Genomic DNA, 56,577 nt, shown 5'->3' on the forward strand with positions numbered 1-56,577 from the left:
TGAAGGTTTACAAAATCTCCAAGCGCTACGACGACGACATTTCCGCCGTCTGTCTGGCGATCAACTTGCGGATTGAAAACAGCATCGTGGTCGCAGCTTCCATCGGTGCGGGCGGTGTGGCAGCCACGCCGGTGCGCGCCATCCGGACCGAGGCGGCGCTGACAGGGAAGCCCTGGACGCAGACCACTGTGCAGAACGCCATCGCTACGTTGCGCGCCGAGTTCTCGCCCATCTCGGACATGCGCGCCTCCGCAGCCTACCGCAGCCAGGTGCTCGGCAACCTGCTCCAGCGCTACTGGCTCGAAAGCCAGGGCCTGCAGCAGATCAACCTGGCCAACTTCCGGCTGGAGGAAGCCGCATGAACGCCGCGAAAGACATCTCCGTCAGCCGCGATGCAGTGGCCGACCCGGACGTGCGCGCAGCCAACGCCCGCGCTGGCGATATGCCCCCCGCGGACCTTGCGGAAAAAACGTCGCTGGCCCAAAAACCTGCGGGCACGCAGGCGGCGGGCCGCTCCACACCCCATGAAAGCGCGCGCGCGCAAGTCGCCGGCGCCGCCACCTATGTCGACGACATTCCGGAAGTGCGCGGCACGCTGCATGCGGCGCCCATTTTGTCGACCGTGGCACACGGAAAGCTGTTGCGCGTTGACACCGCCGCGGCCCTGGAGATGCCGGGCGTGCGCGATGTGATCCTCGCACGCGACATTCCGGGCGATCCGGTGCTGGGCAATTTCTCGCACGACGAACCGGTGTTTGCTCAAAACACCGTGCAGCACATAGGCCAGGTGATCGGCGTGGTGGTGGCAGACACCGTCATGCAGGCCCGCCGTGCCGCACGAAAGGTGGTCTGCCGTATCGAACCCCTGCCCTCCCTGCTGAACGTGCACGACGCGCTCAAGGCCGAAAGCTATGTGCTGCCGCCGGTTTTTGTGAAACGCGGCGATGCGGCAGCTGCGCTCAAAAGGGCACCGCACACACTGCACGGCACACTCGAAGTCGGCGGCCAGGAACATTTCTACCTCGAAGGCCAGGTCGCCTACGTGGTACCGCAGGAGCAGCAGCAATGGCTGGTTTACTCGAGCACCCAGCACCCCGGCGAGATCCAGCACTGGGTGTCGCACGCGCTGGGCATCGCCAACCATGCGGTACGTGTCGAATGCCGGCGCATGGGCGGCGGCTTTGGCGGCAAGGAAACTCAGTCAGGCCAGATGGCAGTCTGGGCCGCCATCGCTGCCCACAAGCTGCATTGCCCCGTCAAGCTGCGACTGGACCGCGACGACGACTTCATGGTCACCGGCAAACGCCATCCGTTTGCGTATGAATACGACGTGGGCTTTGACGACACCGGCCGGCTCAGCGGCCTCAAACTCATGATGGCGGTGAACTGCGGCTTCAGCGCCGACCTGTCAGGCCCTGTGGCCGACCGTGCAGTCTTCCACGCTGACAACGCCTACTTTCTGGAAGACGTGGAGATCGCGTCCTACCGCTGCAAAACCAACACGCAAAGCAACACGGCTTTTCGCGGCTTCGGCGGTCCGCAGGGCATGATCGTGATTGAAGCCATCATGGGCGACATTGCGCGCACGCTGAACCTGGACCCGCTGGCCGTGCGAAAACGCAATCTCTACGGCATCGGCGAGCGAGACGTCACCCACTACCAGATGAAGGTCGAGGACAACATCCTCGACCCGCTGCTATCAAAGCTGGCGCTGTCTGCGCTTTATTCACAACGCCGTCAGAAAATTTCTGCCTGGAACACCCAAAGCCCGGTCATCAAGCGCGGCATCGCCATCACACCCGTCAAGTTCGGCATTTCGTTTACCGCCACCCTCTTCAACCAGGCCGGCGCGCTGGTGCACGTCTACACCGACGGCAGCGTGCAGGTGAACCACGGCGGCACCGAAATGGGCCAGGGGCTGAACACCAAGGTCGCCCAGATCGTGGCCGATGAACTGGGCGTGCCGTTCGACCAGGTGCTGGCCACAGCCAGCGACACCAGCAAGATTCCGAATGCGTCAGCCACCGCCGCCTCAGCCGGCACCGACCTGAACGCGCGCGCCGCGCAATACGCCGCCCGCAATGTACGCGACAACCTGGCGCAATTTGTGGCCGGCCTGGACCGCTGCGGCGCGGGCGCGGTGCAGTTTGAAGGGGGCGAGGTTGTCACACCCGCAGGCGCGCGGCCTTTCACCGAAGTCGTGAAGCTGGCCTATGCCAACCGCATCCAGCTCTGGAGCGACGGCTTTTACCGCACACCCAAAATCCACTACGACAAGGCCACATTGACCGGCCGGCCGTTTTATTACTTCGCCTACGGCGCAGCCTGCACCGAAGTCGCCATCGACACCCTGACGGGCGAAAGCCGCGTGCTGAAAGTCGACATCCTGCATGACGTAGGCACCAGCATCAACCCGGCCATCGACATCGGCCAGATCGAAGGCGGCTTTGTGCAGGGCATGGGCTGGCTCACCACCGAGCAGCTGGTGTGGAACGACAAGGGCCTTTTGACCACGCACGCGCCCAGCACTTACAAGATTCCGGCGACCGGCGACGTGCCCGAGCACTTCAAGGTCGATTTGTGGCCCGAACCGAATCGCGAAGACAACGTCTTCGGCAGCAAGGCTGTGGGCGAACCGCCGCTGATGCTGGCGATCAGTGTGTATGAGGCCTTGCGCGACGCGATTGCCTCAACCCGGCCGGGCGGCAGCGCCGCCGTGTTGCAGGCTCCGGCCACACCCGAGCACGTGCTGGCGGCGCTGGGGCGCCGCTGAGCATCCCAGGGATCACGCCTCCCGGTACATCCCCGAGTCGCCGCGCACACCCAGCTTCTTCCTGAAGGCCTGAATGTCAAATCCCTCGCCGGCGAGCTGCTTTTGCATGACGGTCTGGGCGGCGGCCACCGCATCGGCATTGGCCCACTCGACCACGGTCACCACATCGAACTCGCTGCTGTCGCCCGTCTGGGTCAGCACATGCTTCTGCAAGCAGCCCGGCAGTTCGCCCAGCATGCGCTGGACATGGTGGATGCGCTCGACAAAAGCGGATATCGACTGCGAGGGCACGACGAATTTGTCGATCCGGAACACGGAAGCGGAAGCAGGGCTTGATGAATCGCTGGACATGAAAACAACTCCTTTGAAATAAGCGGGCCGGGTTGGCTCGCAAAAGCAGGAGTCTGAAACCTCAAGTAAAGTTTAGGTCAAGCATTTTTTCAGGGGAGCCCATGGGCACGGAACTGGAACAGGTCGGCATTTTCCCCACGCTCTCGGTCGGCGACATGGCGCGCCGCAGCGGCGTGGCGGTGTCCACCCTGCACTTTTATGAGAAAAAAGGGTTGATCAGCAGCAGCCGCACCGAGGGCAACCAGCGCCGCTACGCGCGTGAAATGCTGCGGCGCGTGGCCTTTGTGCGCGTCGCGCAGCGGGTGGGCATCGCGCTGGCCGACATCGAAGCCGCGCTGGCCACCCTGCCCGCGAAAGCAGCGCCCAGCCGCGCGGACTGGGAACGCCTGTCGGCCGCCTGGCGCGCCGACCTGGACGAGCGCATGGCCCAGCTCAAGAAACTGCGCGACACCCTGGACGACTGCATAGGCTGCGGCTGCCTGTCGATTGACAAATGCCGGCTGCGCAACCCGTATGACCAGCTCGCCGGGCAGGGCGCGGGGCCGCAGCGTTTGTGGGTTCGTCGCCGGGGAGACTAGAACAAGGGGCGGATCAGATCCAGCAACATCATCGCCACCGCAAAGCCCATCACCACCACACCGCCCCAACCGAACCATGTGGTCTTGAAACCAGAGGTGAAATTGCCCATTACCGATTTCCGGCCGGCCAGCAGCATCAGGCCAGCCATGATGGGCACGGCCACCACGCCGTTGATCACGGCACTCCAGTAAAGCGCTTTCATCGGGTCTATGCTGGTGAAGTCCATGCCGGTGCCGACTACGGTGGCGATGACGATGATGGCGTAGAAACGCTTGGCCTCATACCAGTGGCGCTCCAGGCCTTCGGGCCAGCCGAAGGCCTCGGCCACGGCGTAAGCGGCTGACGAGGCCAGCACCGGCACGGCCAGTAAACCGGTGGCGATGATGCCGCCGGCAAACAGCGCGAAGGCAAAATCGCCGGCCAGCGGCCGCAGCGCCTGCGCCGCCTGCGCGGCCGAAGTGACGTCGTGAATGCCAGCCGCATACAGCACCGCACCGCCCAGCACCATGATGAAGAAGGCGATGGCGTTCGAGAAAAACATGCCGATGTAGGTGTCGCGCTTGACGCGGCGCAGGTCGCGGCGGATCTTCTTTTCGGCGCCCAGCACGCCGCCCTTCAGGCGCAGTTCTTCGACCTCCTGCGAGGCCTGCCAGAAAAACAGGTAGGGCGAAATCGTGGTGCCCAGCAGCGCGACGATCATCATCCAGTAGCCCGAGGTCCATTGCAGTTTGGGAACGACCAGGTCATGCAGCACCTGGGCCCACTGCACCTGTACCAGGAACACGGCGATCACATAGGCAAACAGGAACAGCGTCAGCCATTTGAGGATGGGTGCGAGCTTGCGGTAAGGCACAAACACCTGCAGCAGCACGGTGATGATGCCGAAGGCCACTGCATGAAAGTGGTCGCCGCCGCCCACCGCCAGCTGCAGCGCCTCGCCCATCGCGGCAATGTCGGCGGCAATATTGATGGTGTTGGCAATCACCAGCAAAAACACCATGCTCATCAGGAAGGCGCGCGGCGTGTGTTCCCGCAGGTTGGCCGCCACACCCTTGCCGGTGACACGACCTATGCGGGCGCTGACCAGCTGGATGGCGATCATGAAGGGCAGCGACAAAAACACCGTCCAGAGCAACCCGGTGCCGAACTGCGCCCCCGCCTGCGTGTAGGTGGCGATACCGGAAGGGTCGTCGTCGGCGGCGCCGGTAACAACGCCTGGGCCGACGTGGCGCAGGAAAGAGGGGATGCGGTTCAACATGGCCGCGAGGCTAACACCAAAGCATGAGGCCAGGCTTAAGAACATGTTCACGCGACTGACAGATGACTTGCAGGCGAACTTCAGCATCAAAACAGCCCGTAGCCCAATCAGATCAGGCGCAAACAGCTACAAAATCAATAGCAGGCGCCGAACCGCGGGCGGCCGAACAGACGGACTGCAGACAAAGGCGTAGGATGACTCATCTGCGGCAAGCCCCCGCGGCCCATCGCGGTTCAGGACGCCAGAGGACCTTCGCGCAAGCGCAGCCTTCCCTCCATACCGGAGAAATCATGACCACTGCATCACGCATGAGCGTCCAGGCTTCACAGCCCTCACGGCGCGCGGCGCCTCCACCCGGCCTTGCCGGGGGGGCGTGCAAAGGCAATCGATATGGCACCGCACCTGCCTTGTCCGCTGGAGGAACCGCGTAATGGACAGCGCAGCCCTCAGCCTTCTGGGCGCCTTCCTGTTGTCCATCATCGGACTCTTTGTCTTTATCTGGTCGCTGCGCAAAGGGCTACTGCAAGAAAACCCTGTTGCAGCTTCCGTCATATTCGCGCACGGCGAGATCGGCCAGGTCGACGACCCCGCGCTACAGGACGCGGCACAGGAGTCGATGCAGAAGGCCGTGAAGGAAGGCGGCATCAAGACGCACGCGGCCGACGCCGCCGAGCTGCTGGACCGCATCACGTCCGACCGCTCCACCGCGTTTCCGGTGTTCATGTTCATCACCTTTGCCTGCCTGTGGCTCATCGTGGGCTCGATGGCGGGGCTGGTGTCGTCCATCAAGCTGCATGAGCCCGACTGGCTCACCGACTATGCCTGGCTGACTTTCGGCCGGATACGCACCGTGCACCTGACCGGCGTGCTCTATGGCTGGATCACCAATGCGGCGCTGGGAATGATCGTGTGGCTGCTGCCGCGGCTGCTGCGCACCCGGCTCTACGGCGCCATCTGGGTCATGCTGGGCGGGGCGCTTATCAACATGGGCATCGCCGGCGGCATAGGCGCCATCGCGACCGGCTGGAACGACGGCATGGAATACCTGGAAATTCCATGGCAGATCGCGATCTTCATCTTCGCCGGCTTTGCCCTTGTCATCCTGCCGGTGCTGTTCACGCTGGTCAACCGCAAGGTCTCGCACCTGTACGTCAGCGTCTGGTACATGACGGCGGCGCTGCTGTGGATTGCCCTGCTCTTCCTGGTCGGCAAGATGCCCGGCGTGCACACCGGCGTGCAGCAGGCCACCACCAACTGGTGGTACGGGCACAACGTGCTGGGCCTGTGGTTCACGCCGGTGAGCGTGGGCGCCATCTATTACTTCCTGCCCAAAATCATCGGCCGGCCGATACGCTCCTACAACCTCTCGCTGCTGGGCTTCTGGACGCTGGCATTTTTCTACGGGCAGGTCGGCGGCCACCACCTCATCGGCGGCCCGGTGCCCGGCTGGCTCATCACGCTGTCGATCGTGCAGAGCGTCATGATGGTGATCCCCGTGATCGCCTTCAGCATCAACATGGGCGCCACGCTGCAGGGGCGCATGCATCTGGCGCGGTATTCGCCGACGCTGCGCTTCATGATGTTCGGCGGGCTGATGTACCTTGCGTCATCGCTGCAGGGCTCGCTGGAGGCGCTGCGCAGCGTCAACCAGATCACCCACTTCACCCATTTCACGGTGGCCCATGCGCACCTTGGCGCCTATGCCTTTGTCACCATGGTGCTGTTCGGCGCCATCTATTTCATGATGCCCCGGGTGCTGAACTGGGAGTGGCCCTACCCGAAACTGATCACCCTGCATTTCTGGCTGGCGGCTGTCGGGGTGACTATTTATTTTGTCGGGCTCACCATCGGCGGCTGGCTTCAAGGTGTGGCGATGCTGGATGCCGCCCAGCCCTTCATGGCCTCGGTCGAGCTGACCCTGCCCTACCTGAAATGGCGATCCGTGGGCGGCGGCTTGATGGTTCTCAGCCACATAGTGTTCGTCGGCCATTTCCTGGCCATGGCGCTTCGCTTCGGGCCGGGCCGTGCGGGCGCCGCCCTCTTCTGGCCCAACGACGCACGCAGCGTTGAAATGGGAGCCGCTCATGGAAAATGAAGTCAAGCTGGCATCGGGCGCCATGGTGGCCCTGGGCATCGCCACGGCAGCCCTGGTGGTGATGCCCTACATGCAGGTGCGCGACATCAAGCCACCGCCGGAGCTGAAAAACTACACCAGCGCCCAACTCCGCGGGCGCGAGGTCTACATTGCCAATGGCTGCGTTTATTGCCACAGCCAGCAGCCGCGTGACCGGAACTTCGGCCCAGATGCGGAGCGCGGCTGGGGCCGGGCCTCGGTGCCGGGCGATTATTTCTACGACAAGCCGCACCTGCTGGGCAGCATGCGCACCGGGCCGGACCTCTTCAACATCGGGGCGCGCCAGCCGAGCAAGGACTGGCACCTGGGCCACCTCTACCAGCCGCGCGCCTACGTACCCGGCTCCATCATGCCGTCCTACCCCTACCTCTTCACGGTGAAGGACGCCAAAGACGCTGAAAGCGAGGGCGAGCAGCCGCTGGCCCTGCCGCCCGCCTACGGGCCGAATGTCGGCCAGGTGGTTGTGCCCTCGCCGCAGGCGCTGGACCTGGTCAAGTACCTGCAGGGCCTGAACCACACCTACCCGGTGCTGCCACCCGCCCCCAAGCCCTGAGCCACACAAGGTCATCCCATGTTGAACGACAAGACATCTGAAAGCCGGGCCCAGGAGCGGGAACAGGCCGAGCCCTCCGAAAAAAGCCAGCCCATTCCGTTGATCTTCCTGGTCGGGGCATTGGCCCTGGTGCTGTGGGGCGCGGGCTACATCGTGCTGTCCGGCTCCTTCGGCCGCGCCGACCTGGGGGACAGGCGCACGGTGGCAGACCTCTCGGGACCCGCGCCAGGCGCTGCGGCCAACGGCAAACAGCTGTTCACCGCCAACTGCGTTGCCTGTCACCAGGCCACCGGCAAAGGGCTCCCCGGCGTGTTTCCACCGCTGGACGGCTCCGAATGGGTCACCGGCGACGAGCGCACCGTGGCCAACATCCTGCTGCACGGCGTCACGGGCGAGATCACCGTCATGGGCAACACCTTCAAGGGCGCCATGCCGGCCTTCGCGCAGTTCAGCGACGCTGAACTGGCCGCGGTGGCGAGCTACGTCCGCGCCGAATGGTCCAACAAGGCGGGTGCGATCAAGCCCGAGCTGTTTGAAGCCGAACGCAAGGCCGGCACGCGCACCACACCGTTCAACGGCGCCGCCGAGCTCAAGGCGCTGGCGGCCAAAAGCTCCTGAACTGAAGGGGCAGCAAGCGTGATGGGCCAGCCCTGATGCTTCGCACCGCCTTGCTCAGTGCCATGCTGGCCCTGGCGGGTTATGCCGCCGCCGCGTGGCTCACGCACGACTTCCAGGTCTGGACCGCCGAGGGCGCCCGCCGGCTCGAAGTTGCGCTGCGACCTGCCGCAACTCCCGCAGTCAGCGCCGACGGGCCCGGCATCGCCCCTCTGGCACTGTCGCAGCAGCTCGCCGACGGGCAGTCCGTCACGCTGGTGGATTTCATCTACACACGTTGCCAGACCGTCTGCCTGGCGATGGGCAGCAGCTTCCAGCAAATGCAGCAGATATTGCAGGCGAGGCAGGAGCGCGGTGGCAGGGTCAAGCTGCTGTCGATCAGCTTCGATGGGCGTCACGACAGCCCCGCCGTGCTGCAGGCCTATGCAGCGCGATTGAGCGCCGACCCGGCGCTATGGCGCTTTTTGCGTGTGCAGGACCCGCGGGACACCCAGCGCCTGCTGGCGGATTTCCAGGTCGTGGTGGTTCCTGATGGCCGCGGCGATTTTGAACACAACGCGGCGCTGCTGGTCATCGACCAGAAAGGCCGGCTGGTTCGCATTTTTGACTACGCGGAACAGCAGCTCGCGCTCGACTATGCGCAGCACCTTGCGCAGGCGGCTCCGCCATGAAGAGGCTGGCACCTCCCTCGCGCGGTACCCTGGCGGTTATGGCCGCCGCCCTGTTGTGCCTGCTGGCATGGCCCGGCCTGCGGCACGGGCTGGAAGCCAGCATGACACTTCACATGCTGGTGCAATACCCGCTGCTGGCGCTGGCTGGCTATCTGCTCGCTACAGCACTGCCGGGGCGCTGGCTGGCTCGCCTGGGGCTCTGGAATGCCCACGGCATCAGCGGTTTGTTTGCGGCCGCGGTGCTGCTCGCGATCCTGATGATCCCCCGCGTACTGGACCTGGCGCTGGTGGACGGCCGCATCGAAATCCTGAAATGCCTGGCCCTGCTGGCCTGCGGCGCCGCCGTGCGCCTGTCCTGGCAAGCGGCGGGCCTGCTGGTGCAGGGTTTCTTTCTGGGCAATGTGCTGCCGATGATGGCAGTCGTGGGCAACCTGTATGAAACCTCACCGGTACGCGTCTGCAACGCCTACCTGCTGGACGACCAGGCACGGCTGGGGCAGATGCTGGTTTGGATTGCGGCGGCGATTGCCGCTGCATGGTTTACCTGGCTGGTCCGTGCCTTGATGCAAAGAGACACTGCCATGCTGCCTGACGATGCAGCAACGAAACCCACGGCACGCTGACACCACTCATGCCGCCGGGGCGCCACTCACATGGCAAGGTTCAGATCCACTTCCAGGCCTGCCCGCTTCATTTCACGTGCCAGCAGCAGCCGCCACAGTCCTGCCTCGTCGACCGAAATGCTTGTGGCACCCTTCAGGACATCCGGCAAGGCGTCGTCTTCGGACAGCAGGCAGGCAATGCGGTTACGGCCGAGCGCGGCCAGCATGAACCCGATGGCCAGCATGGCCGCTGGCGCATCGGATTTGTTGCCCGGCAGGAGCAGCAAAAACGCCACATTGCGCAGCCCCTCCAGCTGGTCGATGGTGACGGCGTCGAGTATCGCAGCCTCCAGCCCCAGCTGCTCCATGAACTGGCACGCGTCGCCCACGGCATCTCCGCCCAGGCCCAGGATGGCCACGCGAGAACCGGACACGGCTTGCGGCGCGGTGGCGGAAGAGAGATCGGTCTTGGACATGGGCATCCTCGTTGGAATGGAAGGTGAAGGTGTGGAGATCTGCTCCGGTTCCGGTTCCGGTTCCGGTTCCGGTTCCGGTTCCGGTTCCGGTGCTGGTGCTGGTTCCGGTGCTGGCGCTGGCGCTGGTGGGGGCGGTGGCACCGGTTTCGCCTCCGCAACCGGCTCCACTATCGGCGCTGCAGTGCCATTGAGGTAGTCGCTCAGCAGCTTCTTGGCCGCATTCACGCGCATGATGGCCAGATCGATCCCCTGCCTGACTTTTTGCTGGCGTTCGTCTTCCGTGAAGCGGTCGCCGAAAGTTTTGTCCAGCAGAAAATCCTGTATCGCGACGGCAAACTGCCGGTATTCGGGCGTGCCCACGCCAAAGCTGTCGGCCAGGGTGGTGTTGACTTTCTTTTGCAAGGACTCCACGCTCGAATCCCAGCCGGTTTGCGTCACCGATATTTTGAAGGCCCGCAGAATCTTGATCTGCCGGTTGACCTTTTCGATCGCGTTCTCGATCTGGGCTCTATCGAGGGCGCCGGATGGTAGTGTGTTTTTGCCGTTGGACATGCAGGTTCCTCATGCGACCAGCCCATACTGTAAGGCTTCTCTGGTCCCGGACTCAACACCAGCAATGCACCGCACCTTTTCATATTGGCATGCATCGGCCAGGAATGACCCGGTTATTCATTGCATCTGCAGCGAAATCACTGTTCCGCCACCGCATGGCTCGCACGAGAACTTCACTGGCAGGAAGGCTTCGATGGTCCGCGCATTGGTGCGGGTGTGCTCGGTCAGCTCCGTCGCCCAATAGCGCCCCATCCGGCCCTGCAGGCCCGCCAGTGCCATGGGAATCATCAGCTGGTCCGCCAGGTGCGGGCCTATCGGCGCCTCGTGGGCCTGGTAGTCCTTCACCTCCTGCAACACACGGCGGGCAACCTGCTCGGCACTCACGCTCTTTTCGCCATAGGCCGCAAAGACCTCGGTGATGTGCTCATAGCGCAGGACAGCCAACAGCGCATTGCCTGGCCCTTCGTTGCTGCGCAGCCCGCGGTCGCGCAGGCAGCCATCTTCCCAACCCAGCCCCTTGCGCAGCACGTCCATCTCACGTTCAGCCACGCCTCTGGGCAGGCCCGCGTGCAGGCATTCGGCATAAGCCTCCAGCAACGCGCCGCGCTCCATGAGGTGAATGGCCGAAAAGCCCTGCGCGGGCGGGTTCAGGCGCACGCGCGCCTCCCCGCCTCCCGCCGGGTAGAAACCGTGGCGGCGCAGTTCAATGTCAAACAGTGCCTCTCCATTGCCCGCGAAGTAAGGTGCCAGCAGCGACAGGAAGGAACACGACGGCGCCATGGGGTTGTGCGTGCCGCCGCTGAGCAGCAGCGTCGAAGCCGCCTTGGCCTGCAGCAGCGGCCACAGCACGGTCTGCAGCACCAGCATGCAGCTGCCTGCCGAGCCGACCGCAAATTCGTAGTCGCCCGCGCGCACTTCACCAGGCGTGAACAGCAACGTGCTTTCGCCAATCTGTACCGCCTGACCGGTGGCATTGACGGCAGAAGTCCGATCGAAGCCGCCGCCCACAGCCACAGCCGCGTTCACGCAGGCCAGGTGCTGGCGCATCAGGCCGGGCTTGGGCCGCTTCGCACGGATGTTGTCCATGCGAAAGGGCTTGCCCGTCACCAGGCTGAGGGCCAGCGCGGTGCGCAAAATCTGCCCGCCGCCTTCGCCTTGCGAGCCATCGAGTTCAATCATTGTTTTTCTTCTTTCATCATCAGTCAGTTGCGCTGGCGGCCAGCACGCTCAAGGTCCGGTTAACAGGGTTCCACACCGTCAGGCACCAAATGCCCCACCACTCTTTTCCCGCCTCAAAATAATTACTCCATTCGCTGCGCGATGGTTCAAGATCAGGATCGCCGACCCAGTCGATCACCTCAGGAAGATGGCCCGGGATCAAACCTAAAATTTGACACCACTGCTCAAACAGAGCCTTCGCGTCAGCATCTTTCATGAAACCATAGGGTGGGTCACTAAAACTCAAAAACAAACAAGGCGCACCGGCTGGGTGCGCCGCGCAGGAAAGGAGGTTCTGTACTTTTTCCACCGGCAAAATTTCCGGACTCGCAGCGGCACAGTCGTAGTCGAGCTGATGAAAATTCGACGCACTAAATTGCGGAAATTTTTTGATGGCCTCCTGGTGGTTTACCAACCATCGCTCCCGTACGTCCGCGAACAGCAGCTCCAGCGCGCACCGATGCAGCGCCGCAGAAGGATCAATTCCTTTCTCCAGCCTGTAAACAGCAAAATCAAATACGCCGCCAGCTTCGGCGAGCTTTCCCCGAAGATCCGTCAAGGCAGGATCGGACAGCGCCCGCAAGGCGTTCTCCTTTTGATCCCCTCCCTCAACCTTTGACACACACCACCTGCTTGAGCGTGTAAACCACCTCCACCAGGTCGCTCTGCGCCAGCATCACGGCGTCAATGTCCTTGTAGGCCATCGGGATCTCGTCGATCACCTCGGCGTCCTTGCGGCATTCCACACCCTCGGTAGCCTTGATCTGGTCGTCCACCGTGAACAGCTTCTTGGCCTGGGTACGGCTCATGGTGCGGCCGGCCCCGTGGCTGCAGCTCATAAAGCTGTCGGGGTTGCCCTTGCCGCGCACGATGAAACTCTTGGCCCCCATGCTGCCGGGAATGATCCCGAGCTCTCCCGCCTTGGCGCTCACGGCGCCCTTGCGGGTCACAAACACTTCCTGCCCAAAGTGCGTTTCTTTCTGCACATAGTTGTGGTGGCAGTTCACCGCCTCCAGGTGCGTCTCAAACGGCTTGCTGATGACCTTGCGCAGCGCGCCAATGGCGGCCTGCATCATCACCTCGCGGTTCAGGCGCGCAAACTTCTGCGCCCAACCCACGCCGCGCACATAGTCGCCAAAGTACTGCGAGCCTTCTTCCAGGTAGGCCAGGTCTTTGTCCGGCAGATTGCGCTGGTGCAGCTCGGCGTCTTTCTTCGCAAGTTCAATGAAATGCGTACCGATGGCGTTACCCACCCCGCGCGAACCGCTGTGCAGCATGATCCAGACCCCGCCGCTTTCGTCGAGGCACACCTCGACAAAGTGGTTGCCGCCACCCAGCGTTCCCATGTGGCGATGGTTGTTGGTGTTCTTCAGGCGCGGGTAGTCCAGGCAGATGGCCTCGAATTCATCGACCAGCTGGCCCCAGGCCGCATCGGCCGCACTGGGCGGGTTCGTCCAGGCGCCGACTTCACGCACCGAACCATTCCTGCGATAGGTCTTGGGGGCCGATCCGTGCGGCACGGCTTTTTCGATTTCCAAGCGCAGCGGGCCGAGGTTGTCAGGGAGGTCTTCGGCACGAAGCGTGGTCTTGCACGCCATCATGCCGCAGCCGATGTCCACACCTACCGCGGCAGGAATGATCGCCTTCAAAGTCGGGATCACACTGCCGATGGTTGCGCCCAGGCCGTAGTGCACGTCGGGCATCACGGCCACGTGCTTGAACACGATGGGCAGTCGTGCGGAATTCTCCAGCTGCTTGAGTGCCTGCGCTTCCACCGGCACGCCGTTAGTCCACATCTTTACCGGCACACCGCCGGGAACTTCGTGTTGTTGGTAGTTCATTGTTTTTCTTCTTTCTCGATTTTTGTTCGTTGTTCTGAATTCATTGCACCATACCGTCCGCGGCGGCACGGGCGTAATTCACCAGTTCGGCATCGTTAGCCACGGTAGTGATAAAGCGCGCCATGCGCTGGTCGATAGCTTCCTTGCGTTGCAGGTCATGCACCGTATGGCCAATTCCGTGCAATGCGGATCTTTGTACTTCGCGAAAGGGCATATCCAGCATTTCGCACAACACATGCCACACAGCGTCGCGCCACTCCGGAATGTGTTTTGCATTCCAAAAAGTCGGCCACACGTCAAACCACATATGGCACACAAAGTCCAGGCGAGTGACGCCGCTGGCATCTTCCGTTGCCTCTGCAGGATCCAGTCGCGGTCCTATGCAGTCCCTCCACAAGGAAGGAAAGGCCCGCATCATCTGCATGGCGTCGGCCAGAGGTACCGAAGGGTCGTTTGGCATATGTGGAATATTTCCCGCGTTGTTGCTCATCACATGGTTAAGGCCCATGCCCACTTGTTGGTTGCTATACGGAGCCAGGTCGGCACCCGCATTGGCAAACAGTACGGTCTGGATGCGCGTCCACTCCAGTGGTGTGGCGGCAAACTCGGGTTCATCGATACTCCAGTACCACTCTTGCTCGTTTGCCGAAGGTACAGGCCGGTCAAAAAGATAGCGCAAGGCCGCCGCGTACAGCACGGGGTCCAGGCCAACGGTCTCCGCGGTCAATACGGCGGAGGTCCTCGCCTGCCGTTTCTGTCTGGGTGTCAAATTTTGTTTTTTCATGATCGTCATTTCCGCATCTGTGGTGTTGTGTAATCCACCAACCAACATCCGCCTTCGTGATTGGTCACCAGGGCCAGTTGGCCCGGTATCAGGGATACAAAACCCTCCAGCAAAGTCCCTTCAGAGCCTCGCGCCCGCGAGCACAAACGCGCCTTGAGCTGCGAAAGAGCCAGTGTCTCGATACTTTCGCTGCTATGGCCACAGGCCAGCACATGCGCTTCACGTACCTTGTGCGCCTGCGCCAACCTTATCGCTTGGTCTACCATCGCAGCCCACTCCATACGCGGCGGCAGGCTTTCGTACACGTCGCAAGGCCAAGCACGCCACGGCAGGATTTTTCGCCATTTCTCTGGCTTTCCCTGCAATAGCGTGACCCAGCGTTCGGCATAGGTCGGGGCTACGCACGCGAACAGCGCGGCGAAGTGCGCCAACTGCGCGTCGGTGACAGGCCTACCCACCGCCTCACGCATTGCTCTGGACTGCTCCGGCGGGGTATTGTTCGTTTTCATCTTTTTCTTTTCACGACTTCAATTTTGGTGGACGCGGCGGGATTCGAACCCGCATCAATACGGCGACCACGGTGTTTGACGCCTGTGGCCCAGCTGACGGTTGGAAACGCGCGCCAGTGGCAGACCCGTCATCGGAGCCAGCACCTGCATCCTCAACCTAGCCCGTCAACCGGCTTGCCCGCCGCACCCGGTGTTACCCGGCCTGCCTGCAATATCAACATTTTTGGCAGTGGCGCTCCCTTCTGTGCCAGCGCGCCCTTTATCTCTTGATTCTTCTCAACACTCAACGCAGCTTCACCAGCCCGTTGAGCACCTGGTCAAGGCCTCCGAATACGGAGATCTTGTCGATACGCTCAGCCACACGCTCCAGCGTCTCCAGCTCCTTCATGCGCAGGACAATCGGGTTGTCCTCCATGATCTTGGCCGTGTTCAGCAGCGAGCGCGTTGCCGCGGTTTCTTCACGACGGCGAATCGCGTTGGCCTGGGCCGATTTCTCAGCCTCTACCACCTGCGCCAGGATGGTCTTCATCTCGCCGGGCAGGATGATGTCTTTCACACCCAGGCTTTCCAGCTTCAGGCCCGCACCCGCCAGCCGGGCACGGGTGTGCTCGGCAATGATGTCGTCCAGTGCGGCCTTGTTCTCCAGCAGCTCATCGAGCGTGCGGGTTCCCACGGCCGCGCGCAGGCCCAGCTGCAGTTCGCGGTAGATCTGCTCCGACGGCTTGCCCCACTGGGCAAAGGCCTTCAGCACATCTTCATAGCGCCAGGTGGCCGACAGGTTCAGGCGCAGGCTCACCTTGTCGCGGGTGAGGATTTCCTGCCCGCTGACTTCCAGGGCCTGCGAACGCAGGTCAATGCATTCCACCTCAACCTTGCGGCCGTAGCGCCAGAAACCATAGGCGCCAGCGCCGAGCAACCCGGTCACCTTGCCGTCCAGCGTCAGCACGCCGGCATGGAAGTCGGGCACCTGCACCAACAGCACGCCGTCCAGGCCCTTCACAGCGCGCTGGCGCAGCTGCGTCTGGCCCAGCGTAGCCACAAGTCCGGCGGGCAGCTTTTCGCTGTTTGCCACACCCTGGTCGATATCGACCACGTCGATACGGATGTCGTTCAGGCCCTTCCAGTAGAGCTTGCGGGTTGCAGGCGCCAGCACTTCGACCAGCAAGCCGTTCTCGTAGCGCAGGCCTGCCTGCGAATCCGACAGCGCAGCCAGCACAAACTCTTGCGCCACCACCGCCGGCTCTTTGGCCATGAAGTAGTCAGCAAGGCCGTGCGTGAAAGCCGCCTGCTCCATGGCGAACGTTTCCACGCGGACCTGGTCGGCGCCGGCATACACCCAGTGTTTACCGGGCTGCAGCACGCGCTCGAAATCGCCGTTGCGCAGCAACAGGCCGCGTTCGTTTTTCTTGATCTTGTATTGCTTTATTCCAAACATTTTCTTCTCCGTTTTCTTTTTCGTTTGCTTCGTTGTTCTTTTTCATTCAACAAAAACATAGTCCGCATCAGCAACAGCCGCGGACTCGGGGTGCAGGCACTTTCAGGTGAGGGGCCTGGCCATGAGATCTCTCGATGTCACGACCGGCGTCTTCACTGTCCGGTGTCGCAGTACCTTCGCACTGGCAACTGTTGCCGGTGGGTGCTGGCCCCGCCTGCTACCGCGGTTTCCCGCTGCAGCCTGCATCCACTTTTCCCACTCGCGGCACGTCTCACTTCCAATAAGCTGATTTTTTAAGTCAGCGTTCGGCGGGAATCGAACCCGCGACAGTCGTGTGATTAGCACGATGCTCTAACCATCTGAGCTACAGAACAATGGCATCAGGAATCGAACCTGACGGGGCGGCTCCTCTACCTGAGCCGCCCCTTGACCACATGCCTTGGTGCCAGCGCATCCGTTGCCGCGGCATACAGGAGACCCAGGGCAACCCGGGCTTCCTGCACCAGCGGGGCCCGGTTTCCCGGAAACCCCTGCTTGTGAGCGAACAACTTTCTCATCTGACACCTTCTTTAGTGCAGGTGCCGTGCCAGGTTTCGAGGATCTTTCGATTCCCTTTAAAGATTGTTGATTTCATTGATTATTTTTTCCATCAAAGCCACTGGGCAGTCCAATTTAACTACCTGATATTTCTCGGTATTTAGCTTTAAAGCTAGTACATTAGAAATATGAAGAAGAAAGTGGTGATGGGTTTCCTGGGTACCCAACTGGATTCGGGCCTGAGTGCTTCGCGTTGGGAGAAATGGCGGCCGACGGTGTCGATCGCACAGCATGAAGACCTGATCGTCGACCGGCTGGAGCTGATGCACGACGTGCGCAACAAGGCACTGGCCGAACGGGTGCGTGACGACGTGGTTCAGCTCTCGCCCGGCACCGAGGTTCGCCTGGTCGAGATGAACCTGGCCAACCCCTGGGATTTCGGCGAGGTCTATGGCGCGCTGTATGACTGGATGCGTGCCTACGCTTTCGACACCGAGCGTGAAGAGTACTGGGCGCACATCACCACCGGCACCCATGTGGCGCAGATCTGCCTGTTCCTGCTGGTCGAGGCGCGCTTCATTCCCGGCGTTCTGTTGCAGACGGCGCCGCCCAGGGGCCGGCAAGGCCAGGGCGTGGGCAGCTATGAACTGATTGACCTGGACCTCTCGCGGTATGACGCGATCAACACGCGGCTTGCGGTGGCGCAGCAAGATGCAGTGTCCTTCCTCAAAAGCGGCATCGCCACACGCAATCCCCGCTTCAACAAGTTGATCGAGGAAATCGAACACATCGCCGTCCAGAGCAAGGCGCCCATCCTGCTGACCGGACCGACCGGCGCGGGCAAGTCGATGCTGGCGCGGCGGATTTTTGAGCTCAAAAAGTCGCGCCACCAGGTCAGCGGCAGCTTTGTCGACGTGAACTGCGCGACGCTGCACGGCGACGGTGCGGGCTCCACGCTGTTCGGCCACAAGAAAGGGGCGTTCACCGGGGCGGCCAATGACCGTCCCGGCCTGCTGCGCACCGCCGACAAGGGCGTGCTGTTTCTCGACGAGATCGGCGAGCTGGGCCTGGACGAGCAGGCCATGCTGCTCAAGGCCGTGGAAGAAAAGCGCTTCCTGCCCGTAGGCGCCGACAAAGAAGTCGAAAGCAGCTTCCAGCTGATCGCCGGCACCAACAAGGACTTGCGTCTGGAAGTCGCCCGCGGGCGCTTCCGCGAGGACCTTTTTGCGCGTATCAATCTGTGGACTTACACCCTGCCCGGCCTCAGCCAGCGCCGGGAGGACATCGAGCCCAACATGGACCACCAGCTCATGCTCGCATCCGAAGATCTGGGCAGAAAAACCCGCATGACCGCCGAAGCCCGCACCGCCTACCTGCGATTTGCACAATCGGGCGAGGCCATCTGGGCCGGCAATTTTCGCGACTTGAGCGCATCCATCACCCGCCTTGCCACGCTGGGCGACAACGGCCGCATCGGCGCAAGCCTGGTAGAGGCCGAGATCGCGCGGCTACGCTGGCAGTGGCAGGCCACAGAACAGGAAGCCAGCGGCGGCGCTGCCTCACTCGCCGAATTAATGGGAGGCGCCGCGGACGCACTTGATTATTTTGAACAGCTACAGCTTCAAGCCGTGATTGGGGTCTGCCGCAAAAGCGCCTCCCTCAGCGACGCCGGGCGGGCGCTCTTCAATGTATCGCGCACCCAGCGCAGCGTGGTGAACGATGCGGACAGGCTGCGCAAATATCTGCTGAAATTTGACCTGACCTGGGAGAAGCTGTCGACCTGAACCTGGGCACAACCCCAAGATACAAGGCCACGCGGCCCTATTCGCTCATCACCACCAGCACCTGCGCATCGCTGCGGCCCAGCGAAAGGTAGATGTGGCCCACGCCGCTGTCGAAATAGGCCGACTCATGGCGCCCCACTTCGATGATTTCGCCGGTCTCGAACTCGATGCGCACGCGGCCCGACAGCACGATCACGAACTCCTGCCCTGCGTGGCGGATGAAGTCGGGGAACTGGCTGCGGCTGCGCGCCACAATGCGGCCGTGCATCGGCGTCATGCGCTTGCCCGGAAAGCCGGCGGCCAGGGCACCGTAGTCATAGTTGCCCGAGCTGTAGGCCGGCGCACCGCCTGCTTCGGACCAGACCACCACCGGCTTTGCAGCGCCGGGGACCGGCGCCGCGGCTCGCGCGTCCAGCAGCTGCCCCACGTCCAGCGACAGCGCCCGCGCCACTGCGGCCAGCTTTTCATAGCTGACCGAAATCTGGCCCAGCTCCATCTTGGACAGCGTGGACAGCGCGACGCCGGAACGGCCGGACAGGTCCTTGAGCGTCAGCCGCCGTGCCTTGCGGTGCCCGCGCAGGCTCAGGCCGAGCCGCACCCGGTCCGCCTCGGGGGGGGCGGCAGGGTTGCGGGCGGGGCGTGCAGGCATGGTGTTTTCCCTTTGTTGGGGCCAAATCAGGTAAATGGGCTGGACAGGCACGATTCTCGCATGTGAGAATTCTCAAATGAGAGAATTTGACATCCTGATCTTCGGCGCCGGCATTGCGGGCGCATCTTTGGCCTGGCGCCTGGCCGGGCAACGCAGCGTTGCGCTCGTCGAACGTGAATCCCAGCCGGGGTTTCACTCCACCGGCCGGTCGGCGGCCATGTTCATGGAAACCTACGGCCCGCCCATGGTGCGGGCGCTGACGCGTGCCAGTCGCGGGTTTTACGAACGGCCGCCGGAAGGGTTTCCCCCGGCGCTGATACAGCCCCGGGGCGTGCTTTACCTTGCCACGCACGGCCAGGAAGAAGAACTGGCGCACACCCGCCAGGAACTGTCCGCAAGCTGCCCCGGCCTGGTGACGCTGGACGCCGGCACCACGCTGGCCCATGTGCCCTGCCTGCGGCCCGATGTGGTGCACGGCGCGCTGTACGACGCAGGCGCGCAGGACATGGATGTGCATGCACTGCATCAAGGCTTTCTGCGCGGCTTTCGCCAGAAGGCAGGTGCCGACGGAGAGCTGCGAACCGCCGCCACACTGACACAGGCCACGCATGACGGACAGCGCTGGACCCTCCAATTCAGCGACGGCGAGACGCTGCGCGCCAAAACCGTGGTGAATGCCGCAGGCGCCTGGGCTGACGAGCTGGCCGCCATGTTTGGCGCGCAGCCCATCGGCCTGGTGCCGCACCGGCGCAGCGCCTTTACCTTCAAGGCGCCCGAGGGCATGGACGCCTCACACTGGCCCGCCGTGGTGGGTGTGGACGAAAGCTATTACTTCAAGCCCGATGCCGGGCAGTTGCTGGGCTCACCCGCCAATGCGGATCCGACGGTTCCGCACGACGTGGTTCCTGAAGAGCTGGACATTGCCATGGGTATTCACCAGATCGAAAGTGTTTCGACACTGACGATCCGCCGCCCTTCCAGCACATGGGCCGGCCTGCGCTCTTTTGTGCCCGACGGGGAAATGGTGATAGGCCATGACGACGCCTGCCCCGGCTTTTTCTGGCTCGCGGCGCAGGGCGGCTACGGCATCCAGAGCGCGGCAGGTGCCAGTGCGCTGGCCGATGCGCTGATCCGCCAGGCGGTGCTGCCTGAAGAATTGGCCCTGCAAGGCGTTGAAGCCTCCAGGCTGTCACCTGCCCGGTTGCGTTAATCCTGGAGCCGCTTTTCAGAATCGCCCCGCCCCACATCCCCGCATCCCCACTTCCGATTGATCCAATCTTCAACGAGGCCTACCATGCAACACATGTCCTTTAAAGCAATGCGCCGCACGCTGATCGCCAGCGCCTTCTTTTCCTGCGGGCTTGCCGCCATGGTTGGACCCGCCTATGCCGCCGATTTTCCTGAGCGGCCCGTCACGCTGGTTGCGCCTTTCCCTGCCGGCGGTGCGGCCGACGTGCTGGCGCGCATCCTGGGCAAGGCCCTGGGTGACCAGTTGAGCCAGCCCGTGGTGGTCGAGAACAAGCCGGGCGCCGGCACCGCCATAGGCGCAGCCGCAGTGGCCAACGCCAAGCCCGACGGCTATACCCTGCTCGTGAGCTCCAACTCCACCTTCACGCTGAACCCGGCGCTGCAACCCAAGCTGTCTTATGACCCGGTCAAGGGCTTTGACGCGATAGGCATGGTGGGCTCGGTGGCGCTCGCCATGCTGGTGAACCCGTCGGTCACGGCCACCGACGTGCACCAGTTCGTCGCGACGGCCAAGGCCAATCCGGACAAATACCTGTACGGCAGCTTCGGCAATGGCACCAGTTCCAACTTCGCTGGCGCGATGTTCAATACGGCCACGGGCCTGAAGATGACGCACGTGCCCTACAAAGGCTCCGGCCCCCTGATGACCGATCTGATCGGCGGCCAAATCCCGGTGTCGTTCGACACCGTGGTCGCCGCATCGCAGCAACTCAAGTCCGGCAAGATCCGCGTGCTGGCCGTGGCCATGAACAAGCGCTCGTCCCTGCTGCCGAACGTGCCGACCATGGCCGAGGCCGGCTACCCGGCCGTCGACATGAACGCCTGGCTGGCCGTCGTGGCGCCCAAGGGCCTGCCGGCGCCCGTCAAGGCGCGGCTGGAAAAGGCCCTGGCCACGGTGATGGCCAGCACCGAAACCCTGGACAAACTCAAGGCGGCTGGTTTCGAGCCCGGCTATACCGCGGTTCCCGACTGGTCCGGCATGGTCACGGCCGAGATCGCGCGCATGAAGGCACTGGCCGAACGCTCTCAAATAAAAACCGACTAGTCATGACGGCCCCCACGCTCGCACACTTCGTGTGCTTCGCTGCCCCCCGAGGGGGCGCGTTCCGCCTTGGGGCGGCCCGGCGGCGAAACCTGGCCCCCCCGCTCGCCACTTCGTGTGCTTCGCTGCCCCCCGAGGGGGCGCGTTCCGCCTTGGGGCGGCCCGGCGGCGGAACATGACCATTTCCTTTGACACAAGGCATTGATATGCACTCCACTCTCCCAGACATCTCCGCCGTCGAACTCCGCAGCCTGATCGCCAGCCGCGAGGTATCGCCGGTGGAGCTGATGGACGCCTGCATAGACCGCATCGAACGCCTCAACCCCGCCATTAACGCAATCTGCGCGACCGACTTCACGCGCGCGAGAGAGGGGGCACGCGAAGCCGAAGCGCAAGTGATGCGCGGCGCACCGCTGGGCCCTTTGCATGGACTGCCGCTGGGGGTGAAGGATCTGCAGGACACCGCGGGCCTGCTCACCACCTACGGCAACATAGGACTTCGCGGCAACGTGCCGGCCAAAGACAACGCGCTGGTGGCCAAACTGCGCGCGGCCGGCGCCATCGTCACGGCCAAGACCAATGTGCCCGACATGGGCGCCGGCGCCAACTCACGCAACCCGGTGTGGGGCGCGACGGGCAACCCGTTCAACCCCACGCTCAACGCGGGCGGTTCTTCCGGCGGCTCGGCGGCGGCGCTGGCAGCCGGCATGCTGCCGATCTGCACCGGCTCCGACACCGGCGGCTCGCTGCGTATTCCGGCTTCGCTCTGCGGCGTGGTCGGCCTGCGGCCTTCGCCCGGGCTGGTGGCCAACGACGCCCGGCCGCTGGGCTGGTCTGTCATCTCCGTACTCGGACCCATGGGGCGCAACGTGGCCGATACCGCGCTGCTGTTTGCCGCCAGCGTAGGCGCGAACGCACGCGACCCGCTTTCCTACCCGGTGGATACCTCCACGTTCTGGCCCCTGAAGCAGGTGGACCTGTCCACCTTGCGTGTGGGCACCACGGAAGACTTTGGCATGTGCATCGTGGACCCGGAAATCCGGCGCGTGTTCCGCCAGCGCGTGGAAGCTGTCCGGCCGCTGGTGGCAAGCTGCGAGCCGATAGACCTTGAGCTGGGCGATGCCGACCGTGCCTTTGACACGCTGCGCGCAGAAAGTTTTGTGGCAGCATTCGCCGACACCTACCGCAACGCGCCCGAAACGCTGGGCCCGAATGTGCGCGCCAACATGGAAATCGCGGCTGCCATCACGCTGGCGGACCGCGCCTGGGCGCACCTGGAGCAAACACGCATTTCGCGCCGCTTTGCCAAAGCTTTCGAGCAGTACGACATCATCCTGGCGCCCGTCACGCCGGTCACGCCCTTCCCCTGGACAGAGCTGTATGCCGCCAACATCGACGGCCAGGCCATGCGCAACTACTACCACTGGCTGGGTCTGACCTATGTGGTGACACTGGCCACCAACCCGGCGCTCGCGCTGCCCTGCGGTAAAGACGAACATGGCATGCCTTTCGGGCTGCAGGTGATTGGACGGCTGCACGCCGATGCGCAACTGCTGGCCGCATGCCAGGCGCTGGAACAGGTCTTTGAAGCCAGCGATACCTTGCGCAGGCCGCAACCCGATTTGCAAACTTTGCAGACGGCGCGGCCGGAACTCAAATCCATCGTCACGCATCCGCCCGAAATCAGCGCGGCGCCCGGCACGGGTGGTTTGACGGCCGTGTGAGGCTTTCTTTCGCCTGGTTTATATATAAAACAGGCCCGCAGCGCAGGCAGAACCTGCGCGAGCAGCTACAAAATCAATAGCACCCGGAAGTCATTGACATTGGTGTGTGTGGGCCCGGGAATGACCAGGCCACCCAGCGGCTCGAAGTAGCCGTAGGCGTCGTTGCGGTCCAGGTACTGGTCCAGCTTCATGCCTTTGGCCAGTGCGCACTGCAGTGTGTCGGGCGCTACATAAGCGCCGGCGTTGTCCTCCACGCCATCAATGCCGTCGGTGTCTGCTGCCAGCGCATACACACCCGGCTGGCCCTGCAGCGCCAGGGCCAGGCCCATGCAGAATTCGCCGGCACGGCCTCCCCGGCCGCGCGGCGTGCCTTCCGCTTGCTTGCGGACGGTCACTGTGGTTTCCCCGCCGCTCAGGATCACGCAGGGCTTGCTGAAGGGCTGGCCCTTGAGCGCCACGGCACGTGCCAGCGCCGCATGCACCTTGCCGACCTCGCGGGATTCACCTTCCATCTCGTCGCTCAGGATGTACGCTTGCAGGCCGGCTGCGCGCGCTACCGCGGCGGCGGCCTCCAGGCTTTGCTGCGGCGTGGCAATCATGTGCACCTCATGGCCTTTGAAGACCGCATCGCCCGGCTTGGGGGTTTCGAGTGCGCCTTGTTCCAACAGGCTCATGATGGCGCCGGGCACTTCAATGCCGTAGCGCTGCAGGATGGCCACCGCCTCGGCGCAACTGGTGGCGTCGGGCACCGTCGGACCGCTGGCGATGATAGACGGGTCGTCTCCCGGCACGTCGCTGATGGTCAGTGTCACCACACGCGCCGGCGCGCAGGCTGCGGCCAGGCGGCCGCCCTTGATGCGCGAGAGATGTTTGCGCACGCAGTTCATCTCGGAAATATTGGCGCCGCTGTTGAGCAGCGCCTTGTTGATGCGCTGCTTGTCTTCCAGCGTCAGGCCTTCTGCCGGCAAGGTCAGCAACGCCGAGCCTCCACCCGAGATCAGGCACAGCACCAGGTCGTTTTCAGTGAGGCCCTGCACCATGGCCAGGATGCGCTGTGCAGCTTCCAGCCCTGCCGCGTCCGGCACCGGGTGCGCGGCTTCGACAATCTCGATGCGCTGCTTCAGTCCCTCGGGGCGCGGCGGAATGTGGTGGTAGCGGGTCACGACCAGGCCTTCAAGCGGTGCGTCAGCGGGCCACAGCGCCTCCACCGCCTGCGCCATGGAACCGCCGGCCTTGCCCGCACCGATCACGATGGTGCGGCCGCCGCTTTCAGGCGTGGGCGGTTTGGGCAGGTAGCGTGCGGTGTTCTCAAGCGGCAGCGCGCGCGCAACGGCGGCGGCGTACAGGTGCTCGAGGAACTGGCGCGGCTGGGTGGCGGCGTCCGGGATGGGCGTGCCGGGGGTAGGTGTCTTGGCTGCAGTCATTGAAATGTCTCCACCCCGGATTGTGCCGTGGTAACCGGGCAGTAACCCGGCACGGCTGGGGGATTTGCGTGGCGGCGCCCCGGCAGGGCTGCCTAGAATGTCCCATCACCACCCAAGCAGAATCACCATGAACGCCTACCTGGCCCTGGGCATTGCCATCGTTGCCGAAGTCATCGCCACCACAGCGCTCAAGTCCAGCGACAGTTTCACGCGCCTGGTGCCTTCGCTGATCAGCATTGCGGGTTATGGCACCGCGCTGTATCTCCTCACGGTGACGATGAAGTCCATCCCCACCGGCGTGACCTACGCAATCTGGTCAGGCCTGGGCATTGTGCTGATCAGCATCACCAGCTTCTTCGTTCACCAGCAGAAAATTGACCTCTGGGGCATGGTGGGCATGGCGCTCATCATTGCCGGCGTGGTGGTGTTGAACCTTCTTTCCAGCACCACCAGCCTTCACTGAGGCCCCGGTCCTGCTGCCCCGGGAGCTACTTTTTCCCCAGGCCCAGGCGCTTCGCACCTTCGGTGTAGATACGGATGCGCTCCTTCATGAAGCCGTCCATCTGGTCCAGGCCCACGTTGACGAGTTCAAAACCGTTTTTGGCGGCGAGTTCCTTCATCTCCGGGTCGTTGTTCAGCACGGCCCACATGTCGGACAAGCGCCTGCGCGCTTCCGGCGGGGTGGATTTGGGCACGCCAATGCCGCGGTAGGCGCCGTCAACCCAGTCCACGCCGAGTTCCCTGAAGGTGGGCACGTCGGGCATCATCGGGTGGCGCTTTTCCATGGCGACTGCCAGCGGGCGCACCCTGCCCTTGTTGCCGATGGCAAACGGCGTGTAGGTCATCGCACCGTCGACCTGCGAGCCGATCACGGCCATCGACATGTCGCCCGTACCCTTGTAGGGCACATAGGTGCTCTTGACACCGAAAGCCGCGTTGAGCCGCTCATGCGCCGCATGGTTGGCGGAGTTCAGCCCCGAGCCGCCCAGGTTCAGCTTGCCGGGGTCTTTTTTGGCTGCGGCGATGAAGTCTGCAAACGTTTTGATCGGGCTTTTCTCGGGCACCACCAGCACGTCGGGGGTGTAGTGAAACCAGAACACCGGCACGATGTCGGCAGTTTTGTACTGCACCTCGCCCTCGATAGGCTGGAACACGATGTGCGGCAGGTTGATGCCCACCACATTGAGGCCGTCGCCCGGCAGGCTGTTCATCTGGCCCCACATCAGGCCGCCGCCGGCGCCCGCCTTGTACTGGATGATGGTGTCGACGGCCGGGCATTTTTTCTTGAGCACGACCTGCTGGTGGCGCGCCGACAGGTCCGACTCACCACCCGGTGGAAAGGCCTGCCAGTACAGCACGTTCCTGTCGGGGCACACCACACTCGCTGCGGGCACAGCGGGCTGCGCGATGGCGACGGGCATCGCGGCCATGCAGAAAATGCCCATCCACTTTTTCACTTCAACTTTCATGGTGTGTCTCCTGAATGTTTCTGAAGCGGAAAGCTCGCCGGCACCCCTGGCGTGATTGCACCGGCATTCACCGAAAAATTCAAGCGGCCTGCAGTTGCCGCTGCCTGCCGACCTCTGCACAGACGGCCTCGGTGACCTGCGCCGTCGTAGCGCTGCCCCCCAGGTCGCGCGTGTGCAGCGCAGCGCTGGCGGTCGCCTTTTCAATCGCCGCCATCAGCACCGCGGCCGCACCCGTTTCGCCCAGGTGCTCCAGCAGCATGACACAACTCCAGAAAGTGCCAACAGGATTCGCCAGGCCTTTTCCCATGATGTCAAAGGCCGAGCCGTGAATCGGCTCAAACATGCTCGGATAGCGGCGCTCGGGGTCGATGTTGCCGGTCGGTGCAATGCCCAGGCTGCCGGCCAGCGCGGCCGCCAGGTCGCTCAGGATGTCGGCATGCAGGTTGGTGGCGACCACGGTATCGAGCGATGCGGGGCGGTTGACCATGCGCGCGGTGCAGGCGTCGACCAGTTCCTTGTCCCAGGTCACGTCCGGAAATTCCCGGCTGATCTGCAGCGCAATCTCGTCCCACATCACCATGGCATGGCGCTGGGCGTTGGACTTGGTGACCACCGTCAGCAGCTTGCGCGGGCGCGACTGTGCCAGCCTGAAGGCAAAGCGCATGATGCGCTCGACGCCGGCGCGGGTCATCATCGACACATCGGTGGCCACTTCGATCGGGTGGCCCTGGTGGGCGCGCCCGCCCACACCTGAATACTCGCCTTCGGAGTTCTCGCGCACGATCACCCAATTGAGCTGCTCCGGTGTGCAGCGCTTGAGCGGCGCGTCGATGCCGGGCAGGATGCGCGTGGGCCGCACATTGGCGTACTGGTCAAAGCCCTGGCAGATTTTGAGGCGCAAGCCCCAGAGCGTGATGTGGTCGGGGATGTGCGGGTCGCCGGCCGAGCCGAACAGGATGGCGTCCTTGTCGCGCAGCGCGTCCAGGCCATCCTCCGGCATCATCATGCCGTGCAGGCGGAAGTAGTCACCGCCCCAATCGAAAGCACTGAAGCTGAAAGCGAAATTCTTTTGTGCCGCGGCCAGTGCCTGCAGCACCTGCTGGCCGGCCGGTATGACTTCCTTGCCGATGCCGTCGCCGGGGATGCAGGCGATCTTGTAGGTCTTCATGTTGGTTCCTCAGTTTTCTCGGTTGTGATCTGTTCACTGTAGCGGTTGGCACAGACAATAAAACCCCCTAAAGTAAGATTACTGTTAACCACAGGTTACGAATGAATCCAGTCAACACAGCCCCCTCGGAGATGGCTTTTTTTAGCCTGCTGGCGCGCTACGGCAGCCTGTCGGCCACGGCTCGCGAGCTCGGCGTCAGCACAGCAGCCATCAGCAAGCGGCTCGCGCAGATGGAGGCCAGGCTGGGGGTGCAGTTGCTGAGCCGCACCACACGGCGCGCCAGCCTCACACAGGAAGGCGAGATTTACCTTACGCACGCGCGCCGCATCCTCGCCGACATTGACGACATGGAGCAGCAGGTGTCCAGCGCCGTGGCGGAGCCCAAGGGCCTGCTGCGCGTGAACGCCACCATAGGCTTCGGCCGCAACCATGTGGCGCCGCTGATCTCGCGGTTCGTGAAAGCCCATCCCGAAGTAGAAGTGCAGTTGCAGCTCACGGTCAACCCGCCGCCCCTGACTGAAGACGCCTTCGATGTTTGTGTCCGTTTCGGTGAACCGCCGGACGCTCGCGTGATCGCGCGGTTGATCGCACCGAATCGCCGCCTGCTCTGCGCCTCACCGGCCTATCTGGCCCGCCACGGCACGCCCAGGGTGCCGCACGACCTGGCGCAGCACAACTGCATCGGCATACGCCAGGGTGACGAGGCCTACGGCATGTGGCGCCTGGCTTCCGGCAAGCACACGCAGGCCATCAAGGTGCACGGCAACCTCAGCACCAGCGACGGCGAGATTGCGGTGAACTGGGCACTCGACGGCCACGGCATTTTGATGCGCGCCGAATGGGACATCGCCAAATACCTGCGCAGCGGCCGGCTGGTGCAGGTGCTGGAGAACTACCGCACACCGGCAGCCGACATCCATGCGGTGTACCCGGCCCGGCACCAGCATTCGGTGCGGATCAGGGCTTTTGTGGATTTCCTGGCCCAGCATTTCAGCAAGCCGTCCACGCGCGCCGCGGGACTGGCGGGCAACTGGTAAGGCTTGCCCGGCTTGCCCGACTTATTCGGTTTTGGCGCCCGCATCAAACCACTGCCTGATCACCTGCCGCTCAGCCTCCGTGATGCCCGTGGCATTGTTCATGGGCATCAGCCGCGTGACCACCGCCTGCTGGTAGACCTGCGTCGCGTGACGCGCCAATGCCTCAGGCGAATCAAGCCGGACGTTTTTCATCTGCACCTGCGCACCGTGGCACAGGTAGCAGCGCTGGGCCACGATGGCCTGCACTTGTTGAAAGCTGTTTTGGCCTGCGGCGCCCACTGGTTGTGCGCCACCAGCTACTGAATTGATAGCACCCACAGCGACGGGAGGTTTCATCCAGACGATCACCGCAGCGATGACAGCCACGCCCACCAGCGCATACGGCAACGGGTGCCGGTTGCGGCCCAGCTTGTAGCCGTGGCGCAGCACAAAAAACTGGCGTATGGCGGCGCCGGCCAGCATCATCAGGATCAGCACCAGCCAGTTTTGCGGATGGCTCCAGGTGAAGCTGTAGTGGTTGCTGAGCATGGCGAAGAGCACCGGCAGCGTGAAGTAGGTGTTGTGCACGCTGCGCTGTTTGCCGCGCTGGCCGTGCACCGCATCGACCGGCTCGCCGGCCTTGATGGCGGCCACGACCTTGCGCTGGCCGGGGATGATCCAGAAGAACACATTGGCGCTCATGGCGGTGGCCATCATGGCGCCTACCAGCAAAAAGGCCGCGCGCCCGGCAAACCAGTGGCAGGCCAGCCAGGAGGCAGCGCACACCAGCACTGCCACCAGCGCGCCGACGATGGCGTCGCCGTTTTTCCGTTTTCCGAAAATCTGGCAGATGCCGTCGTACAGCATCCAGAAAATTGCAAAGAAGGACAGCGCCACCGCACCGGCCGCGCCGGGCGACCAGTTTATCAGCGACTTGTCGACGAGGTAGGTGCCGGCGTTCCACAAATAAGAGATCGTGAAAAGCGCAAAGCCCGACAGCCAGGTGCTGTAGCTTTCCCAGTAAAACCAGTGCAGGTGGGCCGGCAACTGCGGCGGCTTGACGGCGAATTTGACAGGATGGTAAAAACCGCCGCCGTGCACCGCCCAGAGCTCGCCGCTCACGCCCTGCTTTTTGAGGTCTTCGTCCTCGGGCGGCGTGAGGCTGCTGTCGAGAAAGACAAAATAAAACGAAGAGCCAACCCAGGCGATGGCGGTGATGACATGGACCCAGCGCAGCAGCAGGTTGGCCCAGTCGAGAAGGTAGTTTTCCATAGCGCTCAACTTGTGCAAGGCTGCTCACCACTGCGGGCGCTGTAAGCAGAAAACGGGTCACGAACAAAAGAAAGCTTATGGATTGCCACCTGCTTTCCCGGCTCCGCTGCGACCTGATGATCCGAGTTTATCGGCTTTGGCGCCTAGCGCAAAGCCTTCGCGGCCTCCTCCCGGATCGGATTCACCGTCTGCAAGAGCTGCGCCGCGACGGCGACGGCAATCACTTCGGGCTCCTTGCCAGCGATGCCAGGCACGCCGATGGGGCTGGTGACATGCGCCAGCTCAGCCGGCGTAAAGCCCCTGGCCTCCAGCCGGTGGCGAAAGGCCGCCCATTTGGTTTTGCTGCCGATCAAGCCGATGTAGGGTAAATCGGATTTCTCGCGCTGGCGCAGCAGGCAGGCGGCCACGATGTCCAGGTCTTCCGCATGGCTGAAGCTCATGATGAGCACGCGGGACTGCGGCGCCAGGCCAGGCACGGCGGCTTGTACGGGATCGGAATGTTCGGCCACCACGCGCGGCGGTACGCTGGCAGGAAACACCCCGTCGCGGCTGTCTATCCAGCAGAGTGAAAACGGCAAGGGAGCAAGCACCCGCACCAGCGCATGGCCGACGTGGCCGCCGCCGAACAGCGCCACCGGCGTCAACTCGGCCAGGCCCAGCCGCAAGGCCAGCGCTGATGTGTCGCTCGCGCTGACGCATTCAAAGCGCAACGCCACCACGCCGCCGCAGCACTGGCCCAGCGACGGGCCCAGCGCTACGCGCAGCGTTGCCGCCTGACGCCCGGCGGCGTCACCCGCAAGCAGCGCACGCGCCCTGGCGATGGCGTCGTATTCCAGGTGGCCCCCTCCTATCGTGCCCACCAGCGCATCGGGAAAGACGGCCATCCAGGTTCCCGCCTCGCGCGGCACCGAGCCCTGCGCCTCTGCCACCTCCACCAGCACCGCCGGCGCCGAGGCCAGGCGGGCCAGGAAGTCTTCAAGTTGCAGACTGGAGACACTGGAAACCATTGGTGACGACTTGACAGGTGGGTGGACAAAATATTGGGCAAAATGCCTTGAACGCCACCTTAGCACCACCTTGGCCCCTGGCAGCTACGGGGCGTGATAGCAGGTATACACAGAATTCAATGAGCCGGCCGCTCAAAAAGCCGGCAAAGGCAAGCACGATGAGACAAGACATGTCCGACTCCACACCGCGCCGCTTCTGGCTGGTGGCCCTGCTTTCAGCAGCAGCTGCCGCCGTGGTCAGCGCCTGCAAGACCGCGCCGGAACCTGCACCCGCCACACCCAAAGCCCCTGATCCCTCTCCAGTGATCGGGCCGATTGCCGGCCCGCAAGGTTCGGCCAGAAGCTCGGGGGCGACCACGCCGCGCGCCTATCGGGAAGACGGCGCCACGCACATCTACGGCCTCAACTCCGACCGTATCTACAAGGGCCGCATGCCACCGCTGCTGTATGCCGTGGGTGTGCTGAATGTGGAAATCGACAGGGTCGGCCGCGTCACCCGCCTGGACTGGATGCGCGCACCACGCCATGCACCCGAAGTGATGGCGGAGATCGAGCGCACCATCCAGCAGGCGTCTCCCTTCCCGGCGCCTACGCGCATGGGCAAGGTGGTCTACACCGACACCTGGCTTTGGCACAAGAGCGGGAAATTCCAGCTCGACACCCTTACTGAGGGACAGGACTAGCCCCCACGGTCGCTCACTTCGTGTAGCTCCCTGCCCCCCGAGGGGGCCGCCCGCCTGCGGTCTGGCGAAGCCAGTCCCGCGGCTCATGCTGACCTTTGGTCGGCTCGCTTCGCATCGCCAGACCCTGAGCCGCTACCCCTGCTAGGGTCAAGCCCTCACTCTATTTTGAGGTTCTGGGTTTTGACTACGTTGCGCCAGGCGCGGTAGTCGGCTTCTATGAAGTGGCCGAGCAATGCGGGCGAGCCGGGTGCGGCTTCCACGGCGTCGGCCTTGAACCGCGCCACCACCTCGGGCAAAGCCACGACCTTGTTGATGGCAGCGTTCAGTGCGTTGACGATGGCGGGCGGTGTGCCGGTGGGGGCCATCAACGCAAAGTAGTTGACCACATCAATGCCTGCCAGGCCGGCTTCCGTCATGCTGGGCACGTCGGGCAAGGCACTTGAGCGTTTGGCACTCGTTACGGCCAAAGGCTTGATGCTGCCGTTTTTGATGAAAGGCAGCAGGGCCGGGATGGTGCCCGTGATCAGCTGGATCTGGCCGCCGATCATGTCCATCGTGGCGGGCGCCACACCGCGGTAAGGAATGTGCGTGATGAAAGTACCGGTACGGGCCTTCAGCAACTCAAGCACGAGGTGGTTGACACCGCCCGCCCCGGCCGAGCCGTAATTCAGCGCCCCGGGCTTTTGCCGTGCCAGCGTGACCAGCTCTTTCATGGTGTTCGCCGGCAGCTTGGTGTTGGCAGCCCAGACCAGCGGTCCGCTGGCGATCATGCCCACCGGCGTGAACTGGCGCAGCGGGTCGTAATTGGCGCTGGGCAGGGAGGCCGCCACCGTGGTGAAGGGTGAAGCCACCAGCAGCAGCGTGTAGCCGTCGGCCGGGGACTGCGCCACGTACTGCGTGCCGATGGCGCCCGAAGCGCCCGCACGGTTGTCCACCACAAAGGAGGCATTCATGGTTTCGCCGAGTTTTTGCGCAATCAGCCGCGCCATGGCGTCGGTGCCGGCGCCGGGGGCAAAAGGCACGACGATCTTGACGGCGCGCTCAGGATAGATGCCGGCGGGAACGGATGCGGCCGAGGCCGGTGAGCCGGCAGAACCCGCTGAAGGGCCTTGTGCCAATACGGCTGGAGCCACGAGGCTGGCGGCGGTGCCTGCGGACAGCAGCAGGGCCTGGCGGCGGCTCAGGGTCATTGGCTTGACATTCATGGAGGAGGAAGAAAGTTGCACAAACCGCTGATTGTCGCCGCCCCGGATGACGGCGCCATGACAAGGTCTGGCTTGCCGCCGCTCAGCTACCGCGGTAGGTGGAATAACTCCAGGGGCTGACCAGCAGGGGCACGTGGTAATGCAGGTCCGGATCAGCCACACCGAAGTCCAGCGTCACCTCGTCCAGGAAAGCGGGCTCAGGCAGTTTCACGCCGCGCGCCTTGAAGTAAGCCGCCACCTCGAACACCAGACGGTAAGTGCCGGCCTTCAGGCTGGCGCTGTCATAGAGCGGCCCATCGGGATTGCGCCCATCTCCATTGAGAACGAAGTGCTTCACCAGCGTCGCCTGACCCGCATGCGTGGTGTAGAGCGACGCCTTCATGCCGCCTGCCGGCGTGCCGTGCATGGTGTCCAGTACATGTGTGCTCAAGCCCATGGTATTCCTTGGTAGTAGTTGAGGGAGCTGCTCAAAAAACCCTCCTGGCGTTGTTGCGCCGCCTTGCCGTGCTGATAGCACTGTCTACGGCGACGCGCCTAGCCAGGACCGCTTCGCTGGGTTTTTGAGCAGCTCTTGTTTGATCTGGTTTACCAAAAGTGTATACACTTTTCGGCATTCCGGCTATTATCGACTGATGGAATCGTCAACCACGCACACCATCGTCGAAGCCCTGACCAAGGCCATTGTGGAGCACAGGCTGCACCCGGGCACCAAGCTGGCCGAGCAAAAACTGGCCGACCATTTCGGCGTCTCGCGCACGCTGGTGCGGCAGGCATTGTTCCAGCTCTCGCAAAACCGCCTGATCCGCCTGGAGCCGGCGCGCGGTGCTTTCGTGGCGGCACCGTCCGTGATGGAAGCGCGCCAGGTGTTTGCCGTGCGCCGCATGCTCGAAGCTGAAATGACACGGGCCTTTGTGCGCGAAGTCACCCCCGCCAAAATCAAGGCGCTGAAAGAACACGTCGCTCGGGAAAAGTCGGCGGTCGACCTCGGGGACGTGTCCAGCAGGACCGAGTTGTTGGGCGACTTTCATGTGCGCATGGCCGAGCTCATGGGCAACGAGGTATTGGCGCAGATGCTTGGCGAGCTGACCTCGCGTTGCGCCCTCATCACCCTGATGTACCAGACCGCCACCGCCGCCGAACACTCCAACGACGAGCACGCCGAAATCGTCAGGGCGCTGGCTGCCAAAGACGAAGCCCTGGCCGTACGCCTCATGAACGAACACCTGCTGCACGTCGAGGAAAACCTCGCCTTCGACCGCAAGGTGCCTACCAACGATATTTCAATGGCACTGTCATGAACACTGGCTACCCTAGAGACCTGATCGGCTACGGCCGCAACCCGCCACAAGCCAACTGGCCGGGGCGGGCACGCATCGCCGTGCAGTTCGTCCTCAATTACGAAGAAGGCGGCGAAAACTCGGTGCTGCACGGCGACGCCGGCTCCGAACAGTTTTTGTCCGAGATGGCCAATCCACCCAGCTTTTCCGACCGGCACCTGAGCATGGAAGGCATCTACGAATACGGCTCACGCGTAGGCGTATGGCGCATCCTGCGCGAGTTTGAAAAACGCAAGCTGCCACTCACCGTTTTCGGCGTGGGCATGGCGCTGCAGCGCCACCCCGAAGTCGCCGCGGCCTTCACTGAACTCGGCCACGAGATCGCCTGCCACGGCTGGCGCTGGATCAACTACCAGCAGATTGACGAAGCCACCGAGCGCGAACACATGCGCCTGGGCCTGGACGCGATTGAAAAGCTCACCGGCACACGCCCGCTGGGCTGGTACACCGGCCGCGACAGTCCCAACACGCGCCGGCTGGTGGCCGATGACGGCCGGCTCGAATACGACAGCGACTACTACGGCGACGACCTGCCTTTCTGGACCGAGGTAAAGCGTACCGACGGCCAGGTCGTGCCGCGCCTGGTGGTGCCCTACACGCTGGACACCAACGACATGCGCTTTGCCCTGCCGCAAGGCTTCTCGCAGGCCGACGATTTTTTCATCTACCTGCGCGACAGCTTTGACGCGCTGTATGCCGAAGGCAGTGCGTCGCCCAAGATGCTGAGCATCGGCATGCATTGCCGCCTGCTGGGCCGGCCAGGCCGCATTGTGGCGCTGCAGCGTTTTCTTGACCACGTGCAAAAGCATGAGCGTGTCTGGGTCTGCCGCCGCATCGATATTGCGCGGCACTGGCAGGCCAACCATCCCTACATGCCCCGGCAGGAAAGCTGAACATGGCCATCACGCTTGAACAAGTCAATGCCGTACCGCGCGCAGAAGCGCTGCAACTGCTCGACGGCCTCTATGAGCATTCCCCCTGGATTGCCGAAAAGGCGCTGGACGCCCGCCCTTTCCAGTCCCTCCCCCACCTGAAGCACACCATGGCGCAAGTACTGCGCGAGGCCGGCAAGGACGTGCAGGTCAAGCTCATCCAGGCCCACCCCGAACTGGCCGGCAAAGCCATGGTCAGCAAAAGCCTGACGGCGGAATCGACCAACGAGCAAGGCAAGGCCGGCCTCACCGACTGCACGCCCGAAGAGTTCGCCACCCTGCAAAAGCTCAATGCCGACTACAACGCGAAGTTCGGCTTTCCTTTCATCCTGGCGGTGCGCGGCCCGCGCGGTGACGGCCTCAGCAAGCAACAGATCATTGAGACCTTCACACGCCGCCTGCAGAGCCACCCTGACTTTGAGCTGCAGGAAAACCTGCGCAATATCCACCGCGTGGTGGAGCTACGGCTCAACGACAAGTTCGCCGCCACGCCCGCGCTGGGCAACGACGTGTGGGACTGGCAGGAAACGATGTCGCAGTACAGCGACCCGGGCTACCTTGAAAAGGGCCAGCTCACGGTGACCTACCTCACCGATGCGCACCGTGCCTGCGCGGCCTTCATCAGCAGCACCATGCGAGAGTGCGGCTTTGACGAGGTGAAGATCGACGCAGTAGGCAACGTGGTGGGGATCTACAAGGCCGCCACCCCCAACGCCAAGACCCTGCTGACCGGCAGCCACTACGACACCGTGCGCAACGGCGGCAAATACGACGGCCGGCTCGGCATTTTTGTGCCCATGGCCTGCGTGCGCGAGCTGCACCGCCAGGGCAAGCGCCTGCCCTTCAACTTTGAGGTGGTCGGCTTTGCCGAAGAAGAAGGCCAGCGCTACAAAGCCACCTTTTTGGGTTCAGGCGCGCTGATCGGCGACTTCAAGCCCGAGTGGCTGGACCAGAAAGACGCTGACGGCATCACCATGCGCGAGGCCATGCACAACGCTGGCCTCAAGCCCGAAGACATCACGCAGATCAAACGTGACGCGAACAACTACCTCGGCTTTATCGAGGTGCACATCGAGCAAGGCCCGGTCCTCAACGAGCTCGACCTGCCGCTGGGCATCGTCACCTCCATCAACGGCAATGTGCGCTACCTGTGCGAGATCACCGGCATGGCCAGCCATGCCGGCACCACGCCCATGACCCGCCGCCGTGACGCTGCCGCGGCCACAGCTGAACTGCTGCTGTACGTGGAGCGGCGCGCAGCGCAAGACGGTGACTCTGTCGGGACCGTCGGCATGCTACAGGTACCCAGCGGCTCCATCAACGTGGTGCCGGGGCGCTGCCTCTTTTCGCTCGACCTGCGCGCGCCCATCGATGCACAGCGTGACGCGCTGGTGGCCGACGTGCTGGCCGAACTCAAAAGCATTTGCGAGCGCCGCGGTGTGCACTTCGCGACCGAATTGACCGAGCGCGCCGCCGCTGCACCCAGCGCACCTGTCTGGCAACAGCGCTGGGAAGCCGCTGTGCAAAGCCTGGGCGTGCCTCTGTACCGCATGCCCAGCGGCGCCGGCCACGACGCGATGAAACTGCACAAGGTGATGCCGCAGGCCATGCTTTTTGTGCGGGGCCAGAACTCCGGCATCAGCCACAACCCGCTGGAAAGCACCACCAGCGACGACATCGACCTTGCGATCCAGGCCCTGGCGCATCTGCTCACCCATCTTTCTTCTGAAAAGCAATGACCCTCACTACAGATTACGCCCGGCTCGACAGCTGGATCGATGCCCATTTCGACGAGGAAACCACTTTCCTCCAGCAGCTCATACGCGTGCCCACCGACACACCGCCGGGCAACAACGCGCCGCATGCCGAGCGCACGGCTGAACTCATCAAGGCCTTCGGTTTTGACGCTGAGAAACACCCCGTGCCCGAAGCCGAAGTGCGCGGCTACGGCATGGAGTCCATCACCAACCTGATCGTGCGCCGCAAGTACGGAGGTAGCGGCGAAGGAGAAGGCGAAGGCAAAACCATTGCCCTGAACGCCCACGGCGACGTGGTGCCGCCCGGCGAAGGCTGGACCAAAGATCCCTATGGCGGCGAGATTGAAGGCGGCAAGATTTATGGCCGCGCATCGGCCGTCAGCAAGTGTGATTTCGCCAGCTTCACCTTTGCGGTACGCGCGCTGGAGTCGCTGGGCGCGCCGCTCAAGGGCGCCATCGAACTGCACTTCACCTACGACGAAGAGTTCGGCGGCGAAATGGGCCCGGGCTGGCTGCTCAAAAAGGGCCTGACAAAACCCGACCTGCTGATCGCGGCGGGTTTCTCATACGAAGTCGTCACCGCGCACAACGGTTGCCTGCAGATGGAAGTCACGGTGCACGGCAAAATGGCGCACGCCGCCATTCCCGACACCGGCATCGACGCCTTGCAGGGCGCGGTGCACATCCTCAATGCGCTCTATGCGCAGAACGCGCTCTACCAGCAGGTGACGTCAAAGGTCGAGGGCATCCAGCACCCTTACCTCAACGTGGGCCGCATCGAAGGCGGCACCAACACCAACGTCGTGCCCGGCAAGGTGATGTTCAAGCTGGACCGCCGCATGATCCCCGAAGAGAACCCTGCCGAGGTCGAGGCCAATATCCGAAAAGTGATCGCCGACGCGGCTGCTGGCTACAAGGGCATCTCGGTCGACATCAAGCGCCTGCTGCTGGCCAATTCGATGCGGCCGCTGCCAGGCAACAAGCCATTGGTCGACGCCATCCAGAAGCACGGCGAGGCGCTCTTCGGCCAGGCCATTCCGGCCATGGGCACGCCGCTGTACACCGACGTGCGGCTGTACGCCGAGGCCGGCATTCCCGGCGTGATCTATGGCGCCGGCCCACGCACGGTGCTGGAGTCCCATGCCAAGCGGGCCGACGAACGCCTGGACCTCGAAGACCTGCGCCGCGCCACCAAGGTGATTGCGCGGACGCTACTCGATCTGCTGCTACCCGGCCCGGGCTGATGGCAGGTTACTCGTGGGTGTAGTCCAGCAGCGCAAGGTATTCCTTGCGCTCGGCCTTGACCCACTGCTTGACGCCGATCTCGGACATGATGCCGGCCGATTGGCTGTTCATGGCCAGAAGGGAGTCCTGCAGACGGCTGATCATGTCCGCCGGCACGCCGGGGGCGGCCAGCACCGACCAGTTCACCACCGGCTGGGTTTCACCAATGATGCGGCCTCCGCCTTCCTGCCATTTCCTGGCGATGGTCGGGTTGACCGCACCCACCTCGGCAAGGCCTGCCGCCACCTGTGCCGATACGGAATCCTGGTAGCGTGTGTAGGAAATATAGGGTTCGCGCACATTCAGGCGGCGCATCTCGGCACGCGCGACCGCCACCGTGGCGGACGATTCGTCGGGCATCAGGATCTTCTTGCCGCTCAGTTGCCCGATGTTGTTGATGGGCGAGTTGTTCTTCACGATAAAGGCGGCCTGGTAGGGCTCGGGCCTGCGCACCAGGGGTTGGTAACCTCCATCGCGAACCAGCTTGGACAGCTGGTTGACGGATTTTCCGAACACCATGAGGGGCTTTTGCTCCGACGATGCCTGCCGCACGAAGTTCTGGATGTCGATGACGGGGTCAACCACCACCTGCTTGTTGCGGATCTGCCCTCCCAGGTAGTCGGCCAGCCCCCGGTAGCGCAGGGCCAGCATCGAAATGCTGAGGTCTGCTGTAACCGCCTCATTGATCAGCAGCCTCCAGCGGTCTACACCCGCCAGCTGGCCCGCCGCCTGCTGGCTCCAGCTGACCATGGGAAAGCCCTGCCAGGCCACGGCAACCGCGGTGCCCACCACACCGCGAAGAACCGCGCGGCGACCGGTAACTTGTGACAGCATCGGAGTATTCATTTGATCACCTTCAAAGGGTTAATTGCAGATTGCACGGTCTTCTTCGCTGCCTCGTCTTCCCATTGCCTGGCAGCTGTCAAGGTTGCCTTGAATGCCAGCGCACTCTCAAGCAGCCATTTCTTGTTGTCTTCCGAGAGCGCGTAGCTCAACCTGAACTCGTCCATCGGCATGCGGTCCTCGCGCACGGCCTTGATCAACCGGTCTACCTCTGCCGCGGCATGCGCGGGTGTCGACAGCAGCACCAGGCGGCTCATCTTGTCGGGGTTGTTGGGTACATGGCAGTTCACGCACTGCGACTCGCGCATCTGCAGCGCCAGGTCACGGTAGCGTTTGTCGACGTTGCTCAGGTACGGGTTTTCCGGCCGGTACAAGCCGTCGAACAGCGTCACCGCCGGTTGGGTGTGACCCTTGTCGTCAGTCCACAGCCATGGGCCCTGGTATTTTTCATGCTGCACCGCCTGCACCGGTTGCAACAGCGGCGTGGGTGCCACGTCGGTGAACTGCGCCACCTTGATGGTGCCCGTTTCGGGGCTGATCCACAGCATCATGCTGCGGGCGTTTTCGTACATCGACCACTTGGCCTCGTCGTGCCAGAACGGATAAGGAAACTGGCCCGGCGGCAGGCGGTTGCGAAAGGCCGCCTCAAGCCGCACCAGGAACATCTTCTCGTCGGCCACCCATTCCACGGTATGCCGGCCGTTGAACATGAAGAGCGGCGCATACATGCCGGTCCAGGCGTCGGGGGCGAACTGGGTCAGGTTGGTCTGGCGCAGCGTGGCGTTGTCTTTTTTGTTTTGACGGCCCCACAGCATGATGGGCGCCACGTGTGCACGCAGCTGGCTCGGGCCGAACAGCGTTTGCCGGCACTGCGTGTAGGCATTGACGTCAGCGGCCGGCGCCAGCGGGCAACTGCTGGCGAGCTCCGCGGCAATTTCCGCCGCGGCCCGTGCGATGTCGGGCGGTATCGCCCTTTTTTCCTGGGCTTGTACGCCGCAGGAAAATGCCAAGGTGGCAGCCAGCAGTGCGGCCCGCCACGGCGAAAGTGAAAACAGACGTGCTTGAATCAACGTACCCATTTTTTACTCCCTCGTGTAGTCCAACAAATCCAGGTAGTCCTTCCGTTCCGCTTTGGCCCAGGCCTTCACGCCCATCGAAGCCATCACTGCGGCGCTTTCTGAATTGGTGGCCAGCAGCGCGTCGCGCAGCTGCTGCACCATGTCCGCGGCCAGGCTGGGACTGGCAAGTACTGACCAGTTCACCACCGGCTGGGTTTCAGCCACCACGCGCCCGCCGTCTTCCACCCACTTTTTGGCAATGGTGGGATTGACCACGCCGATCTGGCCCATTCCGGACTTCACAAACTGCGCGACTTCCTCCTGGAAGCGGACATGCGTCACGCGGACCTGCCCAAGCTTTTGGCGCCGCAGTTCCGCCAGCGCCACCGCGCTGGTGGCGGCAGACTCGTCGGGCATGATGACTTTTGCATCAACCGCATCCGCCAGGGTTTTAATGGGCGAATCCTTGGCCACGATGAAGGCCGCCTTGTAAGGGTCGGCGCGCCGCACCACCGGCTGGTAGCCGTTGTCGCGCACCAGCTTGGCCAGCTGGTTGACAGACTTCCCAAAGACAAACTCCGGCTTGCTGGCGCCTTGGGCCACCGCCATGAAGCGCTTGATATCCACCATGGGCTCCACGACGACAGGCCGCCCCTTGAGCTGGGTGCTGATGAAGTCGGCGGCAGGGCGATAACGGTTGGTCAGCAAAAACGAGTTGGTGTCACCGCCTACCGCTTCATTGACCAGCAGCCGCCAGTTCGCGCCACCTGCCGGTTTTTTAGCCGCAGAAGCAGCGGCAGCAGCCGAAACCTGGGCCCAGGCGCTACCCGGCCCACCCATACCCCCTGCGAGGGCGCCCAGGCCCAGGATTGACAACATCTGACGGCGAAGCTGCGAGGAAGGTGTTTTCATGAAAGCCTTGTTTTGGAAAGCCCACTGACCCAGTACATCGTTGCTGGATGACTTCGGCTACTGCCCCAAGGCTTTGTCAAGGCTTCGGAACTGCATCGCCTTGCGGCTTAATCCTTGTCACCTACGCAAATACACTCTATGGACCGGCTGCAAAAATAGTCAAAGGCTGTTGATGGCACCCGCCCTGTCAGGGCTGACAGGTAAACCCCGGCAAAGGCACCTGCGCGGCGAGGCCCGGCTTCAAGCAATGGCAGCGGTCCGGATCAAACGTAAACAGCTGTAACGCCTTCAACCCAGCCCAAAGACTTGTTGATGGCCGGGACTACGGCGTGCAATCCGCCATCTTTTAATAGCTGCCTCTGGGCATCCCCCCGGCCAGGCCGGCCAATATGCGGAAGACGGGCAAGGCCGTGCGCCCAAAATACGGATGCCAAAACATCACAAAATGCATCCTGTGAGTAATCCCAGTGTGCGAACAATGACAGCGCCTGAACGCGGCAGGTGTTGCTCTTAGGCCAATCCGCATTGCCCAGCGGCAAGACCCACCAAGCGCCTGAACTGCCGAGGCAATGCCAAAGTTCTACTTCACAGCGTGGCAGGCATTGTTTTTGCTGTATCGTTTTGAGGTTCGCTTCGATTTCACGGCCACCGCGTTCTTATGCTGATTGCTGGCCTGCCGGTCCCCCTTTTCGCAACCCATTCAAGAAAATTCCCGCCATGAAAAATCGTGCACCTGCCGCATCTGCCTTTCCCAGCCTTGTCGCCAGGATGACCGGGGCGGTGATCGCCCTGGCAGCCCTGAACGCCCATGCGCAAAACACGCCGATCAAGTTTCAGCTCGACTGGCGCTTCGAAGGCCCGGCCGCCCTCTTCCTCACGCCGGTGGCCAAGGGGTACTTCAAGGCCAACAAGCTCGACGTGACGGTGGACGCCGGCAACGGCTCGGGGGGCGCGGTCACGCGTGTGGCCTCGGGCACCTACGACATGGGCTTTGCCGACCTGGCCTCGGTGATGGAATTTCACGCCAACAATCCCGACGCGCCCAACAAGCCGGTCGCGGTGATGATGGTCTACAACAACACGCCGGCCTCCGTCATGGCGCTCAAAAAATCGGGCATCAAGACGCCTGCCGACCTGAACGGCAAAAAAATGGGCGCACCGGTGTTTGACGCCGGCCGCCGCGCCTTCCCGATTTTTGCCAAAGCCAACAACATCACCGGCTTTCAGTGGACAGCCATGGACCCGCCGCTGCGCGAAACCATGCTGGCCCGCGGCGACGTGGACGCCATCACCGGCTTTACCTTTACCTCGCTGCTCAACCTGGAAGCGCGCGGCGTCAAGGCTGAAGACGTGGTGGTGCTGCCCTATGCCGACTTCGGCGTGAAGCATTACGGCAACGTGGTGATTGCCTCGCCCAAACTCATCAAGGAAAACCCGGCGGCCATCAAGGCGTTCCTGCAAGCCTTCACCAAGGGCGTGAAAGACGTGGTGGCCGACCCGGCCGCCGCCATCGAATTCGTGAAGGCGCGCGACGGCATCATCAATGTGCCGCTGGAAGTACGCCGCCTGCGCCTGGCCATCGACACCGTCATCAACAGCCCCGACGCACGCGCCGAAGGCTTCGGCCAAGTCAAGGCGCCGCGCCTGACGCTGATGGCGTCGCAGGTGTCGGACGCCTTCGGCACCAAAACCCGCGTGAATCCTGATCTGGTGTGGAACGGCAGCTTCCTGCCCACCGCAGCGGAACTCAATGTGTTGCCGAAGAAATGAACCCGGCTTCATGCGCCATTCCTGGTGCTTTTCCGGCCTGAATTGCTACATTTTTAATAGCTGCTTGCGCGCGGCCTGATTGGGCCAGAAGCCATTTTCATACCTAAAACATGCCATTCGCCGCCGCTGACAGCCCTTTTGTTGACTTCCGCGACGTCTGGCTCGCCTACAACGACGAGTTGCTTGCGCGCAAGCAATTCTCCGTTGAGGCCATAGACCTGCAGGTGCGGCAGGGCGAGTTCATCGCCATCGTCGGGCCGTCGGGTTGCGGCAAGTCCACCTTCATGAAGCTGGCCACCGGGCTGAAGATGCCGTCGGCCGGGAGCATCCTGATTGACGGACGGCCTGTGACCGGCCCGCTAAAAATTTCCGGCATGGCCTTCCAGGCGCCATCACTGCTCCCGTGGCGCACCACCGTCGGCAATGTGCTGCTGCCGCTCGAAATCGTCGAGCCTTACCGCAGCCAGTTCAAGGCCAGGCGCAAGGAGTTTGAAGAGCGGGCGCGCAAGCTGCTGCAAAAGGTGGGCCTGGCCGGTTATGAAGACAAATTCCCCTGGCAGCTGTCGGGCGGCATGCAGCAGCGCGCCAGCATCTGCCGCGCGCTGATCCACGAGCCCAAGATGCTGCTGCTGGATGAGCCCTTCGGTGCGCTCGACGCCTTCACGCGCGAAGAGCTCTGGTGCATCCTGCGCGACCTCTGGACCGAGCAGCGCTTCAACGTGATCCTGGTCACGCATGATTTACGCGAGTCGGTGTTCCTGGCCGACACCGTGTACGTGATGAGCAAAAGCCCGGGACGCTTTGTCGTGCGGCGCGAGATTGAACTGCCACGCCCGCGCGACCTCGAAGTGACCTATACCCGCGAGTTCAGCGACATCGTGCACGAGCTGCGCGGCCATATCGGCGCGGTCCGCGGCGGAGCGCAGCCATGAACATGAACAACAAACAGCTCGAACGCTGGGCGCCATGGGTGTTACTGGCAGCCGTGGTGGCGCTGTGGCAGGCGGTGTGCGCCGGTTTCTCGGTGCCGGAGTTCATCTTCCCCGCGCCACTCGCCATTGCCCAGGCCATGGCTGAATTTGCCGGCCCGATCGCCGAGGCCGCCTGGAAAACCTTCTGGGTCACGATGGTGGGTTTCGGCCTGTCCATCGTGGTCGGCGTATTGCTGGGCTTTCTGGTGGGCTCGTCACGGCTGGCCTATGCCGCGGTTTACCCGCTGCTGGTGGCTTTCAACGCGGTACCCAAGGCCGCGATTGTTCCCATCCTGATTGTCTGGTTCGGTATCGGCGTCGGCCCCGGCATCCTCACGGCTTTCCTGATTTCGTTTTTCCCCATCACCGTGAACATGGCCACGGGCCTGGCCACGCTGGAGCCCGAACTCGAAGACGTGCTGCGCGTGCTGGGCGCCAAACGCTGGGACGTGCTGGTCAAGGTCGGCCTGCCGCGTTCCATGCCCTACTTCTTTGCCTCGCTCAAGGTCGCCATCACGCTGGCTTTTGTCGGCACGGTACTGGCTGAAATGACGGCGGGCGATTCGGGCATTGGCTACCTCATGCAAAGCGCCGGATCGCAGCAACGGCTGGCGCTGGCTTTTGCCGGGCTGGTGGTGATTGGGGCGATGGCTATGGCGATGTATGAGCTCTTCAGCTATGTGGAGAAGCACACTACGGGGTGGGCGCATCGGGGGTCGCAAGGGGACTGAGGTATTCAGCCGGGTCTTGCTCCGGCGTGGCGCTCTTTGCTGAGGGCTGCTGGCCGGGGGTTGCCCGGCATGCAACTCACTTTCTTTTGCTTCGCCAAAAGAAAGTAAGCAAAGAAAAGGCGACCCTGGTTCCTGCGTCCCTTCGCTGCGCTACGGGCAACCTGCGGTGCTCGGTCCAGCCGGGGTCAAAAACAACTCGCTTCGCTCAAACAAGTTTTTGCCCTGATCCGTCTGGCCCTGCGCTCCTCGGCGCATACACAAGGGCCAATACGAACAAGGACTCGCCGTGGCGAGTCCTTGTTTCTTCAGGTATTCGGGTTCTTATCTTCGGCTGTTGGTATTCCTTCTCCCCATCCCTTCTGTATGCGCCGAGGAGCGCAGGGTCAGGCGGACCAGGGATCGCGATTGTCTGAGCCGAAGGCGAGTTCGAGCGAGACCCCGCCTGGACCGAGCACCGCAGGTTGCCCGCAGCGAAGCGGAGGGACGCAGACAGCAGGGTCGCCTTTTCTTTTGCTTACTTTTCTTTTGGCGAAGCAAAAGAAAAGTGAGTAGCGGCCGGGCTACCCCCGGCCAGCTACCCTCAGCAAAAAGCGCAAAGGCCGAAACAAGACCCGGCCTAAAGAAACCGTTCCAACAACCGCCGCGACCCCCGGTCCAAAGCCGTCATATCCCGCACGCTGTACTGCACCCCCTGGCTGCCGGCAATCAGCAAGCCCGTGCGCCCCAGTCGGCGAATATCTTCTTCGCCCTTGAGCACAAAAGACGTCTCACCCCGGTCGGTCTCCACCGTCCACACACTGGGGGTGGCAAAGGTCGAAACGCTTTTCAGCCGCGTCACCTCGGGCACAAAGTCGCGCAGGGCCAGTTCTTCCTCCAGCAAGGTACGCGCGTCCGCTGGCAAGGCCTGCAGGTCTTCCACCCAGGCCACCTCGTGCCCTTCGGTGTTAATCAGTGAAATGCCTTCGTCGGGCGCAGCCAGGGGAAAGGCTCGTACCGGCACCACGCCCACATGCTGCAGGCCGTCGGCATCGACGAACACCAGCCGGCCTGACGCCGTGCGTTCCAGGGAAAAGGAAGGAGAAGAGAAATGAGAAGAAGTTGTCATGTGCAATCCTTGGCTTATCGGTTGCCGGTGTGCTGTGCGGTGTGGGCCAGCTGCGAGGTGGCCACTGCGATAAGGCTTTGCGCCGCTTCCTCGCCGCCCTCTTCGCTGTCGACCTGGCGCGCCTGGGCCTCGTACAGGCGCCAGTAGGCCCCCTGCTTCGCCATCAATTCGTCGTGGGGTCCCACTTCCACCACCTGGCCGCGGTCCATTACCACCAGGCGGTCGGCCTTGCGCAGTGTTGAAAGGCGGTGGGCAATGGCAATCGTGGTGCGGCCCTGCACCAGGTTGTCGAGGGCACGCTGGATTTCCTTCTCGGTTTCAGTGTCCACCGACGAGGTCGCTTCGTCGAGGATCAGGATGCGTGGGTTGATCAGCAAGGCCCGCGCAATCGAGATGCGCTGGCGCTCACCGCCCGACAGCCCCTGGCCGCGCTCACCCACCAGCGAGTCGTAGCCCTGCGCCAGCCGCAAAATGAATTCATGCGCATGGGCGGCACGCGCGGCCGCGACGATTTCAGCGCGAGTGGCGCCCGGCTTGCCGTACGCAATGTTTTCGGCAATCGTGCCGAAGAAAAGAAACGGCTCCTGCAGCACCAGGCCGATGTTGCGGCGGTAGTCGGCCACACCGAAACGGCGGATGTCGGTGCCGTCCACGCTGATGGAGCCGTCGCTCACGTCGTAAAACCGGCAGATCAGGTTGACCAGCGTGCTTTTGCCCGAACCGCTGTGGCCCACCAGGCCGATCATTTCGCCGGGGCGGATCTGCAGGTCCAGCCCGCGAATGACGGAACGGTTGCCGTAACGGAACCCGAGGTTCTTCATGTCGATGCGGCCTTCGAGCGCGCCAATCTTCACCGGGTTGGCCGTTTCGGGCACGTTGGAGACGTGATCAAGGATGTCGAAAATGCGCTTGGCGCCGGCAGCCGCCTTTTGCGTGACGGAAACGATGCGGCTCATCGAATCGAGCCGGCCGTAAAAGCGGCCGATGTAGGCGATGAAGGCCGTCAGCACGCCGACCGTGATCTGTTGGCGCGACACCAGCCAGATGCCAAAAGCCCACACAACCAGCAGGCCGACTTCTGTGAGCAATGAGACGGTGGGCGTGAACAGCGACCAGGTCTTGTTGAGCTTGTCATTGACCGCCAGGTTGTGCTGGTTGACTTCGCGAAACCGCTGGGCCTCACGCTTTTCCTGGGCAAAGGCCTTGACCACGCGAATGCCCGGAATCGTATCGGCCAGCACATTGGTCACGTCCGACCAGACGCGGTCGATTTTTTCAAATCCGGTGCGCAGCTTGTCACGCACCACATGGATCATCCAGCCGATAAACGGCAGCGGCAGCAAAGTCACCACCGCCAGCCAGGGGTTGATGGAAATAAGGATCACCGCGGTCATCACGATCATCAGCACGTCGGTGGCGAAATCCAGCGCATGCAGCGACAAAAACACGCAGATGCGGTCGGTTTCCGAGCCGATGCGGGACATCAGGTCACCGGTGCGCTTGCCGCCAAAGTAGTCCAGCGAGAGCTCCAGCAAGTGGTCGAAGGTGGCGGTGCGCAGGTCGGCGCCTATGCGCTCGGATACCAGCGCCAGCAAATAGGTGCGCGCCCAGTTCAGCGCCCAGCCCAGCACGGCCGCGCCCAGCAGGCCACCCAGCAGCAATCCCACCTTCCAGGGCTCGATCTTCTGGCCGTTCTGGAACGGGATCAGGATGTCGTCCATCAACGGAATCGTGAGGTAGGGCGGCACCAGCGTGGCGGCGGTCGACGCCAGGGTCAGCAAAAACCCGGCCAGCAGCTGGTACCGGTACGGATCGGCAAACCGCCACAGGCGCAGCAGCACCCAGGTGGAAGGCGGCGTGTGCAGCTCGCGCGCGCAGGCCGGGCACTCTTCGCTGTCAGGCGGCAGCGGCAGGTCGCACTCGGGGCACAGGGCCGTGTCCTCGGCCAGCGCCGCGGCATCGCCCGCCGCCGGGGCCTGCTGCTGGGCAAACAGGCGCACCAGGCGCAGGGCCTGCACATTGGCACCCAGGGTAAACCGCCAGCTGGCCAGCCGCCGGCCGGCCTCGTGCAGCTCCAGCGTGCCCACGCCGGCATGGTCGAAATGGCGCAGTGAAAGCCCCTGCAATACGGTGCCATCGGCGTTCGCCATGGGCCAGCTGGCCCATACGCCTTCAGGGCTGCAGGCCAGCAGCCGGCGGTCCGTCAGGGCCAGCAGGCCCCGGGCGAAATGAAGTTGGTTATCCAGGTCAACCACCAGCGTGCACAAAACGTTCTCTTGGGTTGCAAGTTGTGAGCGAAGCCCTGCCAGAACAGGGTCGGTAGGGCTGGAGTCGTCTGCCGGGTGGTTGTGTTGCATTGTGTTGTGGAAAATCTTGGCGTCCCGCATCTGGCGCGGCAGGGTATTCGCAGGTTCTTCGTAGTTGTGCGAATAGGCCCGAAACAGGGATTTTCGCCGAATGCGGCCTGGCACGACGGAGTTTGACCATATCAACCCCCTGAAAATGACGGAACCATCAAAATCGACCCCTGGCGGCCATCGCCGCGACAAAAACAACAACATAACGAGACACAGGGACCCACCGAGACCTTGACCGGCCTCACACTGAAATCCATCGGCCAGGGCCGAGCCTTGCTCCCCGGGGTGCCAAGGCCCAGCCCTGCCGACAATTTTGCGAAAAATGAGCCCACAGGACGACATCAAGCTGCTGCGCATCAACTACCTGCGCGGCCCCAACATCTGGACCTATCGGCCCGTGCTGGAAGTCTGGCTGGACCTCGGCAGCCTCGAAGACTTCCCCTCCAACCTGTTGCCGGGCTTCAATGACCGCCTGGTCGCCCTGTTGCCGGCCCTCGTCGAACACCATTGCGGCGTGGGCGAGCGCGGTGGCTTCATCCAGCGCCTGCTGGAAGGCACCTGGTCCGGCCATGTGCTGGAGCATGTGGTCATCGAGCTGCTGAACCTTTCCGACATGCCGACCGGCTTCGGCCAGACGCGCAGCACCTCCCAGCGCGGCGTTTACCGCATGGTGTTCCGTGCCCGCGACGAGCAGGTCGCCCGCACCGCGCTGGCTGAAGGCCACCGACTGCTGATGGCCGCCATCAACGGCACAGACTACGGCCAGGCCGGCGTGCAGTCCGCCGTCGAGAAAATCCGGACCAAGGTGGACGACTGCTATCTCGGCCCCAGCACGGCCTCCATCGTGGCGGCCGCCACCGACCGCCGCATTCCGCATATCCGGCTGAACGACGGCAACCTGGTGCAACTGGGTTACGGCGCCAGCCAGCGCCGCATCTGGACGGCCGAAACCGACCTCACCAGCGCCATCGCCGAAGGCATCGCCCACGACAAGGACCTCACCAAAAGCCTGCTGGCCACCTGCGGCGTGCCGGTGCCTGAAGGCCAGATCGTCGCCACAGCCGAAGAAGCCTGGGAAGCGGCCGAAGACATCGGCCTGCCGGTGGTCGTCAAGCCGTCCGACGGCAACCACGGCCGTGGCGTGTCGCTGGACCTCAAAACACAGGCCGAAGTCGAAGGCGCATTCGAAGTTGCGGCGCGCCATGGCAGCGAAGTCATGGTCGAGCGTTTTGTGCGCGGCAACGAACACCGCCTGCTGGTGGTAGGCGGCCGTGTGGTCGCCGCCGCGCGCGGCGAGGCGGCCTGGGTCACCGGCGACGGCAGCTCGACCGTCTCACAGTTGGTAGACGCACAGCTCAACACCGACCCGCGCCGCGGCGTCGGTGAAGACTTCCCGCTGGGCCGTATCAACACGGCGAGTGACGGCGCCATCATTCTTGATCTGCAGCGCCAGGGGCTGAGCCCCGAAGCCATACCGGCCGTGGGCCGCGAGGTGCTGATCCAGCGCAACGGCAATGTGGCCATCGACTGCACCGACCAGGTTCACCCTGACGTTGACCACATCGTGTCGCTGGCCGCTCGCGTGGTGGGCCTGGACATCGCCGGGGTCGATGTGGTGGCGCAAGACATCTCGCGCCCGCTGCACGAGCAAGGCGGCGCCATCGTTGAAGTGAACGCCGGCCCAGGCCTCCTCATGCACCTCAAGCCGGCCGAAGGCGCGCCGCGCCCGGTGGGCCGTGCCATCTGCGACCACCTTTTCCCCGCCACCGACTCCGACAGCCCTGACGGCCGCATTCCCATCGTCGGCATTGCCGGCTCCAGCGACAACCAGCGCGTGGCGCGTCTGGTGGCCTGGCTGCTGCACCTGTCGGGCCGGCACACCGGCCTGGCCTGCCAGGGTGGGTTGTTCCTGGACCAACGCTGTGTGGACGCATCCAACTGCGCCAACTGGGAAGCCGGCCAGCGCCTGCTGATCAACCGCGCCGTGCAGGCAGCCGTGTTTGAAAACGGCGCCGACACCATCCTGCGCACCGGCCTGCCCTATGACAAATGCCAGGTGGGTGTCGTTACCGACCTGGGCGGCGCCGAAGGCCTGGCTGAATTCGACATCACCGAAGCCGACCAGATGTACAAGGTCATGCGCTCGCAGGTCGATGTGGTGCTGCCCGGCGGCGCCGCCGTGCTCAATGCCGCAGATCCCCGCATCGCCGAAATGCAGGAGCTTTGCGACGGCGAAGTCATTTTCTACAGCACCGACCCCAAGGCCGAGGCCATTGCGGCGCATTGCGCCAAGGGCGGCCGCGCGCTTTACCTGCGCCAGGACCAGGTCGTGCTGGCCACCGGTGCCAGTGAGGCTTTTTTGCCGGGCCTCGGCAAGCTTGCCGCCTGGCGCGAACGCCGCGGGTTGTCCGAGGGTGGACTGCTGGCCGCCGTGGGCGCCGCCTGGGCGCTGGGCATCCCCCTCAATTTGATAGGCGCCGGCATGGAAGCCTTTGAAACCACCCCTAAAACCGCCGGGAGTGCCGAGTAATGGAAGTGTCCCGTATCCGGGCCCTGCGCGGGCCCAACCTCTGGAGCCGCCACACAGCGCTCGAAGCCATCGTTGCCTGCACTGCGGTGGAGTGCAATATCACGGGCCTGCCAGGCTTTGAGCCGCGCGTGCGCTCGCTGTTCCCCGAGATGGGCGCCTTCCGGCAGACCGGCCACGCAGGCCCCGTCTCACTGGCCCATGTGCTTGAAGCCGCCGCGCTGGCGCTGCAGACGGCTGCCGGTTGCCCCCTCACCTTCAGCCATACCGCCTCTACTGTTGAAGCGGGCACCTACCAGGTCGTGGTCGAGTACAGCGAAGAAACCGTCGGCCGGCTGGCCTTCGAGCTGGCGCAAGCATTGATCCACGCCGCCCTGCGCGACACCGCGTTTGACCTCGACGCCGCGATTGCCCAACTGCGCGAACTCGACGAAGACGAACGCCTCGGCCCCAGCACCGGCGCGATTGTCGACGCCGCCGTGGCACGCGGCATTCCCTACCGGCGCCTGACCAAAGGCAGCATGGTGCAGTTCGGCTGGGGCTCCAAACAGCGGCGCATCCAGGCCGCGGAAATCGACGCCACCAGCGCCGTGGCCGAATCCATCGCGCAAGACAAGGACCTCACCAAAAAACTGCTGCGCGCGGCCGGCGTGCCCGTGCCGCTGGGCCGCCCGGTCACCGATACGGACGATGCCTGGGCCGCGGCCCTGGAAGTGGGTTTGCCGGTAGTCGTGAAACCGCTGGACGGCAACCAGGGCAAGGGCGTCACTGTCAACATCAGCACGCGCGAACACCTGGACACCGCCTGGAAAGCAGCCGCCGAATACGGCGAAGTCATGGTCGAAAAATTCCTTCCCGGCAGTGACTTCCGCCTGCTGGTGGTGGGCAACAAGCTGGTGGCCGCCTCGCGCCGTGAGCCGCCGCAGGTGGTGGGCGACGGCCTGCACACGGTGCGTGAGCTGGTCGACATCGTCAACCAGGACCCCAAACGCGGCGAAGGCCATGCCACCTCGCTCACCAAGATCCGCTTCGACGATATCGCCGTGGCTCGCCTGGAAGCACAGGAACTCACGCCCGAATCCATTCCCGCCAAAGGCCGGCGCGTCATCCTGCGCAACAACGCCAACCTCAGCACCGGCGGCACCGCCACCGACGTGACCGATGACGTACACCCCGCAGTAGCCGCCCGCGCCGTGGCGGCCGCACAAATGGTCGGCCTGCACATCTGCGGGGTCGATGTGGTGTGCGAAAGCATGCTGCGCCCGCTGGAAACACAAAACGGCGGCGTCGTTGAAGTCAACGCCGCGCCCGGCCTGCGCATGCACCTGTCGCCCTCGTACGGCAAGGGCCGCGCCGTGGGCGTCGCCATGATCGACGAGTTGTTTGCCCCCGGTGGAAATGACGTCAATAACGGCCGCATCCCGGTGATTGCCGTCACGGGCACCAACGGCAAGACCACCACCACACGCCTGATTGCCCACCTGCTGGCCGCCGACGGTCTGCGCACCGGCATGACGAATACCGACGGCGTCTACATCAACGGCCGGCAAACCGACAGCGGCGACTGCAGCGGCCCCAAGAGTGCGCGCAACGTGCTGATGCACCCTGACGTCGACGCGGCCGTGTTCGAAATCGCCCGCGGCGGCGTGCTGCGCGAAGGCCTGGGCTTTGACCGCTGCGAAGTCGCCGTTGTCACCAACATCGGCAGCGGCGACCACCTGGGCCTGAACTACATCACCACGGTGGAAGACCTGGCCGTGCTCAAGCGCGTGATCGTGCAGAACGTCTCGACCACCGGCTACGCAGTGCTCAATGCCGCCGACCCCATCGTCGCCGACATGGCCGCCACCTGCCCCGGCAAGGTGATCTTTTTCGCCGCCGACCGGCACCACCCGCTGATGGCCACGCACCGCGCACAAGGCAAGCGCACCGTGTACGTCGACGGCCCCATGCTCGTGGCCGCCGAAGGCGCCTGGGTCGAGCGCATCGCACTGCAGGGGGTGCCCGTCACACGGGGCGGCACCATCAGTTTCCAGGTCGAGAACGTCATGGCCGCAGTCGCCGCCGCCTGGGGCGCCGGCCTGAACTGGGACACCATCAAGCGCGGCCTCTCCAGCTTTGTGACCGATGCGCACAACGCGCCCGGACGCTTCAACGTCATGGACTACAAAGGCGCCACCGTGATCGCCGACTACGGCCACAACCCCGACGCCATGCGCGCGCTGGTGGCCGCTGTTGACGCCATGCCGGCCACGCCAGGCCAGCGCCGCAGCGTGGTGATCAGCGGCGCCGGCGACCGCCGCGACAGCGACATCCGCGACCAGACCATCATCCTGGGCAGCGCGTTCGACGACGTCATCCTCTACCAGGACGCCGCCCAGCGCGGCCGCGCCGACGGTGAAGTCATGGGTCTGCTGCGCGAAGGCCTCGACAAAGCCCGCCGCACCAAGCAGATAGACGAAATCCGCGGCGAGTTTCTGGCCATCGACACCGCGCTTTCGCGCCTGTCACCCGGTGACCTCTGCCTGATCCTGGTCGACCAGGTGCAGGAAGCGCTGGACCACCTGGCCGCGCGGGTGAAGGAAGCCAAAGAGAAAATCACGAGCTGATTCCCCAGGCCTGCAGGCGGCAAAAGAGGAGCGAAAGGCGCCAGGGGCATCACCCTGCGGCCTTTCGCCGACTCCGAAGCCTTCCAAGCCTCCGAGAAGCCTGATAAACGCAAAAAAATCGCTTCCCGAGCCAAAAATTTAAGCAAAAAGAGGCTACGGCGCATACAGAACCTGCGCGAGCAGCTCCTGAATTCATAGCAAAGCCAGGCTGCCTGCCCGCGTTAAACTTGCCCCATGACCTGGAACGCGACCCTCGCTCTCGACTACACCCACCAGGCCGGCAAGACCCTTGCCCACTTTCGCCATAGCGGCCCCCTGCGCATCCTGCAAAGTCTTTACCCCGAAGGCGACGCGATTTGCCACAACGTCATCGTGCACCCGCCCGGCGGCCTGGTCGGCGGCGACACGCTGGACCTGGCCTTCAGCGCAGCACCCGGCACACACGGCCTCATCACCACGCCCGGCGCCACGCGCTTTTACCGCTCCGCCGGCGAACCCGCCCTGCAGCGCACCCGCCTCGACCTGCAGGCCGGCGCCCGCATGGAATGGCTGCCGCTGGAAGCCATTTGCTACAACGGCTGCCTTGCCGAAAACCGCCTGACCATGACGCTGGCGCCCGGCGCCGAACTGATCGGCTGGGACGTCACCGCCCTGGGCCTCCCCGCCGCCAGCCAGCCGTTCGAGAGCGGCAGCTTTCGCCAGCACATCGAAGTGCCCGGCGTCTGGCTCGAGCGCGCACGCATGGACGCCACGGACACCTTGCTGATGAACAGCCCGCTCGGCATGGCCGGCAACCGCTGCCTCGCATCACTCTTTTTTGTCGCCGGCAGCAAGCTGGAGCGCCATCGCCGCCAGCTGGCGCTGGACTGCGCACGTGAGGTGATGCAGGCCCATGCGCTGAGTGCCAGCGCCGGCGCGACCAGCCCCGACGGGCAGGTCGTCGTCATCCGTGTGCTGTCGCCGGTGGTTGAACCTGCCATGGCCTTGCTCAAGCAGGTCTGGCAAGCCTGGCGCACACAGCTCTGGCAGCTGGCACCCTCCACCCCGCGCATCTGGTCGATGTAGTCCAGCAGCTGCTCACGCAGGCTGTACAAAAAAACATCTTCAGAAAATTCGCTACGCCTGCCCCGCAGCTCTACGGATTTTGTAGTCTTTAGTTAGCCGTTACCCGCGCAAGCCCCGACCCGTCAAAAACGGCTGAAAGACCTGTCCTACAGGCGAATGGGCTTAGGGCACGGCTTACCCGGACCTTTTCCTTTCATGGCCGTTTCAGGTAGCGGCCCAGACTCCATTTATCGATATCCATCGAGTTTCGAACAAGGAGTTTGACCATGACCTCATCCCTGAATTTCCGCCTTGCGCGCATGACAGCCTGTTTCGGCGCAGCCGCCCTGCTTTCCCTGGGTGCTGCTGCCCAGATTGCTTCCGGCACCACCGGGATCGACGCCACGGGTGACGCCAGGAGCGAAATGGCCGCCTGTAACAACGGCAAGACCCAGCAAGACCGGGCAACCTGTATCACTGAAGTGAAGAACGCCAATGCCGCCAAACGCGCCGGCAAGGTCGACAACGCCAATGGACAGTTCGCCGCCAATGCATTGAAGCGCTGCGATGTCTTCAAGGGCGAAGACCAGGTCGCCTGCCAGGCCCGTATCGTGGGCTACGGCAAGGCTGAAGGCAGCGTCGCCGGCGGCGGTGTGGTGCGCGAAGTTGAAACCGTTGTGGTGCCCTCAGGCGCCACCAACGTGCGCGTGCAGCCGCAGACCTCGACAGACATTGTGGTGATCCCGGCGCCAGTCGCCTCACCGCCGCAATAACCAGTTGCCACTCGCTCCGCCGGGGTTTGATGAATTCACCGGATGGAGCAGAAGCAAAGGTGGGCCGCTTGCGGCCCACTTCTTTTTTGTGCGCGTTTTGTGGGCAAGTTTTCCATATCACCGGTTTCTCCAGGCGACGAATCTTTCATGCGCCGCCAACGCAGGTAATCCCCCCGTAAAGTCCACCCCGGCAATGCCTTTCGGGTGCATGATGGGGAGTATCGTCGCGCGTCCACTGCGGGACGCCGACCCCTTGTCCCCCCGGCCATCACCCGCCACGAAAGCATCCATGCAAAAACCCTCGAACACCTCGCCCGAGAAGCCACAACTGGCGCGCGCGCTCGAAAAAAACGATGCCGTGCAGGACACGGTGGAAAGATCGGCACAAGAACTGCTGCTGATCAACAAGGTCCTCGAAAAAGAAATTCCACCCGCGGTCAAAACAGGCGACGTTGCGATGGCGCTGGTAAAAACCGCGGAACTGGAAGACCAAATCCAGAGCTCCGCGGAAGAGCTGGCACACGTCAACGACCTGCTGGAACGGGAGATTGCGGAGCGTGCCGAACTGGAGAAAAAACTGCTGGCAGCCACAGCCGGTATCGCAAAAAAAGACACACCCAACGCCAGCAGTTGAAGAAAACAGAGCCGACACCTTGGTGCCGGTCTTGAGTCATGTAAAAGTGGGCCGCTTGCGGCCCATTTTTTTTAGCCTTCCTGCTTATCGGCCTGTACAGATTTCAGCACGCCATCCGCCTTGAACATGGCCTTGATGCCGCGCACCGCCTGCCGGATGCGGGCTTCGTTCTCGATCAGGGCAAAGCGCACATGGTCGTCCCCGTGGTCGCCAAAGCCGATGCCGGGTGACACGCACACCTTGGCCTTCTCCAGCAGCTGCTTGGCAAACTCCAGCGAGCCCAGCTTGCGGTAAGCCTCCGGAATGCGCGCCCAGATGTACATCGAGGCCTTGGGACAGTCCACGGCCCAGCCCGCCTCGACCAAGCCTTTGTAGAGCACGTCGCGCCTGGCTTGGTACTGCGCGGCGATGTCTTTCACGCATTGCTGGTCGCCTTCCAGCGCGGCAATCGCAGCCACCTGCAGCGGAGTGAAGGTGCCGTAGTCGTGGTAACTCTTGATGCGCGCCAGTGCGGCCACCAGGTCGGGGTTGCCCACCATGAAGCCGACTCGCCACCCGGCCATGTTGTAGCTTTTAGAGAGCGTGAAGAACTCCACCGCAATATCTTTGGCGCCCGGCACCTGCATGATGGACGGCGCCTTCCAGCCGTCGAACACGATGTCTGCATAGGCCAGGTCGTGCACCACAAAAATGTCGTGCTTGCGCGCCAGTGCAATCACCTTCTCGAAAAACTCCAGCTCCACGCACTGCGCGGTGGGGTTGGAAGGAAACCCCAGCACCATCATCTTGGGCTTGGGGTAGCTGCCGCGAATGGCTTTTTCCAGCTCGGCGAAAAAATCCGTGTCCGGTGTCAGCGGTACCGAGCGAATGTCGGCCCCGGCGATCACCGCGCCGTAAATGTGAATGGGGTAACTTGGGTCCGGCACCAGCACGGTGTCGCCGCGGTCCAGCGTGGCCAGCATCAGGTGGGCCAGGCCTTCCTTGGAGCCAATGGTGACGATGGCCTCGGTGTCAGGGTCAATCGCCACCTGGTAGCGGCTCTGGTACCAATGCGCAATGGCGCGCCGCAGCCGCGGAATGCCCTTGCTGGCCGAATAGCCGTGCGTGTCGGGCCGCTGCGCGACCTCGGTGAGCTTGGCCACGATGTGCGCGGGCGTGGCCCCATCGGGGTTGCCCATGCTCATGTCGATGATGTCTTCGCCGCGCCGGCGCGCCGCGATTCTCAGCTCGGCCGTGATGTTGAAGACGTAGGGGGGAAGCCGGTCAATGCGCGCAAAGCGGCGCTTGCCTGAAGAAGAGGCGGACATAAGAAACTTTCACGTAAGCGCCCGGAACCGTCCGAGCGACGTGGCTG

General features: G+C 63.4%; 49 protein-coding genes, 1 tRNA gene and 1 pseudogene (1 of these 51 only partly in view). 27 read left to right on the forward strand and 24 right to left on the reverse strand.

All coding sequences use genetic code 11. From position 1 onward, the window contains the following. Both xdhA and xdhB read left to right on the forward strand, forming a co-directional pair. Positions 1-362: the 3' portion of a xanthine dehydrogenase small subunit gene (gene xdhA, locus AC1D11_RS10960; RefSeq protein WP_477647850.1), read on the forward strand. 1,111 nt of this gene lie to the left of the window's left edge; 362 of the gene's 1,473 nt are visible here — the last part of the coding sequence; the start codon falls outside the window, past its left edge; it ends in the stop codon at positions 360-362. Continuing rightward, entirely contained in the window at positions 359-2,773 is a 2,415-nt protein-coding gene (xdhB, locus tag AC1D11_RS10965) for a xanthine dehydrogenase molybdopterin binding subunit (protein WP_477647849.1), read from the forward strand. Before xdhA ends, xdhB begins: the two co-directional genes overlap by 4 nt. Before the next feature lie 12 nt (positions 2,774-2,785). Here the strand turns inward: xdhB and AC1D11_RS10970 are convergent, their stop codons facing one another. Further along, positions 2,786-3,124 carry an antibiotic biosynthesis monooxygenase gene (locus AC1D11_RS10970; RefSeq protein WP_477647848.1) on the reverse strand — a complete coding sequence of 113 codons (339 nt, stop codon included), beginning with the start codon at positions 3,122-3,124 and terminating at the stop codon, positions 2,786-2,788. 101 nt (positions 3,125-3,225) lie between these two features. Between AC1D11_RS10970 and soxR the strand changes: the two genes are divergently transcribed. Next, positions 3,226-3,702 carry a redox-sensitive transcriptional activator SoxR gene (gene soxR / locus AC1D11_RS10975; RefSeq protein ID WP_477651027.1) on the forward strand — a complete coding sequence of 159 codons (477 nt, stop codon included), beginning with the start codon at positions 3,226-3,228 and terminating at the stop codon, positions 3,700-3,702. Here the strand turns inward: soxR and AC1D11_RS10980 are convergent. After that, positions 3,699-4,961, reverse strand: a complete 1,263-nt coding sequence (locus AC1D11_RS10980; protein ID WP_477647846.1) for an Nramp family divalent metal transporter — start codon at positions 4,959-4,961, stop codon at positions 3,699-3,701. The genes soxR and AC1D11_RS10980 overlap by 4 nt on opposite strands. Before the next feature lie 430 nt (positions 4,962-5,391). Between AC1D11_RS10980 and AC1D11_RS10985 the strand changes: the two genes are divergently transcribed. From AC1D11_RS10985 to AC1D11_RS11005, 5 genes are read left to right on the forward strand one after another with little or no spacing between them, the layout of a single operon-like run. After that, the gene (locus AC1D11_RS10985; RefSeq protein WP_477647845.1) at positions 5,392-7,056 is read left to right on the forward strand and encodes a cbb3-type cytochrome c oxidase subunit I; all 1,665 of its coding nucleotides are present in this window, start codon (positions 5,392-5,394) and stop codon (positions 7,054-7,056) included. After that, complete coding sequence (locus AC1D11_RS10990; protein ID WP_477647844.1) at positions 7,046-7,648, forward strand: cbb3-type cytochrome c oxidase subunit II; 603 nt, start codon at positions 7,046-7,048, stop codon at positions 7,646-7,648. Before AC1D11_RS10985 ends, AC1D11_RS10990 begins: the two co-directional genes overlap by 11 nt. 18 nt (positions 7,649-7,666) lie before the next feature. Further along, the gene (locus AC1D11_RS10995; RefSeq protein ID WP_477647843.1) at positions 7,667-8,266 is read left to right on the forward strand and encodes a c-type cytochrome; all 600 of its coding nucleotides are present in this window, start codon (positions 7,667-7,669) and stop codon (positions 8,264-8,266) included. A gap of 35 nt (positions 8,267-8,301) precedes the next feature. Next, the gene (locus tag AC1D11_RS11000) at positions 8,302-8,934 is read left to right on the forward strand and encodes an SCO family protein (protein WP_477647842.1); all 633 of its coding nucleotides are present in this window, start codon (positions 8,302-8,304) and stop codon (positions 8,932-8,934) included. Then, the gene (locus AC1D11_RS11005; RefSeq protein WP_477647841.1) at positions 8,931-9,557 is read left to right on the forward strand and encodes a hypothetical protein; all 627 of its coding nucleotides are present in this window, start codon (positions 8,931-8,933) and stop codon (positions 9,555-9,557) included. The genes AC1D11_RS11000 and AC1D11_RS11005 overlap by 4 nt, the downstream gene beginning before the upstream one ends. Positions 9,558-9,583: 26 nt before the next feature. Here AC1D11_RS11005 and AC1D11_RS11010 read toward each other — a convergent pair whose 3' ends face one another. The 8 genes from AC1D11_RS11010 to AC1D11_RS11045 form a co-directional block, all read right to left on the reverse strand. Continuing rightward, on the reverse strand, positions 9,584-10,564 hold the full coding sequence (locus AC1D11_RS11010; RefSeq protein WP_477647840.1) for a hypothetical protein: 981 nt from the start codon (positions 10,562-10,564) through the stop codon (positions 9,584-9,586). 117 nt (positions 10,565-10,681) lie between these two features. After that, positions 10,682-11,743 carry an RNA 3'-terminal phosphate cyclase gene (rtcA, locus tag AC1D11_RS11015; protein WP_477647839.1) on the reverse strand — a complete coding sequence of 354 codons (1,062 nt, stop codon included), beginning with the start codon at positions 11,741-11,743 and terminating at the stop codon, positions 10,682-10,684. A 19-nt stretch (positions 11,744-11,762) separates the two neighbouring features. Then, positions 11,763-12,404 carry a hypothetical protein gene (locus AC1D11_RS11020; RefSeq protein WP_477651442.1) on the reverse strand — a complete coding sequence of 214 codons (642 nt, stop codon included), beginning with the start codon at positions 12,402-12,404 and terminating at the stop codon, positions 11,763-11,765. Next, positions 12,391-13,623 (reverse strand): RtcB family protein, encoded by a 1,233-nt coding sequence (locus AC1D11_RS11025; RefSeq protein WP_477647837.1) that lies wholly within the window; start codon positions 13,621-13,623, stop codon positions 12,391-12,393. Before AC1D11_RS11025 ends, AC1D11_RS11020 begins: the two co-directional genes overlap by 14 nt. A 40-nt stretch (positions 13,624-13,663) precedes the next feature. Continuing rightward, positions 13,664-14,416 carry a hypothetical protein gene (locus AC1D11_RS11030; protein WP_477647836.1) on the reverse strand — a complete coding sequence of 251 codons (753 nt, stop codon included), beginning with the start codon at positions 14,414-14,416 and terminating at the stop codon, positions 13,664-13,666. Further along, entirely contained in the window at positions 14,413-14,916 is a 504-nt protein-coding gene (locus AC1D11_RS11035; protein ID WP_477647835.1) for a hypothetical protein, read from the reverse strand. Before AC1D11_RS11035 ends, AC1D11_RS11030 begins: the two co-directional genes overlap by 4 nt. 283 nt (positions 14,917-15,199) lie before the next feature. Then, positions 15,200-16,351, reverse strand: coding sequence for a slipin family protein (locus AC1D11_RS11040; RefSeq protein WP_477647834.1), 1,152 nt, complete (start codon positions 16,349-16,351; stop codon positions 15,200-15,202). Positions 16,352-16,651: 300 nt separating this feature from the next. Further along, positions 16,652-16,724 (reverse strand) — tRNA-Ile (locus AC1D11_RS11045). 370 nt (positions 16,725-17,094) lie between these two features. Between AC1D11_RS11045 and rtcR the strand changes: the two are divergent. Further along, positions 17,095-18,606: pseudogene (gene rtcR, locus AC1D11_RS11050) on the forward strand (RNA repair transcriptional activator RtcR); the annotation flags it as partial. Between the two features lie 103 nt (positions 18,607-18,709). Here the strand turns inward: rtcR and AC1D11_RS11055 are convergent. Then, positions 18,710-19,321 (reverse strand): helix-turn-helix domain-containing protein, encoded by a 612-nt coding sequence (locus tag AC1D11_RS11055; protein WP_477647833.1) that lies wholly within the window; start codon positions 19,319-19,321, stop codon positions 18,710-18,712. A gap of 76 nt (positions 19,322-19,397) precedes the next feature. Between AC1D11_RS11055 and AC1D11_RS11060 the strand changes: the two genes are divergently transcribed. From AC1D11_RS11060 to AC1D11_RS11070, 3 genes are all read left to right on the forward strand, one after another. Next, the gene (locus AC1D11_RS11060) at positions 19,398-20,531 is read left to right on the forward strand and encodes an NAD(P)/FAD-dependent oxidoreductase (RefSeq protein WP_477647832.1); all 1,134 of its coding nucleotides are present in this window, start codon (positions 19,398-19,400) and stop codon (positions 20,529-20,531) included. An 84-nt stretch (positions 20,532-20,615) separates the two neighbouring features. Next, complete coding sequence (locus tag AC1D11_RS11065) at positions 20,616-21,614, forward strand: Bug family tripartite tricarboxylate transporter substrate binding protein (protein ID WP_477647831.1); 999 nt, start codon at positions 20,616-20,618, stop codon at positions 21,612-21,614. A gap of 203 nt (positions 21,615-21,817) precedes the next feature. Beyond that, complete coding sequence (locus AC1D11_RS11070) at positions 21,818-23,335, forward strand: amidase (protein ID WP_477647830.1); 1,518 nt, start codon at positions 21,818-21,820, stop codon at positions 23,333-23,335. A gap of 65 nt (positions 23,336-23,400) precedes the next feature. Here the strand turns inward: AC1D11_RS11070 and AC1D11_RS11075 are convergent, their stop codons facing one another. Beyond that, positions 23,401-24,759, reverse strand: coding sequence for a glycerate kinase type-2 family protein (locus AC1D11_RS11075; protein ID WP_477651028.1), 1,359 nt, complete (start codon positions 24,757-24,759; stop codon positions 23,401-23,403). Positions 24,760-24,886: 127 nt separating this feature from the next. Here AC1D11_RS11075 and AC1D11_RS11080 point away from each other — a divergent pair, with 127 nt between their 5' ends. Next, complete coding sequence (locus AC1D11_RS11080; RefSeq protein WP_477647828.1) at positions 24,887-25,222, forward strand: DMT family transporter; 336 nt, start codon at positions 24,887-24,889, stop codon at positions 25,220-25,222. A 25-nt stretch (positions 25,223-25,247) separates the two neighbouring features. Here AC1D11_RS11080 and AC1D11_RS11085 read toward each other — a convergent pair whose 3' ends face one another. Both AC1D11_RS11085 and AC1D11_RS11090 read right to left on the reverse strand, forming a co-directional pair. After that, positions 25,248-26,228 (reverse strand): tripartite tricarboxylate transporter substrate binding protein, encoded by a 981-nt coding sequence (locus tag AC1D11_RS11085; RefSeq protein ID WP_477647827.1) that lies wholly within the window; start codon positions 26,226-26,228, stop codon positions 25,248-25,250. A gap of 79 nt (positions 26,229-26,307) precedes the next feature. Next, positions 26,308-27,396 carry a tartrate dehydrogenase gene (locus AC1D11_RS11090; protein ID WP_477647826.1) on the reverse strand — a complete coding sequence of 363 codons (1,089 nt, stop codon included), beginning with the start codon at positions 27,394-27,396 and terminating at the stop codon, positions 26,308-26,310. Positions 27,397-27,497: 101 nt separating this feature from the next. Here AC1D11_RS11090 and AC1D11_RS11095 point away from each other — a divergent pair, with 101 nt between their 5' ends. Then, complete coding sequence (locus AC1D11_RS11095) at positions 27,498-28,433, forward strand: LysR family transcriptional regulator (RefSeq protein WP_477647825.1); 936 nt, start codon at positions 27,498-27,500, stop codon at positions 28,431-28,433. A 21-nt stretch (positions 28,434-28,454) separates the two neighbouring features. On the opposite strand, the gene AC1D11_RS11100 is transcribed toward AC1D11_RS11095, so the two are convergent. Together AC1D11_RS11100 and xdhC are read right to left on the reverse strand one after the other, a co-directional pair. Next, positions 28,455-29,684, reverse strand: a complete 1,230-nt coding sequence (locus tag AC1D11_RS11100) for a urate hydroxylase PuuD (protein WP_477647824.1) — start codon at positions 29,682-29,684, stop codon at positions 28,455-28,457. 143 nt (positions 29,685-29,827) lie between these two features. Then, positions 29,828-30,691, reverse strand: a complete 864-nt coding sequence (gene xdhC / locus AC1D11_RS11105; protein WP_477647823.1) for a xanthine dehydrogenase accessory protein XdhC — start codon at positions 30,689-30,691, stop codon at positions 29,828-29,830. A gap of 170 nt (positions 30,692-30,861) precedes the next feature. Between xdhC and AC1D11_RS11110 the strand changes: the two genes are divergently transcribed. Beyond that, on the forward strand, positions 30,862-31,374 hold the full coding sequence (locus AC1D11_RS11110; protein WP_477647822.1) for a hypothetical protein: 513 nt from the start codon (positions 30,862-30,864) through the stop codon (positions 31,372-31,374). Positions 31,375-31,529: 155 nt separating this feature from the next. Here the strand turns inward: AC1D11_RS11110 and AC1D11_RS11115 are convergent, their stop codons facing one another. Beyond that, positions 31,530-32,579, reverse strand: coding sequence for a tripartite tricarboxylate transporter substrate binding protein (locus AC1D11_RS11115; RefSeq protein ID WP_477647821.1), 1,050 nt, complete (start codon positions 32,577-32,579; stop codon positions 31,530-31,532). A gap of 82 nt (positions 32,580-32,661) precedes the next feature. Beyond that, positions 32,662-33,015: a hydroxyisourate hydrolase gene (uraH, locus tag AC1D11_RS11120; protein ID WP_477647820.1), complete on the reverse strand. Its 354-nt coding sequence runs from the start codon at positions 33,013-33,015 to the stop codon at positions 32,662-32,664. Positions 33,016-33,211: 196 nt separating this feature from the next. Here uraH and AC1D11_RS11125 point away from each other — a divergent pair, with 196 nt between their 5' ends. Genes AC1D11_RS11125 through AC1D11_RS11140 form a run of 4 tightly spaced genes read left to right on the forward strand, consistent with a single transcriptional unit; the run spans position 33,212 to position 37,849 of the window. Continuing rightward, positions 33,212-33,877 (forward strand): GntR family transcriptional regulator, encoded by a 666-nt coding sequence (locus tag AC1D11_RS11125; protein WP_477647819.1) that lies wholly within the window; start codon positions 33,212-33,214, stop codon positions 33,875-33,877. Then, positions 33,874-34,809 carry an allantoinase PuuE gene (gene puuE, locus AC1D11_RS11130; RefSeq protein ID WP_477647818.1) on the forward strand — a complete coding sequence of 312 codons (936 nt, stop codon included), beginning with the start codon at positions 33,874-33,876 and terminating at the stop codon, positions 34,807-34,809. The genes AC1D11_RS11125 and puuE overlap by 4 nt, the downstream gene beginning before the upstream one ends. Positions 34,810-34,811: 2 nt before the next feature. Then, a complete protein-coding gene (gene uraD, locus AC1D11_RS11135; protein WP_477647817.1) occupies positions 34,812-36,587 on the forward strand; it encodes a 2-oxo-4-hydroxy-4-carboxy-5-ureidoimidazoline decarboxylase in 1,776 nt (591 codons plus the stop codon). Further along, on the forward strand, positions 36,584-37,849 hold the full coding sequence (locus AC1D11_RS11140) for a M20 family metallopeptidase (protein WP_477647816.1): 1,266 nt from the start codon (positions 36,584-36,586) through the stop codon (positions 37,847-37,849). The genes uraD and AC1D11_RS11140 overlap by 4 nt, the downstream gene beginning before the upstream one ends. A gap of 7 nt (positions 37,850-37,856) precedes the next feature. Here the strand turns inward: AC1D11_RS11140 and AC1D11_RS11145 are convergent, their stop codons facing one another. From AC1D11_RS11145 to AC1D11_RS11155, 3 genes are read right to left on the reverse strand one after another with little or no spacing between them, the layout of a single operon-like run. Next, a complete protein-coding gene (locus tag AC1D11_RS11145) occupies positions 37,857-38,735 on the reverse strand; it encodes a phosphate/phosphite/phosphonate ABC transporter substrate-binding protein (RefSeq protein WP_477647815.1) in 879 nt (292 codons plus the stop codon). Continuing rightward, positions 38,732-39,811: a hypothetical protein gene (locus AC1D11_RS11150; RefSeq protein WP_477647814.1), complete on the reverse strand. Its 1,080-nt coding sequence runs from the start codon at positions 39,809-39,811 to the stop codon at positions 38,732-38,734. The genes AC1D11_RS11145 and AC1D11_RS11150 overlap by 4 nt, the downstream gene beginning before the upstream one ends. 3 nt (positions 39,812-39,814) lie before the next feature. Then, positions 39,815-40,702 carry a phosphate/phosphite/phosphonate ABC transporter substrate-binding protein gene (locus AC1D11_RS11155; protein ID WP_477647813.1) on the reverse strand — a complete coding sequence of 296 codons (888 nt, stop codon included), beginning with the start codon at positions 40,700-40,702 and terminating at the stop codon, positions 39,815-39,817. A gap of 768 nt (positions 40,703-41,470) precedes the next feature. Here AC1D11_RS11155 and AC1D11_RS11160 point away from each other — a divergent pair. From AC1D11_RS11160 to AC1D11_RS11170, 3 genes are all read left to right on the forward strand, one after another. Then, a complete protein-coding gene (locus AC1D11_RS11160) occupies positions 41,471-42,472 on the forward strand; it encodes an ABC transporter substrate-binding protein (RefSeq protein WP_477647894.1) in 1,002 nt (333 codons plus the stop codon). Between the two features lie 110 nt (positions 42,473-42,582). Then, on the forward strand, positions 42,583-43,404 hold the full coding sequence (locus AC1D11_RS11165; RefSeq protein ID WP_477647812.1) for an ABC transporter ATP-binding protein: 822 nt from the start codon (positions 42,583-42,585) through the stop codon (positions 43,402-43,404). A 2-nt stretch (positions 43,405-43,406) separates the two neighbouring features. After that, on the forward strand, positions 43,407-44,174 hold the full coding sequence (locus AC1D11_RS11170; RefSeq protein ID WP_477647893.1) for an ABC transporter permease: 768 nt from the start codon (positions 43,407-43,409) through the stop codon (positions 44,172-44,174). Between the two features lie 616 nt (positions 44,175-44,790). Here AC1D11_RS11170 and AC1D11_RS11175 read toward each other — a convergent pair. Together AC1D11_RS11175 and AC1D11_RS11180 are read right to left on the reverse strand one after the other, a co-directional pair. Further along, positions 44,791-45,279 (reverse strand): cyanophycin metabolism-associated DUF1854 family protein, encoded by a 489-nt coding sequence (locus AC1D11_RS11175; RefSeq protein ID WP_477649734.1) that lies wholly within the window; start codon positions 45,277-45,279, stop codon positions 44,791-44,793. Between the two features lie 14 nt (positions 45,280-45,293). Continuing rightward, the gene (locus AC1D11_RS11180; RefSeq protein ID WP_477649735.1) at positions 45,294-47,636 is read right to left on the reverse strand and encodes a cyanophycin metabolism-associated ABC transporter; all 2,343 of its coding nucleotides are present in this window, start codon (positions 47,634-47,636) and stop codon (positions 45,294-45,296) included. Between the two features lie 322 nt (positions 47,637-47,958). Between AC1D11_RS11180 and AC1D11_RS11185 the strand changes: the two genes are divergently transcribed. The 5 genes from AC1D11_RS11185 (at position 47,959) to AC1D11_RS11205 (ending at position 55,223) form a co-directional block, all read left to right on the forward strand. Further along, entirely contained in the window at positions 47,959-50,166 is a 2,208-nt protein-coding gene (locus tag AC1D11_RS11185; RefSeq protein WP_477649736.1) for a cyanophycin synthetase, read from the forward strand. Beyond that, complete coding sequence (gene cphA / locus AC1D11_RS11190) at positions 50,166-52,772, forward strand: cyanophycin synthetase (protein WP_477649737.1); 2,607 nt, start codon at positions 50,166-50,168, stop codon at positions 52,770-52,772. The genes AC1D11_RS11185 and cphA overlap by 1 nt, the downstream gene beginning before the upstream one ends. 234 nt (positions 52,773-53,006) lie before the next feature. After that, positions 53,007-53,837: an urease accessory protein UreD gene (locus AC1D11_RS11195; RefSeq protein ID WP_477649738.1), complete on the forward strand. Its 831-nt coding sequence runs from the start codon at positions 53,007-53,009 to the stop codon at positions 53,835-53,837. Between the two features lie 266 nt (positions 53,838-54,103). Next, complete coding sequence (locus AC1D11_RS11200; protein WP_477649739.1) at positions 54,104-54,589, forward strand: hypothetical protein; 486 nt, start codon at positions 54,104-54,106, stop codon at positions 54,587-54,589. A 289-nt stretch (positions 54,590-54,878) separates the two neighbouring features. Beyond that, on the forward strand, positions 54,879-55,223 hold the full coding sequence (locus AC1D11_RS11205; RefSeq protein ID WP_477649740.1) for a hypothetical protein: 345 nt from the start codon (positions 54,879-54,881) through the stop codon (positions 55,221-55,223). Positions 55,224-55,294: 71 nt separating this feature from the next. Here the strand turns inward: AC1D11_RS11205 and alaC are convergent, their stop codons facing one another. Next, positions 55,295-56,530, reverse strand: coding sequence for an alanine transaminase (gene alaC, locus AC1D11_RS11210; RefSeq protein ID WP_477649741.1), 1,236 nt, complete (start codon positions 56,528-56,530; stop codon positions 55,295-55,297). Positions 56,531-56,577: the final 47 nt, after the last annotated feature.

The sequence above is a fragment of the Polaromonas sp. P1_E11 genome, assembly GCF_056405995.1.

Excerpts from the sequence above, each read along its gene's own strand:
- xdhB (WP_477647849.1), top strand. The coding sequence starts at position 359 with ATGAACGCCGCGAAAGACATCTCCGTCAGCCGCGATGCAGTGGCCGAC.
- AC1D11_RS10970 (WP_477647848.1), bottom strand. The coding sequence starts at position 3,124 with ATGTCCAGCGATTCATCAAGCCCTGCTTCCGCTTCCGTGTTCCGGATC.
- soxR (WP_477651027.1), top strand. The coding sequence starts at position 3,226 with ATGGGCACGGAACTGGAACAGGTCGGCATTTTCCCCACGCTCTCGGTC.
- AC1D11_RS10980 (WP_477647846.1), bottom strand. The coding sequence starts at position 4,961 with ATGTTGAACCGCATCCCCTCTTTCCTGCGCCACGTCGGCCCAGGCGTT.
- AC1D11_RS10985 (WP_477647845.1), top strand. The coding sequence starts at position 5,392 with ATGGACAGCGCAGCCCTCAGCCTTCTGGGCGCCTTCCTGTTGTCCATC.
- AC1D11_RS10990 (WP_477647844.1), top strand. The coding sequence starts at position 7,046 with ATGGAAAATGAAGTCAAGCTGGCATCGGGCGCCATGGTGGCCCTGGGC.
- AC1D11_RS10995 (WP_477647843.1), top strand. The coding sequence starts at position 7,667 with ATGTTGAACGACAAGACATCTGAAAGCCGGGCCCAGGAGCGGGAACAG.
- AC1D11_RS11000 (WP_477647842.1), top strand. The coding sequence starts at position 8,302 with ATGCTTCGCACCGCCTTGCTCAGTGCCATGCTGGCCCTGGCGGGTTAT.
- AC1D11_RS11005 (WP_477647841.1), top strand. The coding sequence starts at position 8,931 with ATGAAGAGGCTGGCACCTCCCTCGCGCGGTACCCTGGCGGTTATGGCC.
- AC1D11_RS11010 (WP_477647840.1), bottom strand. The coding sequence starts at position 10,564 with ATGTCCAACGGCAAAAACACACTACCATCCGGCGCCCTCGATAGAGCC.
- rtcA (WP_477647839.1), bottom strand. The coding sequence starts at position 11,743 with ATGATTGAACTCGATGGCTCGCAAGGCGAAGGCGGCGGGCAGATTTTG.
- AC1D11_RS11025 (WP_477647837.1), bottom strand. The coding sequence starts at position 13,623 with ATGAACTACCAACAACACGAAGTTCCCGGCGGTGTGCCGGTAAAGATG.
- AC1D11_RS11030 (WP_477647836.1), bottom strand. The coding sequence starts at position 14,416 with ATGACGATCATGAAAAAACAAAATTTGACACCCAGACAGAAACGGCAG.
- AC1D11_RS11035 (WP_477647835.1), bottom strand. The coding sequence starts at position 14,916 with ATGAAAACGAACAATACCCCGCCGGAGCAGTCCAGAGCAATGCGTGAG.
- AC1D11_RS11040 (WP_477647834.1), bottom strand. The coding sequence starts at position 16,351 with ATGTTTGGAATAAAGCAATACAAGATCAAGAAAAACGAACGCGGCCTG.
- AC1D11_RS11055 (WP_477647833.1), bottom strand. The coding sequence starts at position 19,321 with ATGCCTGCACGCCCCGCCCGCAACCCTGCCGCCCCCCCCGAGGCGGAC.
- AC1D11_RS11060 (WP_477647832.1), top strand. The coding sequence starts at position 19,398 with ATGAGAGAATTTGACATCCTGATCTTCGGCGCCGGCATTGCGGGCGCA.
- AC1D11_RS11065 (WP_477647831.1), top strand. The coding sequence starts at position 20,616 with ATGCAACACATGTCCTTTAAAGCAATGCGCCGCACGCTGATCGCCAGC.
- AC1D11_RS11070 (WP_477647830.1), top strand. The coding sequence starts at position 21,818 with ATGCACTCCACTCTCCCAGACATCTCCGCCGTCGAACTCCGCAGCCTG.
- AC1D11_RS11075 (WP_477651028.1), bottom strand. The coding sequence starts at position 24,759 with ATGACTGCAGCCAAGACACCTACCCCCGGCACGCCCATCCCGGACGCC.
- AC1D11_RS11080 (WP_477647828.1), top strand. The coding sequence starts at position 24,887 with ATGAACGCCTACCTGGCCCTGGGCATTGCCATCGTTGCCGAAGTCATC.
- AC1D11_RS11085 (WP_477647827.1), bottom strand. The coding sequence starts at position 26,228 with ATGAAAGTTGAAGTGAAAAAGTGGATGGGCATTTTCTGCATGGCCGCG.
- AC1D11_RS11090 (WP_477647826.1), bottom strand. The coding sequence starts at position 27,396 with ATGAAGACCTACAAGATCGCCTGCATCCCCGGCGACGGCATCGGCAAG.
- AC1D11_RS11095 (WP_477647825.1), top strand. The coding sequence starts at position 27,498 with ATGAATCCAGTCAACACAGCCCCCTCGGAGATGGCTTTTTTTAGCCTG.
- AC1D11_RS11100 (WP_477647824.1), bottom strand. The coding sequence starts at position 29,684 with ATGGAAAACTACCTTCTCGACTGGGCCAACCTGCTGCTGCGCTGGGTC.
- xdhC (WP_477647823.1), bottom strand. The coding sequence starts at position 30,691 with ATGGTTTCCAGTGTCTCCAGTCTGCAACTTGAAGACTTCCTGGCCCGC.
- AC1D11_RS11110 (WP_477647822.1), top strand. The coding sequence starts at position 30,862 with ATGTCCGACTCCACACCGCGCCGCTTCTGGCTGGTGGCCCTGCTTTCA.
- AC1D11_RS11115 (WP_477647821.1), bottom strand. The coding sequence starts at position 32,579 with ATGAATGTCAAGCCAATGACCCTGAGCCGCCGCCAGGCCCTGCTGCTG.
- uraH (WP_477647820.1), bottom strand. The coding sequence starts at position 33,015 with ATGGGCTTGAGCACACATGTACTGGACACCATGCACGGCACGCCGGCA.
- AC1D11_RS11125 (WP_477647819.1), top strand. The coding sequence starts at position 33,212 with ATGGAATCGTCAACCACGCACACCATCGTCGAAGCCCTGACCAAGGCC.
- puuE (WP_477647818.1), top strand. The coding sequence starts at position 33,874 with ATGAACACTGGCTACCCTAGAGACCTGATCGGCTACGGCCGCAACCCG.
- uraD (WP_477647817.1), top strand. The coding sequence starts at position 34,812 with ATGGCCATCACGCTTGAACAAGTCAATGCCGTACCGCGCGCAGAAGCG.
- AC1D11_RS11140 (WP_477647816.1), top strand. The coding sequence starts at position 36,584 with ATGACCCTCACTACAGATTACGCCCGGCTCGACAGCTGGATCGATGCC.
- AC1D11_RS11145 (WP_477647815.1), bottom strand. The coding sequence starts at position 38,735 with ATGAATACTCCGATGCTGTCACAAGTTACCGGTCGCCGCGCGGTTCTT.
- AC1D11_RS11150 (WP_477647814.1), bottom strand. The coding sequence starts at position 39,811 with ATGGGTACGTTGATTCAAGCACGTCTGTTTTCACTTTCGCCGTGGCGG.
- AC1D11_RS11155 (WP_477647813.1), bottom strand. The coding sequence starts at position 40,702 with ATGAAAACACCTTCCTCGCAGCTTCGCCGTCAGATGTTGTCAATCCTG.
- AC1D11_RS11160 (WP_477647894.1), top strand. The coding sequence starts at position 41,471 with ATGACCGGGGCGGTGATCGCCCTGGCAGCCCTGAACGCCCATGCGCAA.
- AC1D11_RS11165 (WP_477647812.1), top strand. The coding sequence starts at position 42,583 with ATGCCATTCGCCGCCGCTGACAGCCCTTTTGTTGACTTCCGCGACGTC.
- AC1D11_RS11170 (WP_477647893.1), top strand. The coding sequence starts at position 43,407 with ATGAACAACAAACAGCTCGAACGCTGGGCGCCATGGGTGTTACTGGCA.
- AC1D11_RS11175 (WP_477649734.1), bottom strand. The coding sequence starts at position 45,279 with ATGACAACTTCTTCTCATTTCTCTTCTCCTTCCTTTTCCCTGGAACGC.
- AC1D11_RS11180 (WP_477649735.1), bottom strand. The coding sequence starts at position 47,636 with ATGCAACACAACCACCCGGCAGACGACTCCAGCCCTACCGACCCTGTT.
- AC1D11_RS11185 (WP_477649736.1), top strand. The coding sequence starts at position 47,959 with ATGAGCCCACAGGACGACATCAAGCTGCTGCGCATCAACTACCTGCGC.
- cphA (WP_477649737.1), top strand. The coding sequence starts at position 50,166 with ATGGAAGTGTCCCGTATCCGGGCCCTGCGCGGGCCCAACCTCTGGAGC.
- AC1D11_RS11195 (WP_477649738.1), top strand. The coding sequence starts at position 53,007 with ATGACCTGGAACGCGACCCTCGCTCTCGACTACACCCACCAGGCCGGC.
- AC1D11_RS11200 (WP_477649739.1), top strand. The coding sequence starts at position 54,104 with ATGACCTCATCCCTGAATTTCCGCCTTGCGCGCATGACAGCCTGTTTC.
- AC1D11_RS11205 (WP_477649740.1), top strand. The coding sequence starts at position 54,879 with ATGCAAAAACCCTCGAACACCTCGCCCGAGAAGCCACAACTGGCGCGC.
- alaC (WP_477649741.1), bottom strand. The coding sequence starts at position 56,530 with ATGTCCGCCTCTTCTTCAGGCAAGCGCCGCTTTGCGCGCATTGACCGG.